The following is a 54,846-nucleotide window of genomic DNA, read 5'->3' as shown; positions in this document are numbered from 1 at the left end:
CCTCCAGCGTGAAAGCCCGCGGCCGCACCACCCGCAGCGAGAGGCAGGCCGAACCGACCGACACGGGGGGCAGCACGGCATGCAGCCGGGTGCCGTCCGGCATCCGGGCGTCCACCCAGGGCCGGGCGTCGTCCAGTCGGCGGCCCGCGACGGCGGCCAGCCGCTGGGCGAGCCGGCGGACGGCATCGCCGTCGGCGAAGGTCACCCCCGTCAGCTCCAGCCCGCCACCCCGGTCCACCCACACCCGGTCGGGGGCCGCCACGAGCACATCGGTGACCTCGGGGTCGGCGAGCAGCGCCTCCAACGGGCCCGCGCCGACCAGCTCGGACCGCAACTCGGCGGCCACACCCAGCACTTCCGCATCACCCAGCAGCCGACCCTGGGCCCGCAGGGCGGCCGCCACCCGCGCCGGGGTCGGCTCCGCCCCGGTCTCGGCGAGCCGCCGGCGCACCGCGTCGAGGAGGACCGCGCTCATGCCGGCACCCTCTGGGCGGAGCCGAGCGCCCGCTGCCAGAAGCCGTCGCAGAACCGGGCCAGGGCGCCCCGCGCCTGCGCCCCCGGTGGTTCCCCCTCGGCCACCCGCCCGGGGAGCCCCACCTCGACCGGCACCTCGCCGGCCAGCGGCGCCCCCAGCAGGCCGGCCACGGCCTCGGCATCGAGACCGCCCGGGCAGCGGCCCCGTACGACGACGCGGACGTCCCGGGCCACCATGCGCACCCCGGCCGCCACCCGGCCCGCGGCGGCCACCGCCCGGAGCTCGCCCGGTACCACCATCAGCACCAGGTCGAGCTGGGCCAGCACTTCGGCCACGGCTTCGTCCACCCGTCGCGGGAGGTCGACCACCACGACCCCGCCGCGGCGGCGCGCGGCGGCAAGCACCGAACGCATCGCGTCCGGCGGCACCACCACGCGGTCCCCGCGGTCCCAGCTGAGGACCCGCAGGGCATGCAGTTCGGGCAGGGACTCCTCCAGCGCTCCGGCTCCGACCCGTCCGCGCGAGGCGGCGAAGTCGGGCCAGCGCAGTCCTTCCGCGGCCTCGCCGCCGAGCAGGACGTCCATCCCGCCCCCGAGCGGGTCCCCGTCGATGAGGATGGTCCGTTCCCCGGCGCGAGCGGCCCGGAGGGCGAGTGCGCAGGCGAGGGTGGACGCGCCCGCTCCGCCGCTGCCCCCGATCACTCCGACCGTGAGGGCGGGCCGGCCGGCTCCTTCCACCACATCGGCGATGCGGTCCACGAGCCGGCTCTCGGCGTCGGGCAGCATGAGCACCTCCTCAGCGCCGATCTCCACGGCCCGCTGCCATACGAGGGGGTCGTCCGGGTCCCGGCCGACGAGGAACACCCCGTCTCTGCGCGGCGCCCCGCGCACCCGCCGGGCGGCGTCGTGGCCGACCAGCACCAGCGGCGCGGACTCCCACCCCACGCTGCCGACGCCTCCGCCACTCGCTCCACCGCGCTCCGGCACCGCGTGGTGCACATGCGGCTCGGCCCCCGCCGCGGCGCACAGCCGCAGCAGGTCGTCGAGCAGCAGGGGATCCTCGGTGATGATCAGCGGCCGCCCGGCCACGGGCGCCGCCCCGCCCACCGCGGCCCCGCCCGCCACAGACCCGGGTGTTTCACACGACTTCGATCGGACCACGATCTCCGCCCCCTTCTCACTGCGAAATCCAGCACCGCGGACTTCGCGGCTGGAATCACGGTGCAGCGATCAGGAAAAAGAAGTGGATCTTGCTCGAAAACTGTGGACACCGAGTCGATTGTGAATAACCCGGTCACCCACTCAGGTGAGTTCCGGAGCGCGGCGGAACCACTACGCACCGTTACGAGTCTGACGGGGTGAGGGCCTTCGCCACGCGGGCCCCCTACACGGGAGGAGGGCCGGACGGATGGTCACTTGGGGCCGAAGGCGGGGACGCGAACCGCGTCCGGACATGCGACGACCCCCGCCGGGGGGGAGAGCGGGGGTCGTCCCCACGGTCCGACTCGGGGGGGGGAGGAGCCAGACCGGGTTAGCACGGTCGCGAACGATCCGTGACTTCCATGGTGTACCCGAGAGGCTTCTCAGGCAAACCCACGCGCCACACCTTACGCCGAATGGTGGGCGCATATGCTCGGGGCGTGGAAAATCAGCCCTTGCCGCACTCCTCGCCCCGCACCGCAGCCTTCTTCGACCTGGACAAGACGGTCATTGCGAAGTCGAGCACCCTGACGTTCAGCAAGTCCTTCTACCAGGGCGGCCTGATCAACCGGCGCGCCGTGCTGCGGACCGCGTACACACAGTTCATCTTCCTGGCCGGCGGCGCCGACCACGATCAGATGGAACGGATGCGCGAGTACCTTTCCGCCCTCTGCAAGGGATGGAACGTGCAGCAGGTGCGGGAGATCGTCGCGGAAGCCCTCCACGACCTGATCGACCCGATCATCTACGACGAGGCCGCGTCCCTCATCGAGGCCCACCACACGGCCGGCCGGGACGTGGTGATCGTGTCGACCTCCGGCGCTGAGGTGGTCGAGCCGATCGGGGAGATGCTCGGCGCGGACCGCGTCGTCGCCACGCGCATGGTCGTCGGCGAGGACGGCTGTTTCACCGGGGAGATCGAGTACTACGCCTACGGACCCACGAAGGCGGAGGCCGTCCGCGGGCTCGCCGAGTCCGAGGGGTACGACCTCGCCCGGTGCTACGCCTACAGCGACTCGGCCACCGACATCCCCATGCTGGAGGCGGTCGGACACCCCCACGCCGTCAACCCCGACCGGGCTCTGCGGCGCGAGGCCGTGGCGCGCGAGTGGCCGGTGCTCGTATTCAACCGCCCGGTGCGGCTGAAGCAGCGGCTGCCCGGATGGTCCATGCCCGCGCGGCCCGCGCTGGTCGCGGCGGCGGCCGTCGGCGCGGCCGCGGCCACAGCGGGTCTGGTCTGGTACGCGAGCCGGCGCCGGGCCGGGGCCTTGGCCGCCGCCGCTGCGGCCGCGACCGCCGCGGGCGCCGCGACCGCCACTTCAGCCTGATGTCCTGACCTGGGCCGATATCGACCGTCCGATTCGCCCGATCTCGTCCGGGAAAGTAAAAAGTGGAGCCAGGGGTTTCGCATAGCTCCTCATCGGAGTACAAATAAAGCAACGGCCCGCGAGACCAAAGAACATCCGAGAGGATCATCTTTAAAACGCAGTAAGGCCCACGGACCGAAGCATGAACGCTTGGCACCCACGCGACGTCGACCCGTCGATTACGGGCCAGCCGCACCAGGTGACGGGCAAAGTCCCCGACCTGATGGGCAACTATCGAGGACGCTTGGTAACTGGGCGTAAATGCCAGCGGCGACACCAAAGCAAGTCGGTGTCGCCGCAACCCGTGTGGGGCACATTCAGGGGCCGCTGGGGAAGCCTCAGGCCGCGCCGCGCTGCAGCGCCTCGCAGACGGCCGTCGACTCTCGGACGCCGAGCTCGATCGCCCGCCCGCAGTGGGCGATCCACGCGGCCATCCCCTCCGCGGTACCGGAGACGTAGCCCTCGAAGGCCGCGAGATACGCCTCGCGGCCCTGCTCGGCGTGACCGACCTCCGCCGGGCAGATCGCCTTCGGGTCGAGGCCACTGTTGATCAGGACGATGCGCTCGGCCGCCCGCGCGACCAGGCCGTTGTAGGTGGCGAAGGGCCGCAGGGCCAGCAGTTCCCCGTGCACCACGGCCGCCGTGATCAGCGCCGGGGCGGAGCCGCCCGCGATGATCACTCGGGAGAGCCCGTCCAGCCGCCCGGCGACCTCCTCCGCACTCGGCAGCGGCAGCTCCACCAGCGGTTCGTCCACCGCCTCGCCCGCCAGACGGGGCCGGCCCACCACGTCCCCGGCCACCGCCGACCCCGAGGCCACCAGGTGCAGCCGCGCCAGGACCCGCAGCGGCGACTGGCGCCAGATGCTCAGCAGCTGACCGGCCTCCGCCGTCAGCCGGAGCGCGGCGCCCACCGTCAGCGCTTCCGGCTCCGACCCGAAGTCGGTCCGGCGCCGCACCTCCTCCAGCGCCCAGTCCGCACCGGACAGCGCCGCGCTCGCGCGGGCGCCGCGCAGCGCTGCCTCCGAGGTGATCTCGCCACTGCGGCGGCGCATGACCCGGTGCCCGTAGACCCGGTCCACGGCCTTGCGTACGGAATCGACGGACTCGGCGACACCCGGCAGCCCGCCCAGGGCGGCCAACGGGTCAGAAGCGCTACTCATAAGTAGCGAGCTTAGGCCTGCACACCCTTGGCACCGACCCCTCCTTGGAGTGGTCTTCTTCACTCACCTTGACAACTGCATGCGATCAGTCCACTACGCTTGGTGAACATGAAGATCGCTTTCGTGGGAAAGGGCGGCAGCGGCAAGACGACGCTGTCCTCCCTCTTCATCCGCCACCTCGCCGCCAATGAAGCCCCCGTCATCGCGGTGGACGCAGACATCAACCAGCACCTGGGCGCCGCGCTCGGACTCGACGAGCGCGAGGCCGCCGAGCTTCCCGCCCTGGGCGCGCACCTGCCCCTGATCAAGGAGTACCTGCGGGGGTCCAACCCGCGCATCGTGTCCGCCGACACGATGATCAAGACCACCCCGCCCGGCCGCGGCTCCCGCCTGCTACGCGTCTGCGAGGACAACCCGGTGTACGCGGCCTGCGCGCGCACCCTCATGCTCGACGGGCAGCCCGTACGGCTCATGGCCACCGGGCCGTTCACCGAGGCCGATCTGGGCGTAGCCTGCTACCACTCCAAGGTGGGGGCGGTCGAACTCTGCCTCAACCACCTCGTCGACGGCCCCGACGAGTACGTGGTCGTCGACATGACCGCCGGATCGGACTCCTTCGCCTCCGGCATGTTCACCCGCTTCGACATGACCTTCCTCGTCGCCGAGCCGACCCGCAAGGGCGTCTCCGTCTACCGCCAGTACAAGGAGTACGCCCGGGACTTCGGGATCTCGCTCAAGGTCATCGGGAACAAGGTGCAGGGGCCGGAGGACATCGAATTCCTCCAGGACGAGGTGGGCGAGGACCTGCTGGTCACCTTCGGTCACTCCGACTGGGTGCGCGCGATGGAAAAGGGCCGTGCGGCCGCCTTCGAGCTGCTGGAGGCGACCAACCGGTTCGCCCTCCAGTCCCTCCAGGACGCGGCCGACGACTCGTACGCGCACCGCGACTGGGAGCGGTACACCGACCAGATGGTGCGGTTCCACCTCAAGAACGCGGAGAGCTGGGGCAACGCGAAGACCGGGGTCGACCTGGCGGAGCAGGTCGACCCCGACTTCGTCCTGCGTGAAGGGGCCGAGACCCACGAAGGGGCCGAGACCCCGGAGGGGGTCGAGGCGCTCGTCAGTCCTCGTCCGCACCCTCATCGGACGGCTCCTCAGCCGGCTTGACCTCGGCGGGGGCCGCCGGCGGTGCGGGCGGCGGCCCCGCGGTCAGGAACTTCCCCCAGCCCTGCTTCGGCGCCTCGCCGACGCCGAGGGTGCGCAACCACTCCAGGGTCTTCGGGTCCTGGGCGTCCAGCCAGTCGGCCAGCTCGCGGAAGGGGACGCAGCGGACCTCCTTGCGAGTGCACATGTTCTTGATGGACTCCTCGACGGCGCGCATGTAGGTGCCGCCGTTCCAGGACTCGAAGTGGTTGCCGATGATCAGCGGTGCGCGGTTGCCCTCGTAGGCGCGGTCGAAGGCCTGCTGCAGGCCGTCGCGCATCTGGTCGCCCCAGTACTGGTGCTGCGAGGGGTCGCCCTGCGAGGTCGTCCCCGACTGGTTGACCATGTAGTTGTAGTCCATGCTCAGGGTGTCGAAGGCCCGGCCCGGCATCGGCACCAGCTGCAGCGGCAGGTCCCACAGCCCATCCGTCTTCTTGGGCCAGATCTGCTTGCTGATGCCGCTGGAGTCGTAGCGGAAGCCCATGTCCTTCGCCGCCAGCATGAAGTTCTTCTGGCCCTCCAGGCACGGCGTGCGGGCCCCGATCAGCTCCTTGTCGTAGTCGAAGGGGAGCGGCGCCATGTCCTTCAGGCCCGCGTTCGTCTTCCAGCTCTTGACGAAGGACTTGGCCTGGTTGATCTCGCTCTTCCACTCCTCGACCGACCAGGTGCCGACGCCTCCGTCGGGACCACAGAAGTGACCGTTGAAGTGGGTGCCGATCTCGTTGCCCTCCAGCCAGGCCGCGCGCACCTGGGTGGCGGTGTCCTTGATGCCCTGCAGGTCGCCGAAGCCGATGTCGGAACGGCCGGGTGAGTGCTGCGGGGCGGTGTAGAGGGAGCTCTTCTCCTCGGGGAGCAGGTACACGCCGCTGAGGAAGTACGTCATGCGGGCGTTGTACTGCTTGCCGACCTCGCGGAAGTGGGAGAAGAGCTTCTGGCTGTCCTCGCCGGCCCCGTCCCACGAGAACACGACGAACTGCGGCGGCTTCTCGCCGGGCTTCAGTTTCTGCGCCTTCTGCACGTGGGGCTGACTGCCGGTGTACGCGGTCGAACCGTCGCCGATGGGCCGGTTGACGCTGCCGGGGGCTTCGGGGGCGTTGGCGCCCTTCTTGGACCCGGACGCCGGGGACTTGGCGGGCTCCGAGGAGCTGCACCCGGCGACGCCCAGGACCAGCGCCGTGGCGACCACGCCGCCGGCGATCTTCTTCGTGGCGGCGATCATCCGCCCCACCTCTCCCTCGCAGTTCCGTTTCAGGGCTTCCGCGCCGCAACGTCCCACGCGGTCAGCTTTGAGGGAGAGGTGACAAGCCGGACAAAATGATTAATCACCTCTGAGTGCTAATTCCTAGGCCATTTGCCCCCATTCCCCACCACTCCTCTTTACTCTCCATTACCATCCATTTACCGAGTGTTGAGACTCCCGCCGCTTCACCCCTCCCCGAGGAGACGGGACCTATGACAGCCACTTCCCCCACCCCCACGGACCTCTCCGCCGACCTCTCCGCCTCCATCGCCGTCTTCCTGATCGCGCTGCCGCTCTCGCTCGGCATCGCCCTGGCCACCGGCGCACCGCTGCAGGCGGGACTGGTCGCCGCGGTGATCGGCGGGCTCGTCGCCGCACGGCTCGGCGGCGCACCCCTCCAGGTCAGCGGGCCGGCCACCGGACTCACCGTCGTCACCGCCGAGTTGATCCAGCACTACGGGTGGCGCACCACCTGCGCCATCACCGTGCTCGCCGGCTGCTGCCAGGTCGGGCTGGCCGCGCTGCGCACCGCCCGGTCGGCGCTGGTGGTCAGCCCGGCCATCGTGCACGGCATGCTCGCCGGCGTCGGCGTGACGATCGCCCTGTCCCAGCTGCACATCGTGCTCGGCGGCACCCCGCAGAGCTCGGCCGTGGCCAATGTCCTGGGACTGCCCGCCCAGTTGGCCGATCTGCACCCGGCGGCGCTCGGCGTCAGCGCGCTGACACTGGCCGTCCTGCTCGTCTGGCCACGGCTGCCCGGACGGGTCGGCCGCGCCCTGCGCAAGGCCCCCGCCGCTCTCGCCGCCGTGGCGACAGCCACCGCCGCCGCAGCGCTGGCGGGGCTCACGCTGCCCCGCGTGGACCTGCCGTCCTGGCGCAGCCACGCCCTGCCCGAACTGCCCCAGGGCCCGGTCCTCGGCATCATCGCCGCCGTCCTGACCGTCACCCTGGTCGGCAGCGTGGAGTCGCTGCTCTCCGCGGTGGCGACCGACAAGCTGATCGTCTCCCAGCGGCGTACGGGCAACCGGCCGCCCCGCGCCGACCTGGACAGGGAACTGCGCGGCCAGGGCGTGGCGAACGTCCTCTCGGGGGCGCTGGGCGGTCTGCCCATCGCCGGTGGCGCCGTGCGCAGCTCGGCAAACGTCAAGGCCGGGGCCGTCAGCCGCCGTTCGGTCATGCTGCACGGGCTGTGGATCCTGCTCGCGGCGGCGCTGCTCACCCCCGTCCTCGACCTGGTCCCGCTGGCCGCGCTGGCCGCGCTGGTGATGGCGGTCGGGGTGCAGATGGTGAGCGCGACGCACCTGCGTACCGTCACCCGGCACCGCGAGATCCTGGTCTACGCGACGACGATCGCAGGAGTGGTGTTCGGCGGCGTGCTGGAAGGAGTGGCCATCGGGATCGCGGTCGCCGTGGCGGTCGCGCTGCACCGGCTCACCCGCACCCGGATCACCGTGGAGGAGCGGGACGGCGTCCACCGGGTGCGGGCCCGCGGCCAGTTGACCTTCCTCGCGGTCCCCCGGCTGAGCCGGGTGCTCAACCACATTCCGCCCGACGCGCGCGTGGTCGTCGAGCTGGACGGCTCGTTCATGGACCACGCGGCGTACGAGACGCTCCAGGACTGGCAGGACTCCCACTTGGCGCACGGCGGCGCACTGGAGGTCATCGGCCGCTCCGCCGACCGGTCGCAGCCCTGGCAGCAGCGCCTCGACGGGAGCGGAGCCGAGCGGGCCGACCACCACTGCTGCCGCCCGTGGACCCCGTGGAAGAACCACTGCGACCACCGGTCCGCCGCCGGGGACTCCGGCAGCGCCGCAGGTCTCAAGGGCCCGGGCTCGGCCGCGGTTCCGGACTCCGGGGCGGAGGCACCGGCGCCGCGCCGCCGGGGGGCGGGCCAGCTGGCCAGCGGGATCAGCGCCTTCCAGCGCGATACCGCGCCGCACGTACGGGACGAGCTGGCCCGGCTGGCCCGCGAAGGGCAGCGGCCCTCCCAGCTCTTCCTCACCTGCGCCGACTCCCGCCTGGTGACCAGCATGATCACCGCCAGTGGACCGGGCGACCTGTTCACCGTCCGCAACGTCGGAAACCTGGTCCCCCTGCCCGGCGCCGAATCCGGCGACGACTCGGTCGCAGCCGCCATCGAGTACGCGGTGGACGTGCTGAAGGTGGACAGCATCACGGTGTGCGGCCACTCCGGCTGCGGCGCCATGCAGGCTCTGCTCAACTCCACGCCCGGAACCCCCGTCACCCCGCTGAAGCGCTGGCTGCGCCACGGCCTGCCCAGCCTGGAGCGGATGGCCAGCCGGCACCACGCCTGGGCCCGCATCTCGGGCCGGCTCCCGGCGGACGCCGTGGAGCAGCTGTGCCTGACCAACGTGGTGCAGCAGCTGGAGCACCTGCGCGCCCACGAATCGGTGGCCAGACGGCTCGCCGAGGGCACGCTGGAGCTGCACGGGATGTACTTCCACGTGGGCGAGGCCCAGGCGTACCTGCTCTCCGAGGGCGAGGACTTCTTCGACTGCCGGGTCTTCGACACCGTCGGCACCGGCGGAGCGGTCGGACAGAACGCCTGAAACCACAGCGCGCCTGAACCGATGGCGGCCCGCATCCGTGCAATCGTTTTGGCCCCTTCCCGCACCCTGCAGCGGGAGGGGGCCTTTCACGCCCGGACCCAGGCGTGCTATAGGTCTAAACCAATTCTCGGCTACCCCTTGTCACCTGGGCCGCTGACTGATGAGCTATGCCCGGGGACACAACGGACACCCTGGGAAAGGGAGATGTCGTGAGCAATGAGAGCCTGGCCAATCTGCTCAAGGAGGAGCGGCGGTTCGCACCGCCCGCCGATCTGGCCGCCGCCGCCAACGTGACAGAGGCTGCGTACACACAGGCCGACGCGGACCGGCTGGGCTTCTGGGCCGAGCAGGCCCGGCGGCTGACCTGGGCCACCGAGCCGACCGAGACGCTCGACTGGACGAACCCGCCCTTCGCCAAGTGGTTCGCGGACGGCAAGCTGAACGTGGCCTACAACTGCGTGGACCGGCACGTCGAAGCCGGCAACGGCGACCGCGTCGCCCTCCACTTCGAGGGCGAGCCCGGCGACAGCCGCGCGATCACCTACGCCGAGCTCAAGGACGAGGTCTCCAGGGCCGCCAACGCCCTGACCGAGCTGGGCGTCCAGCCCGGCGACCGCGTCGCCGTGTACCTGCCGATGATCCCCGAGGCGGTCGTCGCGATGCTCGCGTGCGCCCGCGTCGGCGCCGCGCACTCCGTGGTCTTCGGCGGCTTCTCCGCCGACGCCGTCGCCTCCCGCATCCAGGACGCCGACGCCAAGCTGGTCATCACCGCCGACGGCGGCTACCGCCGCGGCAAGCCCACCGCGCTCAAGCCCGCCATCGACGAGGCCGTGGGCAAGTGTCCGCAGGTCAAGAACGTGCTCGTCGTACGGCGCACCGGCCAGGACACCGCCTTCACCGAAGGCCGCGACGTCTGGTGGCACGAGGTCGTCGGCCGCCAGTCCACCTCGCACACCCCGCAGGCCTTCGACGCCGAGCACCCGCTCTTCATCCTCTACACCTCGGGGACCACGGGTAAGCCGAAGGGCATCCTGCACACCTCGGGCGGCTACCTCACGCAGGTCGCGTACACCCACCACGCGGTCTTCGACCTGAAGCCGGAGACCGACGTCTACTGGTGCACCGCCGACATCGGCTGGGTGACCGGGCACTCGTACATCGTCTACGGGCCGCTCGCCAACGGCGCCACCCAGGTGATGTACGAGGGCACGCCGGACACCCCGCACCAGGGACGCTTCTGGGAAATCGTGCAGAAGTACGGCGTCAGCATCCTCTACACGGCACCGACGGCCATCCGTACGTTCATGAAGTGGGGCGACGACATCCCCGCGAAGTTCGACCTGTCGAGCCTGCGCGTCCTGGGCTCGGTCGGCGAGCCGATCAACCCCGAGGCCTGGATCTGGTACCGCAAGCACATCGGCGGCGACCGCTGCCCGATCGTGGACACCTGGTGGCAGACCGAGACCGGCGCGATGATGATCTCCCCGCTCCCGGGCGTCACGCACACCAAGCCGGGCTCGGCGCAGCGCGCCCTGCCCGGGATCTCCGCCACCGTCGTGGACGACGAGGCGAACGAGGTCCCCGACGGCGGAGGCGGCTATCTGGTCCTGACCGAGCCGTGGCCGTCGATGCTGCGCACCATCTGGGGTGACGACCAGCGTTTCATCGACACCTACTGGTCGCGCTTCGAGGGCAAGTACTTCGCGGGCGACGGCGCCAAGAAGGACGACGACGGAGACATCTGGCTGCTCGGCCGGGTGGACGACGTGATGCTGGTCTCCGGCCACAACATCTCCACCACCGAGGTCGAGTCGGCGCTCGTCTCGCACCCCTCGGTCGCCGAGGCGGCCGTGGTCGGCGCCAACGACGAGACCACCGGCCAGGCCATCGTGGCCTTCGTCATCCTGCGCGGCACCGCCTCCGAGACCGAGAGCCTGGTCGCGGAGCTGCGCAACCACGTCGGCGCCACGCTCGGCCCGATCGCCAAGCCGAAGCGGATCCTGCCGGTCCAGGAGCTGCCGAAGACCCGCTCGGGCAAGATCATGCGCCGTCTGCTGCGCGATGTGGCGGAGAACCGCGCGGTCGGCGACGTGACCACGCTCGCCGATTCCTCGGTCATGGACCTGATCCAGAGCAAGCTGCCGTCCGCTTCCAGCGAGGACTGACGGACCGCCCGACCGGGCCACGTGGGAGGGGAGGAGGGTGTCCGGCGCGTAGCGCGCCGGACACCCTCCTCCCGTTTAAGGTGAAGATCACCCGATACGGCCGGCGGACCTGTAAAGTAAAAGAAGCGTCAAATGTGACGTGCTCACGTGTTCAGGGTGCGCCGGGAAGTCTGGTCGGCAACAGCGTTTGTCGTGCCGTCGACCACCCGGAGGTCCCCACCGTGGCCACGCCCAGCCCCAGCTCCAGCCGCAAGCTGCTCGGCCGGCTCTCGCTGCCAGAGCGCCGCTTCGTCGCCGATGCCCTGCGCGCCGAGACCGTCGGTGGCGTCCTGCTGCTCGTGGCCGCGGTCGCCGCGCTGATCTGGGCCAACACGCCCGCCCTGACCCACAGCTACACCGCGGTCCGGGACTTCCACATCGGCCCCGGCTCCCTGGGCCTGGACCTGTCGATCCAGCACTGGGCCGCCGACGGCCTCCTCGCGATCTTCTTCTTCGTCGCCGGCATCGAGCTCAAGCGCGAGCTGGTCGCGGGTGACCTGCGCGAACCCAAGGCGGCCGCCCTCCCGGTCATCGCCGCGCTCTGCGGCATGGCCGTCCCGGCCCTGGTCTACGCCCTGGTCACCACGCTCGGCAACGGCTCGATGGACGGCTGGGCGGTCCCGACGGCGACCGACATCGCCTTCGCGCTCGCGGTCCTGGCGGTCATCGGCACCTCGCTGCCGTCCGCCCTGCGCGCCTTCCTGCTGACCCTCGCCGTCGTCGACGACCTCTTCGCCATCCTGATCATCGCGGTGTTCTTCACCCACGAGATCGACTTCCTGGCGCTCGGCGGCGCGGTCGTGGGCCTGGTCCTCTTCTGGTTCCTGCTCCGCAGGAACGTCCGCGGCTGGTACGTCTACGTCCCGCTCGCCCTGGTCGTCTGGGGCCTGATGTACAACAGCGGCGTCCACGCCACCATCGCCGGCGTCGCCATGGGCCTGATGCTCCGCTGCACCCGCAAGGACGGCGAGCACCACTCCCCCGGCGAGCACATCGAGCACGTGATCCGGCCCGTCTCCGCCGGTCTCGCCGTTCCGCTCTTCGCCCTGTTCTCCGCCGGGGTCTCCCTCTCCGACGAGGCGATCGGGCAGGTCTTCACCCGGCCGGAGACCCTCGGGGTCGTGCTCGGTCTGGTCGTCGGCAAGACCGTGGGCATCTTCGGCGGCACCTGGCTGGCCGCGCGCTTCACCAGGGCCGAACTCAACGAGGACCTTGCCTGGCCCGACGTCTTCGCCGTGGCCTCGCTCGCCGGCATCGGCTTCACCGTCTCCCTGCTGATCGGCGAACTCGCCTTCGCCGGCGACGCGGTCCTCACCGACGAGGTCAAAGCCGCCGTCCTGAGCGGCTCGCTCATCGCCGCGGTCCTCGCCTGTGTGCTGCTCAAGCTCCGCGACCGCAGGTACAGGGCGCTCACCGAAGCCGAGGAGCGCGACGAGGACCTGGACGGCATCCCGGACATCTACGAGGAGCACAACCCCGAGTACCACCTGCGGATGGCGAGGATCTACGAGAACAAGGCCGCGGAGCACCGCCGCAAGGCCGAAGCCGCGGCCGCCGGCCCGGCCGAAGCGCCGCCCGGGTCCCGCACAGAGGGCAACCGTCCGGCATGATCTGACTGACGACGGAGGACAGCCGCCGGCAGCAGACGACAGAGGGAGAGAGCGATGAGCGCAGGGGACGAAGGAGTGCAGGGAGCCGAGCGCACACTCGGCCAGCTGGTCGCCTCGGCCACCGCCGAGATGTCCGCCCTGGTGCACGACGAGATCGCCCTCGCCAAGGTGGAGATCAAGCAGGACGTCAAGCGCGCGGGCATCGGCAGCGGCGCCGCCGTCGTCGCGGGCGTACTGGTGCTCTTCTCCCTCCCCGTACTGAGTTTCGCCGCCGCCTACGGGATCCATAACCTCGGGCTCGGCCTCGCCTGGTCCTTCCTCATCGTCGGCGGTGCGTTCTGGCTGCTCGCGGGCCTGATCGGGCTGCTCGCCATGGTCAAGTTCAAGAAGGTCAAGCCGCCGGTGAAGACCATCGAGTCGGTCAAGCAGACCGCTGCGCTCGTCGGAACCGTCAAGCCGCACGCGCGGCCGTTGAGTGACAAGGCCCTGGGTGTGGCACGCTCGTCCTCATGACAGCCCCCTCGCCGGACGCCGGCACTCCGCCCACCGCTGCCACGGCGGTACGGCTCGACGTGCCCGGGAGGTCGGTGACGCACCGGGACGTCGCCGCCAACGGAGCCCGCTTCCACGTCGCCGAACTCGGTGACGGGCCGCTGGTGCTGCTGCTGCACGGCTTCCCGCAGTTCTGGTGGACCTGGCGGCACCAGCTGACCGCGCTCGCCGACGCCGGCTACCGGGCCGTCGCCATGGACCTGCGCGGCGTGGGCGGCAGCGACCGCACCCCGCGGGGCTACGACCCCGCCAATCTCGCGCTCGACATCACCGGGGTCGTACGGTCCCTCGGCGAGCCCGACGCCGCCCTCGTGGGACACGACCTGGGCGGCTACCTCGCCTGGACCGCGGCCGTGATGCGGCCCAAGCTGGTGCGCCGTCTCGTCGTCTCCTCCATGCCGCATCCGCGCCGCTGGCGCTCGGCGATGCTGTCCGACTTCGGGCAGACCCGGGCCAGTTCGCACATCTGGGGCTTCCAGCGGCCGTTCGTCCCCGAGCGGCAGCTCGTCGCCGACGACGGGGCACTCGTAGGGCAGCTGATCCGGGACTGGTCGGGACCGCTGCTTCCCGACGACGCCGATCTCACCGTGTACCAGCGGGCGATGTGCATTCCGTCCACCGCGCACTGCTCGATCGAGCCGTACCGCTGGATGATGCGGTCGATGGCACGGCCCGACGGGCTCCAGTTCAACCGGCGGATGAAGCGGCCGGTGCGGGTGCCGACGCTGCACCTGCACGGCTCGCTGGACCCGGTGATGCGGACGCGCAGTGCGGCCGGTTCCGGGGAGTACGTCGAAGCCCCGTACCGGTGGCGGCTGTTCGACGGTCTCGGGCATTTCCCTCACGAGGAGGACCCGGTCGCCTTCTCGACCGAGTTGGTGAACTGGCTGAAAGACCCCGAGCCGGACCGCTGATGCGCCCCCGACGGGCGATGTGACAATCATTCAATTGCCCGGCGCATAGGCCAATTGGCCGCCGCATACGGGGTTACCGACCTTGGGGTGCGGGCACAGCTCGGAGTATGGGCTGGACGCACGACTACGGTGACACCGCACACGAACGCCGCTCGGCAGCTACGCCGGGCACCCACGAGAGGGCCGGCCGGCACGGCCACGACCTCAGACTCGGGATTCCGCGCATCCTGCGCCGCCGGGCACGCTGGGTCTCGGCACGCCTGCGGCATCCTCGGACGTAGAGACCGCGCGGACGCCGCGGCGGCGCATCGGCGGCACGACGCCCCGGCGCCCCGGCCTCAGAGGGCGCAGCCCTGGCTGTCGACCCGCTGCACGGCGCTCTTGCCGATCCGGATGTCGTCCCGGATCTCGTCCACCGTCAGCGCGTAGCCGGTGTTGGGGTCGTCGAGCGACTTCGCGAAGACGACCCCGTACACCTTGCCGTCGGGAGTCAGGAGCGGGCCGCCGGAGTTGCCCTGGCGGACCGTCGCGAAGAGCGAGTAGACGTCCCGTCGCACGGTGCCGCGGTGGTAGATGTCCGGACCGTTGGCGTTGATCCGGCCGCGGACGCGCGCGGAGCGGACGTCGTACGCGCCGTTCTCGGGGAAGCCCGCGACGATCGCGTCGCTGCCGGTCGCCGCGTCCCGGTCAGAGAACTCCAGCGCCGGGGCCTTCAGCTTGGGCACGTCCAGGACGGCGATGTCGCGCCCCCAGTCGTAGAGCACGACCTTGCCGTCGTACAGCTTGCCCTCACCGCCGATCTGTACGGTCGGCTCGCCGACCCCGCCGACGACGTGCGCGTTGGTCATGACCTTGCCGGGCGCGAAGACGAAGCCGGTGCCTTCCAGCACCTTGCTGCAGCCGGGGGCGGTGCCGACGACCTTCACGATCGAGCGCTTGGCCTGCCCGGCGACGGGGCTGGTGGCGAGGTCCGGGTCCGGCGCCTGCACCTCGGGGATGGGCTCGTTCGAGAACGGGGTGAACACCTGCGGGAAGCCGTTGCGCGCCAAGGTGGAGCTGAAGTCCGAGAACCAGGTGTTCGCCTGGGCGGGCAGCACCCGCGACACGCCGAGGAGCACCTTGGAGTTGCGGACCTCCTTGCCCAGCGTCGGCAGCGAGGTCCCCGCCAGTGCAGAACCGATCAGCCACGCCACCAGCAGCAGGGCCACCACGTTGACCAGGGCCCCGCCGCTCGCGTCGAGCGCGCGCGCCGGCGACCAGGTGATCTGGCGGCGGAGCCTGTTGCCCAGGTGGGTGGTCAGGGCCTGGCCGATCGAGGCGCAGATGATGATCACGACGACGGCGATGACGACGACGGTGGTGGACACCTGGGTGCCGTTGTCCGTCACCCGGTCCCAGATCAGCGGGAGCAGGGACACGGCGACGAGGCCACCGCCGAGGAATCCGATCACCGACAGGATGCCGACGACGAACCCCTGGCGGTAACCGACGATCGCGAACCACACGGCAGCGAGCAGCAACAGGATGTCCAGCACGTTCACATGGGTCACCGTCTCACGCGCGCCAGTCGAGCGGGACGTGCCGCGAGCGGTCCCACGGCCGCTCCCACCCCGCGAAATGCAGCAGCCGGTCGATCACCCCGGCCGTGAAACCCCAGACCAGAGCCGATTCGACGGTGAAACCGGGGCCCAGGTGGCCGCTCGGGTGGACGACCGTGACCCGGTGCTCGGGATCCGTGAGATCCGCCACGGGAACCGTGAACACGCGGGCCGTCTCGGCCGGGTCCACGACGCCCACCGGGCTCGGGTCGCGCCACCAGCCCAGAACCGGGGTCACGACGAACTCGCTGACCGGGATGTAGAGCCGGGGCAGGACCCCGAAGAGCTGGACACCGGCCGGATCGAGCCCGGTCTCCTCCTCGGCCTCGCGCAGGGCGGCGCGCAGCGGGCCGGTGGTGTGCGGATCGCCGTCCTCCGGGTCGAGGGCGCCGCCGGGGAACGAGGGCTGGCCGGGGTGGGAGCGCAGGGTCCCGGCGCGCTCCATGAGCAGCAGCTCGGGACCGCCCGGGCCCTCGCCGAAGAGAATGAGCACGGCGGACTGGCGGCCCCGGCCGTCCGCGGGCGGCAGGAATCGGCTGAGCTGGGGCGGCTCGATGGTCCGTACGACCCGCTCGACCGGCTCCAGCCAGTCGGGCAGGCCCTCGGCGGACACCGAGATGTCGGCGCCCCCGCGCGCTGCCGCTGCCGCCGTCCCTGCGGTCTCGTCCCGTGTACCGCGCGTCATAGGCACCCCTGTCCGTGATCTCCCGTACCGCCAACGCGGTCCGGGTACCGATTCGTTCCTACGGCTGCGCGCCGCTGCGCCTCACCCCTCGGCGGGGCCGGCCGGGCCCGCCGGCGGGGCGGGCAGGCCCGGGTAGTCCGGGGGCGGGTTCAGGCGCTGGCCCGGCAGGCCGCCCTTCTCGTACTTGAGCAGCTTCTTCGCCTTCTCCGGATCCGTCTCGCCCTCCCCGTACGCCGGGCAGAGCGGGGCGATCGGGCAGGCCCCGCAGGCCGGCCTGCGGGCGTGGCAGATCCGGCGGCCGTGGAAGACGACGCGGTGCGACAGCATCGTCCACTCGCTCTTCGGGAAGATCGCGCAGATCTCCGCCTCGACCTTCTCCGGATCTTGCTGCTCCGTCCACTTCCAGCGGCGGACCAGCCGGCCGAAGTGGGTGTCGACGGTGATCCCGGGGACCCCGAACGCATTGCCGAGGACCACGTTCGCCGTCTTGCGGCCGACTCCGGGCAGGGTCACCAGGTCCTCCAGCCGGCCCGGCACCTCCCCGCCGAAGTTGTCCCTCAGGGCCTGCGAGAGGCCGAGGAGGGCCTTCGACTTCGCCCGGAAGAACCCGGTCGGCCGGATGAGCTCCTCCAGATGTTCGGGAGCGGCGGCGGCCATGTCCTCGGGGGTCGGGTAGGCGGCGAAGAGGGCCGGCGTCGTCTGATTCACCCGCAGGTCCGTGGTCTGCGCGGACAGCACCGTTGCCACGAGCAGCTCGAACGGATTGCGGAAGTCGAGCTCCGGATGGGCGTACGGGTAGACCTCGGCCAGCTCGCGGTTGATGCGGCGGGCCCTGCGCACCATGGACAGGCGGGATTCGGGCTTGGTCACCTTCGGTTTCTTGGCCGAACCTTTGCCCTCGGGGGCGGGTGGGGCCTGCGAAGATGCCTTCTCGAGGGCTTGTTCGCCCACGGCTGAATTTTTGGGCGCCGTCACTCGTGCGGACCCCTTGGCCTGTGCTCTCACCGGCTTATTGGACACCCGGCCAGCCTAAGGCCGACCGCTGACACCCGCCCGGACCTCAGGTAACACCACCCCGATTGGTCTCACACCGCACAGCACACGCCTCCGTCCGGCATCCTTGGTAGTGATTGATCGCACTGTTTGAGCCGTCCGGCAAAATGGGAGACCGGTCCCCTGAGCTGGTCGACATAGGAGAGAGACTCGTGGACGACGTTCTGCGGCGCGCCCCGCTCTTCGCGGCGCTCGATGACGAGCAGGCCGCGGAGCTCCGCGCCTCCATGGGCGAGGTGACCCTCGCACGCGGCGACGCCCTGTTCCACGAGGGCGACCCCGGCGACCGGCTGTATGTCGTGACCGAGGGCAAGGTGAAGCTGCACCGCACCTCCCCCGACGGCCGCGAGAACATGCTGGCCGTCCTCGGCCCCGGCGAGCTGATCGGCGAGCTGTCGCTCTTCGACCCGGGCCCGCGCACCGCCACCGCCACCGCGCTGACCGAGGTCAAGCTGCTCGGCCTCGGGCACGGCGACCTCCAGCCGTGGCTGAACGCCCGGCCCGAGGTCGCGACCGCGCTGCTGCGCGCCGTCGCCCGGCGCCTGCGCAAGACCAACGACCAGATGTCCGACCTGGTCTTCTCCGACGTCCCCGGCCGTGTGGCGCGGGCGCTCCTCGACCTGTCGCGCCGGTTCGGCGTGCAGTCGGAGGAGGGCATCCACGTGGTCCACGACCTCACGCAGGAGGAGCTGGCGCAGCTCGTCGGCGCCTCCCGCGAGACCGTGAACAAGGCCCTGGCCGACTTCGCGGGCCGCGGCTGGCTCCGTCTGGAGGCGCGTGCCGTGATCCTGCTGGACGTGGAGCGGCTCGCCAAGCGGTCGCGCTGACGCCCGGTCGTCGCCGGTTGACTCGAGGGGTCCTGCCCACCTGGGCGGGGCCCCTTCGGCGTGTTCGGGCGCGGCACCGCTGTCCGGGGCTGGATCCGCCGGGCGAAAGCCTGGAGCACGCGGCGTTTGGCCTGCCGCCGCCGACCACGGGACGGGCACAGTGGAGGCATGGAGCACAGAGGGCTGGACGCGGACGGGTACATCGAGCGCGAAGGGGCCCTCGGGCGGATCCAGGCCGAGTTCAGGCCGGTCGTTGCCGCCGCCCGGGAGCGGGTCGCCGAGGCGTACGGGCGACGGCTGCACAGCGCCTACCTGTACGGGTCCCTGCCGCGCGGAACGGCCCGGCCCGGGCGGTCCGACCTCGACCTGCTCCTCGCGCTGCACCACGAGCCCTCGGACGAGGACCGGGACGCCGCCGAGGTGCTGTCCCGCGGGCTCGACGAGGACTTCCACCAGATCGACGGCGCCGGGATCCTGCTCTACGGCAAGGACAGCCTGCTGAGCGAGCGGGAACGATACGACCTGGGCTGGTTCCTCGCCTGCCTGTGCACCCCGCTGCTCGGCGCCGACCTGGCGGAGCACCTGCCCCGCTACCGGCCGGACGGCCTGCTCGCCCGCGAGACCAACGGCGACCTCGCCGACGTACTGCCGGGATGGCGGGCGAAGGTCCGGGCCGCCTCGGCACCGGAGGAGTACCGCAGGCTGAGCCGGGCCTTCGCGCGACGCCTGGTCCGCACCGGGTTCACCCTGGTCATGCCCCGGTGGGGCGGCTGGACCAGCGACCTGGCGGAGTCCGCGGAGATCTTCGGCGCGTACTACCCGCAGCGGGCGGCCCAGATGCGCGCCGCGGCCGCGGTGGCCCTCGACCCGGTCGCCGACCCGGCCGTCCTGCGGACCTACATCGAGGACCTGGGGCCGTGGCTCGCGGACGAGTACACGGCTCGGCACGGACCGAAGGCACCGCGGTCCTGACACCCGGCCGGCGCGGCCCACGCGGCCGGCGCGCTCATTCGGGTCCGCCCGGAATCAGCCCGTGCTCCTGCAGGTACTCCAGCTGCGCCCGTACGGACCACTCCGCCGCCGGCCACAGCGAGCGGTCCACGTCCGCGTATACCCGGGCGACGACCGCCTCGGGGGTGGTGAAGCCGTCCTCGACCGCCGTCTCCACCTGGGCGAGCCGGTGCGCGCGGTGCGCCAGGTAGTACTCGACGGCCCCCTGGGCGTCCTCGAGGACCGGCCCGTGGCCCGGCAGGACGGTGTGCACCCCGTCGTCGACGGTGAGCGAGCGCAGCCGGCGCAGGGAGTCCAGGTAGTCGCCCAGGCGGCCGTCGGGGTGCGCGACGACGGTGGTGCCGCGGCCGAGGATCGTGTCGCCGGTCAGGACGGCCCGGTCGGCGGGCAGGTGGAAGCAGAGCGAATCGCCGGTGTGGCCGGGGGTCGGGACCACGCGCAGCTCCAGCCCGCCGGTCCGGATCACGTCCCCGGCGGCCAGGCCCTCGTCGCCGAGTCGCAGGGCCGGGTCCAGGGCCCGGACCTTGGTACCGGTGAGCTCGGCGAACCAGCCGGCGCCCTCGGCGTGGTCGGGGTGGCCGTGGGTGAGCAGGGTCAGCGCGATCCGCTTGCCGGCCCGCTCGGCGGCGGCGATGACCGCGCGCAGGTGTCCCTCGTCCAGCGGGCCGGGGTCGATGACGACGGCCAGGTCGGAGTCCGGTTCGGCCACCAGCCAGGTGTTGGTGCCGTCCAGCGTCATCGCGGAGGCGTTGGGGGCCAGGACGTTGACGGCGCGCGCGGTCGCGGGCCCGGAGACGACGACTCCGCGGGGCTGTCCGGGCAGGGCGACGGCGTCGGTCATGCGGGGCCTCCGAGGCGCACTCGCTTGGTGAACTCATCGTGTCCCGGCCAGCTCAGCACCACCACCCCGTCCTCCAGCACGGCCTGGGCCAGCACCGGGGTGAGGTCCTGCCCGCCGGCCGCCGCGAGCGCGTCCGCGGCGCTCCCGTACGGCTCCAGGGAGCGCAGAGTGGAGATCGTGGGCGGCATCATCAGCAGCTCGCCCTTGTCGTAGCCGTCGGCCGCGTCCGCGGGGCGGATCCAGACGGTCCGGTCGGCCTCGGTGGAGGCGTTGCGGGTGCGCTGGCCCTCGGGGAGGGCGGCGACGAAGAACCAGGTGTCGTACCGGCGCGGCTCGAACTCGGGGGTGATCCAGCGGGCCCACGCCCCCAGCAGATCGGAACGCAGCCGCAGGCCACGGCGGTCGAGGAACTCGGCGAAGGACAGCTCCCGGGCCACCAGGGACTGCCGGTCGGCTTCCCACGTGTCGCCGGTGGTGTCGCCGACGACGGTGTCCCCGGTCTCCCCGGCGAGCAGCACCCCCGACTCCTCGAAGGTCTCCCGTACCGCTCCGCACACGATGGCCTGGGCGGCGGCGGCATCGGTGCCGAGGCGCGCGGCCCAGTCCTGCCGGGAGGGCCCGGCCCAGCCGACCTGGTGTTCCGCGTCACGGGGGTCGACCCCGCCACCCGGATAGGCGTACGCGCCTCCGGCGAAGGCCATCGAGGCCCGGCGGCGGAGCATGTGGACGGCGGGCCCGGCGGGGGTGTCGCGCAGCAGCATCACGGTGGCGGCGCGTCTGGGGGCGACCGGGGTGAGCGAGCCGTCCGCGAGCGCGCGGATGCGGTCGGGCCACTCCGGCGGGTACCACTGGCCTCCGGCGGGGGGCTGCTGCTGACCGTGCTGACCATTCGGCATGGCCGGATGCTACGGCCATCCGGCCCGATGTTCGAGGGCCCCCCGGTGCGCAGGTGCGGCGCCGCTGCCGGGGCCCGCGCCCCCGACCGGCGTGCGGACCGTACGCCGACGGCCCCCCGAGCCGGGGCTCGGGGGGCCGTCGGAGTGCGGGGGCGTCAGTCGGAGGTGACTTCCACCTGGATCTCGACCTCGACCGGGGCGTCCAGCGGGAGGACCGCCACACCGACGGCGCTGCGGGCGTGGACGCCCTTGTCACCGAGGACGGCGCCCAGGAGCTCGCTCGCGCCGTTCAGCACGCCCGGCTGGCCCGTGAAGTCCGGGGCCGAGGCGACGAAGCCGACGACCTTCACGACACGCGCGATCTTGTCGAGGTCGCCGATGACCGACTTCACGGCGGCCAGGGCGTTCAGCGCGCAGGTGGCGGCCAGCTCCTTGGCCTGCTCCGCCGAGACCTCCGCGCCGACCTTGCCGGTGACCGGCAGGCTGCCCTTGACCATCGGGAGCTGGCCCGCGGTGAAGACGTAGGAGCCCGAGCGCACCGCCGGCTGGTAGGCCGCCAGCGGCGGGACGACCTCGGGCAGGGTCAGGCCGAGCTCGGCCAGCTTCGCCTCGACGACGCCGCTCATGCCTTCTCCCGCTTCAGGTAGGCCACGAGCTGCTCGGGGTTGTTCGGCCCGGGCACGACCTGGACGAGCTCCCAGCCGTCCTCGCCCCAGGTGTCCAGGATCTGCTTCGTGGCGTGCACCAGCAGCGGGACCGTCGCGTATTCGAACTTCTTGGTCATGGGAGCGAGGGTAGTGCCTGCCGTCCGGAGCGAAGGAATTAGGCTCGGACGCTGTGAGCAGGCTCCAGGTGGTCAGCGGCAAGGGCGGCACCGGCAAGACCACGGTCGCCGCAGCACTCGCGCTTGCCCTCGCGCGCGAGGGCAGACGGACTCTTCTCGTGGAGGTCGAGGGCAGGCAGGGGCTCGCGCAGCTCTTCGGCGCCGAGGCGCTCCCGTACGAGGAGCGGAAGATCGCGGTCGCGCCCGGCGGCAGCGGTGAGGTCTTCGCGCTCGCCATCGACGCCGAGCGGGCGTTGCTGGACTACCTCCAGATGTTCTACAAACTCGGCTCGGCCGGCCGCGCCCTCAAGAAGCTCGGCGCCATCGACTTCGCGACGACCATCGCCCCCGGGCTGCGCGACGTGCTGCTGACCGGCAAGGCCTGTGAGGCGGTGCGGCGCAAGGACAAGGCCGGCCGGTACGTCTACGACCACGTGATCATGGACGCGCCGCCGACCGGGCGGATCACCCGGTTCCTGAACGTCAACGACGAGGTCGCGGGCCTGGCCCGGTTCGGGCCGATCCACAACCAGGCCCAGGCCGTCATGAAGGTGCTCAAGTCCCCCGAGACGGCCGTCCACCTGGTCACCCTCCTGGAGGAGATGCCGGTCCAGGAGACCGCGGACGGCATTGCCGAGCTCCGGGAGGCCGGGCTGCCCGTGGGCCGGGTCGTCGTCAACATGGTGCGGCCGCACCACCTGGACGAGGACACCCTGCGCACGGCGGCCGAGGACCACCGCGCCGGGGTGGCCAAGGCGCTGTCCCGGGCGGGCCTCGGCGGAGCGCGCCGGGGAGGGCTGGCCGAGCGGCTCGTGGACCCGCTGCTCAGGCAGGCCGCGGAGCACGCGGGCCGGGTGGAGCTGGAGCGCGCGCAGCGCACCGTACTGGCCGGGCTGGACGTGCCGACGTACGAACTTCCCCTGCTCGGCGCGGGGATGGACCTGGGCGGGCTCTACCGGCTGGCCAAGGAGCTGCGGAAGCAGTCGGTGGCCGAATGAAGGAGGGGGTGGACACCGTGGGAACGGACGCGGACACCGTGGGACTGGACACTCCGCCGGGACTGGCCGTCGACCGGCTGCTGGACGATCCGCAGACCCGGATCATCGTGTGCTGCGGCGCGGGCGGGGTCGGCAAGACCACCACGGCCGCCGCGCTCGGCGTACGGGCGGCCGGGCGGGGGCGGAAGGCGGTCGTGCTCACCATCGACCCGGCGCGGCGGCTCGCGCAGTCGATGGGGATCGACTCGCTGGACAACACCCCGCGCAGGGTGGCGGGCGTGGGGGCGGACGGCGGCGAACTGCACGCCATGATGCTGGACATGAAGCGGACCTTCGACGAGATCGTCGAGGCGCACGCGGACGCCGAGCGGGCGCGGGCCATCCTCGCGAACCCCTTCTACCAGTCCCTGTCGGCCGGTTTCGCGGGCACGCAGGAGTACATGGCGATGGAGAAGCTGGGGCAGCTGCGGGCCCGGGACGACTGGGACCTGATCGTCGTGGACACCCCTCCGAGCCGGTCGGCGCTGGACTTCCTGGACGCGCCGAAGCGCCTGGGGTCCTTCCTGGACGGGAAGTTCATCCGGGTGCTGATGGCGCCGGCGAAGGTGGGCGGCCGGGCGGGGATGAAGTTCCTCAATGTCGGCATGTCGATGATGACCGGCACGCTGAGCAAGCTGATGGGCGCCTCGCTGCTGAAGGACGTACAGACCTTCGTGGCGGCGATGGACACGATGTTCGGCGGGTTCCGCACGCGCGCGGACGCCACCTTCCGGCTGCTCCAGGCGCCCGGTACGGCCTTCCTCGTGGTCGCGGCGCCCGAGGCGGACGCGCTGCGCGAGGCGGCGTACTTCGTGGAGCGGCTGGCCGCGGAGAGCATGCCGCTGGCCGGTCTGGTGCTGAACCGGGTGCACGGCAGCGGCGCCGACCAGCTGTCCGCCGAACGGGCGTTGGCCGCCGCAGAGAATCTTGAAGAGGGCGGCATTGTCGATCAGGAGTCCGGGAAAGCTGGACTTCGTGACGCCGACAGCGACACCGACGACACCACCGAGGTCGACGCGATCACGGCGGGACTGCTGCGCCTGCACGCCGAGCGCATGCAGGTGATCGCGCGCGAAAAACGCACGCGCGACCGCTTCACCTCGCTGCACCCCGAAGTGGCGGTGGCCGAAGTGGCCGCCCTGCCCGGCGATGTGCACGACCTCGCCGGGCTGCGGGCCATCGGAGAGCGACTCGCGGCCGGGGTTCCGGCCGGAGCGTAGGCGTTCGTACGAGCGTGGCGCCCGGGTGATCTACCCGGCTGCCGCGTACGTCTCGTACGGAACGTCGATCTCCGCATCGTCATCCATGGTCAGGATGCCCGTACTGCGCTCGTACTCCGTGCGGGCGGTTTCGAGCAGCCGTCGCCACGAGGTGACGGTGGGACGCCGGCGCAGCAGCGCACGTCGTTCCCGCTCGGTCATTCCGCCCCACACTCCGAACTCGACACGGTTGTCGAGCGCGTCGGCCAGGCACTCGGTCCGCACCGGACATCCGGTACACACCGCCTTGGCCCTGTTCTGTGCCGCTCCTTGAACGAACAGTTCATCCGGATCGGTAGTGCGGCAGGCTGCCTGCGCACTCCAGTCGGTAACCCAGCCCATCCCGGCGCCGTCCTCTCCCGAATCGAGGCTCCCCCACGGCGGTAGCGGCATATTCACCGCTGCCAGTTGAGGACGTTACGGAAGGCGAGCACAGTGCAACACCCCCGACGGGCCCAATCTTGAATGGTCCGAACGGACTATGGGTAAGCGGCAGATCACCCGACGGAGTGATGGGGCGACATGCCCGACCATTCCGGCGATTCGGGTGGAATCGGCGGGGCATCGTCAACGCAGCAGGCGGGATTCGGACATGAGTCCACCCCATTCGGGAAGGGTGAAAATCAAGCCGAGGGGTTGATGTCGCACCGCGCTGCTGTGACAGTTGGGGACAGCTTAGGCCAAGGCATTCGCGCGTGTCCGGTGAATGAGAACGTAGGCTGCCCTCCATGGCAAAGAAGCGCTCGGGCGGCGGGCTCACGGGGAGCCAGCAGGCCGCCAAGTTCCTCGGGGTGTCCGTTCTCTCCGGAGTTGTGCTGGCCGGCATGGCGATTCCGGCGGCAGGCGCCCTGGGGCTGGCGGCCAAGGGCACGGTCGAGGGATTCGATGAGATCCCGGCCAATCTCAAGACACCGCCCCTGAGCCAGCGGACCACGATTCTGGACTCCGAAGGTGGCTTGATCGCCACTGTCTATTCGCGTGACCGGCAGGTGGTCCCCCTCACGGCGATCTCCCCGTACATGCAGAAGGCGATCGTCGCCATCGAGGACTCGCGTTTCTACGAGCACGGCGCGGTCGACCTCAAGGGCATCCTGCGCGCGGTCAACCGCAACGCACAGGAAGGCGGCGCGGCCCAGGGCGCCTCCACCCTCACCCAGCAGTACGTGAAGAACGTATTCGTCGAAGAGGCCGGCGACGACGAGACCAAGGTGCGCGAGGCCCAGGAGAAGAGCCTGGGGCGCAAGATCCGCGAACTGAAGTACGCGATCCAGGTCGAGGAAGAGCTCGGAAAGAAGAAGATCCTCGAGAACTACCTGAACATCACGTACTTCGGGCAGCAGGCCTACGGAATCGAATCCGCGGCCCAGCGCTACTTCAGCAAGCCGGCCAAGGACCTGACCCTGGAGGAGTCCGCGCTGCTGGCGGGCGTCGTCCAGTCGCCGAGCCGGTTCGACCCCGTGAACGACGCGACCGAGGCGATGAAGCGCCGCAACGTCGTCCTCCAGCGGATGGCCGACATCAAGGACGTGTCGCAGGCGGAGGCGGACGCGGCGAAGGCGAAGCCCGTCACCCTGAAGGTGACCCGGCCCAAGAACGGCTGCATCACCGCCGTCAAGGGCGCCGGGTTCTTCTGCGACTACGTGCGCAACTCCTTCCTGACCGACGCGGTCTTCGGCAAGACGCGCGAGGAGCGGGCGAAGGTCTGGAACCAGGGCGGCCTGACGGTCCGTACGACCCTGGACCCGCAGTCCCAGGACGCGGCCAACGAGTCGATCAAGGACCACGTCTACCAGGAGGACTCGATCGCGACGGCTGTGACCATGGTCCAGCCGGGCACCGGCCGGGTGCTGGCGATGGGGCAGTCCAAGCCGTACGGCTTCGGGAAGAACGAGACGCAGATCAACTACTCCGTGGACAAGCGGATGGGCGGCTCGAACTTCGGCTTCCAGGTCGGCTCGACCTTCAAGCCGTTCATCGCGGCGGCCGCGCTGGAGCGGGGCACGCCGCCGACGCAGGTGTACCTGTCGCCGAACAAGATGGACTACCCGACGCCGATCCAGAGGTGCGACGGCTCGCAGTGGCTGAACCTGCCCATAAACGGCAAGCTGCAGACCGCCAAGAACGAGACCGAGGACGAGATCGGTCCGTACGCGCTGCGGACGGCGATGGAGAAGTCCATCAACACCTACTTCGTCGAGATGATCGGCGAGATCGGGCTCTGCCCGGTGACGGAGATGACGCAGAAGCTGGGCGTGGTCCCGGCCGACGGGTCCAAGCTGCCCGAGGCGCCCTCGATCGCGCTCGGCTCGGCCGAACTCTCCCCGCTGACCATGGCCAACGCCTACGCGACCTTCGCCAACCGGGGCGTCTACTGCACGCCGGTCGCCATCGAGTCGATCACCGACGCGCACGGCAAGGCCCTCGCGGTGCCGAAGTCCAAGTGCGACCGGGCCATGTCGCAGGACACGGCCGACACCATCAACACCCTGCTGCGCGGAGTGGTCGACTCCGGTACCGGTGAGCGGGCCGGCCTGACCGACCGCGACAGCGCGGGCAAGACCGGTACGACCGACAACCGCTACAACGCCTGGTTCGTGGGCTACACCCCGAACATCTCCGGCGCGGTGTGGGTCGGCTCGGGCGGCGCCAAGAAGATCTCGATGGAGGACATCGTGATCGGCGGCAAGCCCTACGACAAGGTCTTCGGTGGCGGCCTGCCCGGCCCGATCTGGAAGGACGCGGTCACCGGCGCCCTGTCCGGGCGCGAGTCCCCGAACTTCGTCACGATCACCATCCCGGAACCCCTGGTCCCGGGCGGCGGCAACAACGGCGGGCGGCCGGCCACGAACCCGGTCAAGCCCCCGAAGCCCGGCAAGCCGGGCGGGGACAACAAGCCCGGCGGACGCCCCGGCGGCACGACGGCGGCCGGAACCACCGGCGGGACGACGGGCGGCCCCACACCGGACAACCCGTTCCCCGGGATCACCCTCGACCCGGGCGTGATCGGCGGCCGCGAGGAGCGGTAGGACACAGCGCACGTCAAGGGGCCCCGGCCGATCCGGCCGGGGCCCCTTGACGTGCGGCGTTGCCCAGGACTAGGAGAGCTGCTTCTTCACGGCGGCGGCGACGCGCCCGCCCTCCGCCAGCCCGGCGACCTTCGGGTTCACGATCTTCATGACGGCGCCCATGGCCCGCGGCCCCTCGGCACCCGCCGCCTTCGCCTCCTCCACGGCCTGCGCCACGATCGCGCCGAGCTCGTCGTCGGAAAGCTGCTTCGGCAGGTACGTGTCGAGGAACTCGCCCTCGGCGGTCTCGCGCGCGGCCTGCTCGGCACGGCCGCCCTGGGCGAAGGCCTCCGCGGCCTCGCGGCGCTTCTTCGCCTCCTTGGCGATCACCTTGAGGACTTCCTCGTCGGAGAGCACGCGTGCCTCCTTGCCCGCGACCTCCTCCTTGGTGATGGCGGAGAGGGTCAGTCGCAGCGTGGACGACTGCAGCTCGTCGCGCGCCTTGATGGCGGTCGTGAGGTCTTCCTGGAGCTTGGCCTTGAGCGTGGTCATGGACCCGAGTCTGCCAGGTGCGGGGCCGGTGGCGCCCGTTGGTTTTGCGGGTCTGAGACGATGGGGCCATGCGTGCGCGTTACGGAGTACCCCTGAAAGCGGCTGCCGGCATCGCTGCGGTGGGGGCCGCGGGTGTGGCCTATGCCGCCGGTTTCGAAGCGCGGTCCTTCCGCCTGCGGCGGGTGACCGTCCCCGTCCTGCCCCAGGGGATGCGGCCGCTGCGCATACTCCAGGTGTCGGACATCCACATGGTCAGCGGGCAGCGCAAGAAACGCGCATGGCTCCAGTCACTCGCCGGCCTGCGCCCCGATTTCGTCGTGAACACCGGCGACAACCTCTCCGACACCGAGGGCATCCCCGAGGTGCTCGACGCGCTGGGGCCGCTGATGTCCTTCCCGGGCGCGTACGTCTTCGGGTCGAACGACTACTACGGGCCGAGGCTGCGCAACCCCGGGCGCTACCTGATCGAGAAGGTGCAGGGCCGGCACGGGCTGAACGGGAACAAGCCGGTCGTCGGCGCCGTCCACAACCCGTGGGAGGACATGCGGGACGCCTTCGACGCGGCGGGCTGGCTGAACCTCACCAACACCCGGGCACGGATGAAGCTGGACGGCCTGGAGCTCGCCTTCACCGGGCTGGACGACCCGCACATCAAGCGGGACCGCTACGAGCGGGTGGCGGGCGGCCCGGACCCGGACGCGGACTTCTCGATCGCCGTCGTGCACGCCCCGTACCTGCGCACGCTCGAGGCCTTCACGGCGGACGGCTACCCGCTGATCCTCGCCGGGCACACGCACGGCGGGCAGCTGTGCATCCCCTTCTACGGGGCGCTCGTGACCAACTGCGACCTGGACACCAAGCGGGTGAAGGGCCTGTCCACGCACGAGGCGGGCGGCCACCGCGCGTTCCTCCACGTCTCGGCGGGCTGCGGCACCAACCGGTTCACCCCGGTCCGCTTCGCGTGTCCGCCGGAGGCGACGCTCCTGACGCTGACCCCGAAGGCGTGAGGCCGGGCTGCGCACCGGCCGGCGGCCGCCCCCGCGAAAACCGGATTTCGTCTCCGGCCGCAGGTCCGCTAAAGTAATCGATGTCGCCAGGACAGCAAGTGCTGCAAGGCGGCGATCGGGGTGTAGCGCAGCTTGGCAGCGCGCTTCGTTCGGGACGAAGAGGTCGTGGGTTCAAATCCCGCCACCCCGACTTCGTAAAACCAGGTCAAGGGCCTGATCCGCATGCGGATCAGGCCCTTCCTGCGTTGTCGTGACCGCTTGGGAGATCAAGGTCCGTTCTGCCGTGTCTGCTGCTTCTACTGCGTCCATAGCCGCGCGGGTGCGCGGGTTCCGTCCGTCGTGGCTGTCGCCGCGGGTGCTGCGCACCGAGGTCCTGGCCGGGCTGGTGGTCGCGCTCGCGCTCATCCCGGAGGCGATCTCGTTCTCGATCATCGCCGGGGTGGACCCGGCGGTCGGGCTGTTCGCCTCCTTCACGATGGCGGTGACGATCGCCGTCGCCGGCGGCAGGCCGGCGATGATCTCGGCGGCCACGGGGGCCGTGGCCCTGGTCATCGCGCCGCTCAACCGGGAGCACGGCTTCGGCTACCTGGTGGCGGCGGTCATCCTGGCGGGCGTCTTCCAGATCGTTCTGGGCGCGCTCGGCGTGGGCCGGCTGATGCGGTTCATCCCGCGCTCGGTGATGGTCGGCTTCGTCAACTCCCTCTCGATCCTGGTGTTCATGGCCCAGGTGCCCGAGCTGCGGGACGTGCCGTGGGCCGTGTACCCGCTGCTGGCGGCCGGGCTGGCGCTGATGGTGTTCTTCCCGAAGGTGACCACGCTGGTACCGGCGCCGCTGGTGTCCATCGTGATCCTGATCGCGGTCACGGTGGCGGCCGGGATCGCGGTGCCCACGGTCGGCGACAAGGGGGCGCTGCCCTCGTCGCTGCCGGTGCCGGGCCTTCCCGAGGTCCCGTTCACCCTCGACACCCTGACCACCGTCGCCCCGTACGCCTTCGCCATGGCGCTGGTCGGGCTGATGGAATCCCTGATGACGGCGAAGCTGGTCGACGAGATCACCGGCACGCGCTCGTCGAAGACGCGCGAGTCGATCGGGCAGGGCGTCGCCAACATCGTCACCGGTTTCCTCGGCGGCATGGGCGGCTGCGCGATGATCGGCCAGACGATGGTCAACGTGAAGGTGTCGGGCGCCCGGACCCGGCTGTCCACCTTCCTCGCGGGCGCCTTCCTGCTGGTGCTGTGCATCGTCTTCGGCCCGGCCGTCTCGCAGATCCCCATGGCCGCGCTCGTCGCCGTGATGGTGATGGTCTGCTTCGCGACCTTCGACTGGCACTCCATCGCGCCGAAGACGCTCAAGCGGATGCCCGCGGGTGAGATCACGGTGATGGTGCTGACCGTCGTGTGCGTGGTCATCACCCACAACCTCGCGGTGGGCGTGGTCGCCGGCTCGGTCACGGCGATGGTCATCTTCGCCAAGCGCGTGGCGCGGCTCGCCGACGTCACCTCCGTGACGGACCCCGACGGCGGCCAGATCGTCTACGCGGTGAGCGGCGCGCTGTTCTTCGCCTCCTCCAACGAACTGGTCGGCCGGTTCGACTACGCGGGTGACCCGGCGCACGTGGTCATCGACCTGTCCGCGGCCCACATCTGGGACGCCTCGTCGGTCGCCACACTCGACGCGATCGAGCACCGCTACGCGCAGCTCGGCAAGACCGTGGAGATCACCGGCCTCAACGAGGCCAGTGCCCGCCTGCACGGGACCCTCAGCCGGCGCCGTTGATCGTCTGCCCTACGGGCGGAGCATGTCCGTCATCGGGGAGGGCTGCGGCTCCAGGCCCGGCAGCAGCCAGGGCTGGAAGGGAGCCAGCACCGCCAGGGCGAGGAAGACCAGCCCGACGGCGGCGGAGAAGGCGGGACCCAGGCGCCACAGCTTCTCCACGAAGATCACCGCGGCCACGGCGGCCATCGCCAGTACGTTCATGACGCCCAGCGGCACGAGGACGATCATCAGGCCCCAGCAGCAGCCGACGCAGTACGCCCCATGGTGCAAGCCGACCCGCAGGTCGCGGGCCGTCGGCCGGAATCCGGCGTAGCGCACCAGCTGGCCCATGGGGCTGCGGCAGTGGCTCAGGCAGAGGTTCTTCAGCGGGCTGAACTGGTACAGCCCGGCGATCAGGAACGCGCCGGCGCCGATCCAGCGCCCGGCGCCGGGGTGGCCGTCCAGCAGGGTCCCGGTCGCGGCGAGGAGCCCGTAGGCGATCAGGCCGAAGGCCGTCCAGGCCAGGAGGTAGCCGGCCACGAACTGCGTGGTGCGGGCCGTGCGGGCGGCTCCCGACGACTGGCGGCCGATGGCCCGGGCCCAGGTGATCGCCACCGGGGCCACCGACGGGAACATCATGGCGATCATCATGATGAGCCACAGCAGCAGGAACAGCGGGACGCCCATGCCCATGGTTCCCGGCTCGATCCCCATGTCACGGGCCTGGCCGACGACCGCCACCCAGGCGAGCAGCGCCAGCAGCGCCATGACGGCCCAGGCGAGCGCCAGCTGCCGGGCCGACAGCAGATCCGCCGGGCTCCGCGGCGGTGACGGGGCCTTCCGATCGCGGCTCACCCCTCCAGAACAGCACACCGGGCCCCTCCCCGCCCGCGCGGAACCGGGCCTGCCGGGCGGCTCCTGCGGGCGGATAATGGGCGTGGGTGATCCAGTACGCGGTCCCGAGGAGGCAGAGATGTCAGAGACGACAGCGACTGTTCCGAGGTGGCACGCCGCAGGCGACTGGTTCGACACCTGCAGGTGCAACGTGCCCTGTCCCTGCACCTTCGCGCAGCTGCCCACCAACGGCGAATGCGACGGAGTCCTCGCGTGGCACATCCGCGAGGGGCGTTACGGGGACGTGCCGCTGGACGGTCTCAACGTGCTGATGCTGGGCTCGTTCGTCGGGAACATCTGGGCCGAGCACTCCGACACCTACGCGGCGGTCTTCGTCGACGAGCGCGCCGACGACGCGCAGCGCCAGGCCCTCCAGATGATCTTCGGTGGCCAGGCGGGCAGCTGGCCCGCCGAGATGGTGAGCATGATGGGCGCCGAGATGCGCGGGATGGAGTTCGCCCCCATCGAGTTCGAGGTCGCCGACGACCTCGCGAGCTGGCGGGCCGCGATCCCCGGCCGGGTCGAGGCGAGCGCGGAGGCGCTCACCGGCCCCACCACACCGGAGGGCGCCCGGGTCCAGTCGATGAACATGCCCGGCTCGGAGACCGGTCCGGGCCAGGTCGCGACCTGGGGCCGCTCGACGGCGGACCGCGCCGACGCGTACGGATTCCAGTGGAGCAGGGAAGGCCAGTCGAGCAAGCACATCACCTTCGACTGGAGCGGCCCCGACTAGGGGGTGTCTTGGGGATCAGGCGGCCAGCGCCGCCAGCTCCGTCGCGGCCAGGCCGAGGAACTCGGGGGTGGGGGCGGGCCTCATCCCGTGCTCCGCGGCCGCCTGGTCGATGTGGTCGAGAACGGCCGCGACCGTGGGGAGGGAGCCGACCGGGCGGAGCAGCCAGAGGCGGCCCCGGGGGCGCGGCGGCAGGCCCAGGGCGGCGATGACGGCGTCGGTCTCCCGGTCGAGGTCCTGCAGGTCGGCCTCCGGGAGCGGTGCGCATGCCACGTCCGTGATGTGACCGTGGCCGTCCAGCGAGGTCTCCACCGCCCAGTGCGTGGAGCGGTCCGGGATCCAGGTCCGGGCCGCCGGGGGCCAGACGTACGGCAGGAAGGCCCAGCGCAGTTCCTCGGGAGCCGGCTCCCAGCCGAGCACCTCCAGCTCTCGGATCTCGGGCAGCCGTTCCGGTTCCAGTTCGCTGCGGCCCGTGCGGCGCAGTGCGAGCGGGTGCGGTGTTCCGTCCTCGTCCCACGACATGCGGGCACGCTATCCGACGCGGTGGCGGATGCGGGTGACCTCAGGGGTGGCGGCCGGCAAGCGCCGTGACGGTCCCTCAACCGCGCTCGCGGCTGAAGTCGACCTCCACGGGCGGCTCTCCCGGCCAGGACAGACGGGTCGGGGCGGGCGGGGTCTCGGCGACGACGGTGCCGCGGGAGACGACGTACCGGGGGCGGACCTGGCGGCGGACCGCCTCCTCGGGCGTGGGCGCCGGGAGCAGGACGAAGGAGGCGGGGGCGCCCTCCGCGATCCCGTACTCCGCCTCCGACAGGCCCAGGACCCGTGCCGCACGGTCGGTCACCATCGAGAAGGCCACCGGGATTTCGTCCGCGCCCGTGAGCTGGGCCGCGTACAGCCCGACGAGGGCGGTCTGGAGCGGGTTGGCGGTGCCGAGGGCGTTCCAGGGGTCCATCACGTCGTCGTGGCCGAAGGCCACGTTGACGCCCGCCGCCAGCATCTCCTTGACCTGGGTGAGGCCGCGCCGCCTGGGGTAGGCGTCGAAGCGGCCCTGGAGGTTGAGGTTGGCGAAGGGGTTGGAGACCAGGTTGATGCCCGAACGCGCGAGCAGGCGCTGGAGTTTGAAGCTGTACGCGCCGTTGTAGGAGCCCATCGCCGTCGTGTGGGAGGCCGTGGCGCGCTCACGCAGGCCCGAGCGCAGCGCGAGGGTGGCCAGGACCTCCACGAACCGGGACTGCTCGTCGTCGATCTCGTCACAGTGGGCGTCCACGCGCAGCCCGTGTTCCTCGGCCAGCGCGAAGGCCGTCGCCAGCGAGGCCACCCCGTCCTCGCGGGTGTCCTCGAAGTGCGGGATGGCGCCGACGACGTCGGCCCCGCGCCGGACCGCCTCGCGCAGCAGCGCCTCGCCGTCCGGGAAGGAGACGATCCCCTCCTGCGGGAAGGCCACGATCTGGAGGGTCATGACGTCCCGCACCCGGTCGCGCACCTCCAGCAGCGCGTCGAGCGCGGTCAGGGCCGGGTCGGTGATGTCGCAGTGGGTGCGCACGTGCAGCACGCCCTGCGCCGCCTGCCAGCGCAGCACCTCGCTCGCCCGCGCGACGACGTCCTCGCGGGTCAGGGTCCGCTTGCGCTCGCTCCAGCACGCGATGCCCTCCCAAAGGGTCCCGGAGGCGTTGGGGCGCGGTTCGCCGGCGGTGAGGGCGGTGTCGAGGTGGATGTGCGGCTCGACGAAGGGCGCGCTGAGGAGCGCGCCGTGGGCCTCGATGAGGACGCCGGTGGCCGGCGGTTCCTTCTGGTCGTCGTACGGCACCACCCGCGCGATCCGGCCGTCCTCGGCGACCTCCACGTCGACGAGGCCGTGAACGTGCAGCAGCCGGGCGCCCCGGACGATCATCCGCATGACGCCAGCGTACGCACGCGGCCCGACGTTTCACGTGAAACATCGGGCCGTGATCGGTGCGTGGCTAGCCTCGCTTGGCCTGAGCCTTCTGCTGCATGCCGCGCGTCTTCGCGGCGACCGACTGGACGTCTCTGACCGCGGCCTTGGCGCGGGCCTCGGCCGCCGTGTTCTTCGCCATCGCACGCTCGGAATCGTGGTGGCCGTGGTGACCCCCGGAACCAGCCTTCTTGGCCATGATCAGTCCTCCTGGGAGCACGGGACAGGCGTACGGGTGCTACGCGATCCACTGTCCGCCCGTACGGGGCGTTCGGCATCCCGGCAGGCCGTGCGCCCGATGCGGCAAGAATGGGGGGCATGACCAGCGACAGCGAGAACACCCCCGAGATGCCCGACTGGGAGAAGCGCTTCCGGGCGCCGCGCGTCGGGCTGCCCGAATGGGCGGAGGACGCCCCGGACCGTTGCCTCTTCGTCTCCAACGCGACGGGGACCTTCGAGCTCTACGCCTGGGACCGCGCCACCGGCACGCAGCGGCAGGCCACCGACCGCCCCAACGGCACCACCGACGGCACCCTGTCCCCCGACGGCGAGTGGATCTGGTGGTTCTCCGACACCGACGGCGACGAGTTCGGCACCTGGGTGCGCCAGCCCTTCGCGGGCGGCCCCGACGAGCCGGCCACCCCGGGGCTCGAGCCCTCCTACCCGGCCGGGCTCGCGATCGGCCGGGACGGGACGGCGGTCGTCGGGCGCTCCACCGACGAGGACGGCTCGACCGTCCACGTGGTGCCCGCGGACGGCTCCGAGCCCACGGTGATCTACCGGCACCGCGAGTCCGCCGGCGTCGGCGACCTGTCCCGCGACGGAACGCTGGTCGCCATCGAGCACACCGAGCACGGTGACGCCATGCACTCGGCGGTGCGCGTGCTCACCCTCGACGGGACCACCGTCGCCGAGCTGGACGACTCCAAGGGCGGCACCGAGGAGCTGGGCCTGGAGGTGCTCGGCTTCGCGCCGGTCCCGGGCGACACCCGGCTGCTCGTCGGCCACCAGCGGCGCGGCCGGTGGGAGCCGATGGTGTGGGACGTGGCATCCGGCGCCGAGGTCGGCCTGGCCATCGACCTGCCGGGCGATGTCAGCGCCGAGTGGTACCCGGACGGCTCGGCCCTGCTCATCGCGCACAGCTTCGAGGCGCGCAGCGAGCTCTGGCGGTACGACCTGGCCGCGCGGGACCTCGTACGAGTGGACACCCCGCCGGGGACGGTCTCGGGTGCCACGGCCCGGCCCGACGGGACGGTGGAGTTCCTGTGGTCCTCCGCCGCCGAGCCCTCGGCCGTACGGTCCACCGCGGGCGGGATCGTTCTGGAGGCGCCCGGCTTCCGCGCTCCCGGCTCCGTGCCGGTGGAGGACGTGTGGGTGGAGGGTCCGGGAGGGCGCATCCACGCGCTCGCGCAGCGGCCGGCCGGCCGGGGCGAGGGCCCCTTCCCGACGGTGTTCGAGATCCACGGCGGGCCCACCTGGCACGACAGCGACGCCTTCGCGGCGGCCCCGGCGGCCTGGCTGGACCACGGCTTCGCGGTGGTCCGGGTCAACTACCGCGGCTCGACCGGCTACGGCCGCGCGTGGACGGACGCCCTCAAGCACCGGGTCGGCCTGATCGAGCTGGAGGACATCGCCGCGGTCCGGGAGTGGGCGGTCTCCTCCGGCCTCGCGGATCCGGCCCGCCTCGTCCTGTCGGGCGGCTCCTGGGGCGGTTACCTGACGCTGCTGGGGCTGGGTACGCAGCCGGGAGCGTGGGCCGTGGGCCTGGCCGCCGTGCCGGTCGCGGACTACGTGACGGCCTACCACGACGAAATGGAGGCACTGAAGTCCCTGGACCGCACCCTCTTCGGCGGGACGCCGGAGGAGGTCCCGGACCGCTTCGAGGCGTCCTCGCCGCTGACGTACGTGGACGCGGTGAAGGCTCCCGTCCACATCGCGGCGGGCGTCAACGACCCGCGCTGCCCGATCCGGCAGATCGACAACTACGTGGACCGGCTGGCGGCGCGCGGGGCGGTGCACGAGGTGTACCGGTACGACGCGGGACACGGCTCGCTGGTCGTGGAGGAACGGATCAAGCAGCTCCGGATGGAGCTGGAGTTCACGCTGAAGCACCTGCCCGCCTGACCCTGCGGGACGGCGACCGGTGCACCCCCCGTACGGTGGTGGGGTGCACCGGTTTCTCCTGACCCCGCGCTGGTGGGGGATCAACGTCTTCGTCGCGCTCGCCGTCCCCTTCTGCCTGTTCATGGGGTCCTGGCAGCTCGGCCGGTTCGAGGACCGCGTCGACAGCCACCGGGAGGCGACCGCCGAGCGGCCCGCCGACCAGGCCGCGGCGCCGCTGGACTCGCTCCTTCCGGTGGACAAGAAGACCTCGGGGCGCCTGGCCGGGGTCACCGGGCAGTACGCGGAACAGCTGCTGGTCCCCGACCGGCAGCTCGACGGGAAGTCCGGCTTCTACGTCCTGACCCTGCTGAAGACCGACTCCGGCAAGGCCGTCCCGGTGGTCCGGGGCTGGCTGCCGGGGAGCGCGGACCCGGCGAAGGCTCCGGCTGCGCCGACCGGGCGCGTGGAGGTCACGGGCGCGCTGCAGGCCTCGGAGAACTCGGGTACCCAGGGGGTCCACGCCCAGGGCGGTCTGCCGGCCGGGCAGCTCGGGGTGATCGGGGCGGCCTCGCTGGTCAACATCGTGCCGTACGACCTGTATGACGCCTGGCTCACCGTGCAGACCCCGGCGGACGGCATGATCCCGGTGCCCGCGCAGGCGCCGAACGACACCGGGCTCGACCTGAAGGCCTTCCAGAACCTCGGCTACACGGGCGAGTGGTTCGTCTTCGTCGCCTTCGTGCTCTTCATGTGGTTCCGGCTCTACCGCCGCGAGGTGGAGACCCTCCGCGACGCGGAAGCCGGGCTGGTCCCCGCGACGGCGGACCAGCCCGCCTGACCGACCTGCGGCCGTTCTGCCGGGGCTACGGCTTGGGCGGGGAGTCCACCGGGATCGTGCCCGTCCGGTACAGCGTGCCGCCGCACGCCTCGGGAATCGTGGTCTGCGTGGTCGGCGCCCCCGCCTGGGGTGTGTGGGACACCGCCACACCGGCCGGCTTCGCGGGCTCCTCGCCCGCCTGGGGGTCCGTGGACGCCGCCGTTCCGGCGGGCCCCGTCCCGGTGTCGCCGTTCTGCTCCTGAGGCGGCTTCGCGCTCGCACCCGTGTCGGGGCTCTCCGCCGTACAGGCCTCCCCCGACGGCACCCACGCGAAGCGGACCTCGTACGCCGTGTTCGGCGGGAGCACCAGCTCCGGAGCCTCCGCCGAGGGATCGGGCAGCAGCCCGCTCGCCGGGTCCCCCGCCGTGTGGCCGACCACGGCGACCCCCGGCCCCTTGCCGGGCGCGGAGGCGGCCCCGGCGGCCGCCGTCACGGTGTCCGGGCCGGTGACCTTACAGCCCCGCCCCGAGACGTTGGTGACCTTGAAACTGCCGTACACCTTGCCGTCGGTCTCGGGGGAGCGGGCCGAGCCCACGACCCCCAGCTGTTCGGCTCCGCACCCGGGGAGCGCCGCGGCGGCGGCCGGCGGGTACGGTCCGCCGCCGGCGGCAGGGCCGGTCGTGGTGCCGCCCGTTCCGGCCGACGCACCGGCGCCGCCGGAGGGGCCGGCCGTCACCCCGCCGGACGGGGTACCGCCGAGGTCGGGGACCGGCTGCCCACTGCCGCCGCCCGCGTCGGGGCCGCTGCCGGCGGAGCGGGAGGGCCTCGGCCGGGCCCCGGAGCCGTTCTGATGCGGAACGGACGGGGCGACGCCCGACATGCCGCCCGACTGCTGTCCGTGCCCCGCCATGGCCGAGTGCTCGGTGGGCTCGCCCTCGCCGGCCGTCAGGTGCAGGGCGGCCGGGATCGCGGTCCCGGCGAGCAGGGCCACGGCCGCGGCGCCGACCAGGATCTGACGCTTCAGTGCCCGGCGCGCGGGAACCGCACACCGCAGCCGCTCCAGCGCCCCCTCGGAGGGCTCCAGACCCTCGACGGCCCCGTGCAGCAGGCCCCGCAGGGCCTGCTCCTCGCCGGCGCCGCCCAGCGGCATGTGGTCGTCCATCATGACTGCGCAGCCTCCATCGCCACCCGCAGCGCGGCAATGCCCCGCGATCCGTACGCCTTCACCGACCCGAGCGACACTCCGAGCGTCTCGGCGACCTGGGCCTCGGTCATGTCCGCGAAGTAGCGCAGCACCAGTACCTCTCGCTGGCGCCGCTGCAGTCCGCGCATCGCCTTGATCAGATCGTCCCGTTCCAGCTGGTCGTAGGCGCCTTCCTCGGCGCTCGCCATGTTCGGCATCGGCTTCGACAGCAGCTTGAGGCCGAGGATGCGCCGGCGCAGGGCGGACCGCGAGAGGTTCACGACGGTCTGGCGCAGGTACGCCAGCGTCTTGTCCCGGTCACGGACCCGGTTCCGGGCGGAGTGGACGCGGATGAACGCCTCCTGGACCACGTCCTCGCAGGAGGCGGTGTCGTCGAGGAGCAGCGCGGCGAGGCCGAGGAGCGAGCGGTAGTGCGCCTGGTAGGTCTCGGTGAGGTGGTCGACGGTGGTGCCGGCCACCACTACGCTCACCGCCTCGGGCGCCCCGGCTCCCTCTGCCGTCCCGGCAGGCCCGACCGGCTCCGCCGGACCGCTCTTGCCGCCGCTGCTCCCCGTCGCCTCAGCGCTGTCGCGCGGCGCGGGCACGCGGCCGCCCCGGGTCGTCGCGGGTGCCCGTACGGACACCTCGGCAGCCGGCCCCGCCGGCGGGACGGGAAGGATCACGGGAAGACCGCCGCCGGGCGCACGGAAGCCCCGGTGCGACGGGACGGACCCGGTGCGCGCCGGTAGGACGGCCCATTCCAGCAATGCCTCTGCCACGCCAGTAGGACACGCGTCCCCCCGTCAGGGTTGTACGCGCGAGGCAGTCCAGCCAGCAATATCCTCATTGCCCTCATGCGTACCCGCTCTTCCCGATTGCCCCGTCCTTCGAGACGGCAGTCGGGCCATCACCTTGATCAAGGGATCGGCACCGATCCTACAAAGCGAATTACGCAGATTCACCTGCGATCAGTTCCGCGATGTGCGTGGCATTCAGGGCGGCGCCCCTGCGGAGATTGTCGGCGCAGACGAAGAACTCCAGCGAGCAGGGGTCGTCGAGCGAGACCCGCACCCGTCCCACCCAGGCGGGATCCGTCCCCGCGGCGTCCGAAGGGGTCGGGAACTCCCCCGCCGCCGGGTCGTCCACGAGGACCACGCCCGGCGCGGCCTCCAGGACCTTCCGGGCGTGCGCGGCGTTCACCTCGTTGTCGAAGCGTGCCCGCACGGTCAGGGAATGCCCGGTCACCACGGGCACCTGTACGCAGGTCACCGCGACCGGGAGCCGGTCCAGCCGCAGGATCCGGCGCGTCTGCGCCCGTACGGCCAGCTCGTGCGAGGACCAGCCGTCCTCGCGCAGCTCACCCGACCAGGGCACGACGTTGAGGGCCAGCGGCGCCGCGAAGGGGCCGGTGTCCTCGCCCACGGCCCGGCGCACGTCACCGGGCTGCTCGCCCAGGGCGGTCCCCGCGAGGAGCGACAGCTGGCGGCGCAGCGCCTCGGAGCCGGCCCGGCCGGCGGCGCTCGCGGCCTGGTACGAGGAGACGGCCAGGTCGCAGAGGGAGTACTCGGTGTGCAGCGGCCCGAGGGCGGCGATCATCGCGGCGGTCACGCAGTCGGGACCGGCGACGATCCCGCGCGGCCGGATCCGGACGGCGTGCCCGTTGACTTCGGGCACCACCAGGGGCACCTCGGGGTCCTCGCGGAAGGCGGCGGACTGGTCCACGACCACGGCTCCCCGCTCGGTCACCACGGGGGCCCACCGGGCCGAGACCGCGGCCGGGGTGAGGAAGAGCGCGACGTCGCCCGGACCGAGGCCGTCGAAGGCGTCCTCGGTGAGGGCGAGCACCTCGGTCTCCTCCGCGCGGACGGTCAGCACGCGGCCGGCCGAGCGCGCGGAGGCGATCAGGCGTATGTCGCCCCAGACGTCCGCCCGCTGGGACAGGATCTGGAGCAGGACCGAACCGACTGCTCCGGTCGCTCCGACCACGGCGAGCGCCGGGCCGGAGGACCGGTCCGCGGTCATCGTCCGGTGCCTCCGTAGACGACGGCCTCGTCACTGTCGGAGTCGAGGCCGAAGGCCGTGTGCACGGCGCGGACGGCTTCGTTGACGTCGTCCTGGCGGGTCACGACCGAGATGCGGATCTCCGAGGTGGAGATCAGCTCGATGTTGACGCCCGCATCGGACAGCGCCTGGAAGAAGGAGGCGGTGACGCCCGGGTTCGTCTTCATGCCGGCGCCGACCAGGGAGATCTTGCCGATCTGGTCGTCGTAGCGCAGGGAGTCGAAGCCGATCTGGCCCTTCGCCTTCTCCAGGGCGTCGATGGCCTTGTGGCCCTCGGCCTTGGGGAGCGTGAAGGAGATGTCGGTCAGGCCCGTGGAGGCCGCCGACACGTTCTGCACGATCATGTCGATGTTGATCTCGGCGTCCGCGATGGCCCGGAAGATCGCCGCGGCCTCGCCCGGCTTGTCCGGGACGCCGACGACCGTGATCTTGGCTTCGGAGACGTCGTGAGCGACTCCGGAGATGATGGCGTGCTCCACCTGCTCGTCCCCTTGCGGCTTCTCGTTGCTGACCCAGGTGCCGCGCAGTCCGGAGAAGGACGAGCGGACGTGGATCGGAATGTTGTAACGGCGTGCGTACTCCACGCAGCGGTGCAGCAGCACCTTGGAACCGGAGGCGGCGAGCTCCAGCATGTCCTCGGAGGAGATCCAGTCGATCTTCCGTGCCTTCTTCACCACGCGCGGGTCGGCGGTGAAGACGCCGTCCACGTCGGTGTAGATCTCGCAGACCTCGGCGTCCAGCGCCGCGGCGAGCGCGACGGCGGTGGTGTCCGAACCGCCGCGGCCGAGGGTGGTGATGTCCTTGGAGTCCGCGGACACGCCCTGGAAGCCGGCGACGATGGCGATGTTGCCCTCGTCCAGCGCGGTGCGGATACGGCCCGGCGTGACATCGATGATGCGCGCTTTGTTGTGGACCGAGTCGGTGATCACGCCTGCCTGGCTACCGGTGAACGACTGGGCCTCGTGGCCCAGGTTTTTGATCGCCATGGCCAGCAGGGCCATGGAGATCCGCTCTCCGGCGGTCAGCAGCATGTCGAACTCACGCCCGGCAGGCATCGGGGATACCTGCTCGGCGAGATCGATCAGCTCGTCCGTCGTGTCGCCCATCGCGGAAACCACGACGACCACCTGGTGGCCGTTCTTCTTGGCATCCACGATCCGCTTGGCGACGCGCTTGATGCCCTCGGCATCGGCTACGGAGGAGCCTCCGTACTTCTGCACGACAAGGCCCACGTGCGCTCCTCGCTCAGTCCGTCTCATTGCTGGTGCAGTCTAACGAGCGGCCGCGATCCGACCGCTTCGTACCACATCATGAGACGAAAGGATCAAAGAATACGTTCCCCGCCGCGCGGACCGGATCACGGGCGGCCGAGACCGCCGAGCTCCTCCGCCATGACCTGTCCGGCCTGCTCCGCGAGGTCGTCCTCGGCCAGGTCCTCGTCCGTGTCCAGGCCGTCCAGGGCCGCCAGCGGCTGGTCCAGCCGGACGTGCGCGATCAGGGACTGGAGGGCGCGCAGGGTGGCCGAGGCCGTCGGACCCCAGTTGGTGAAGTACGAGAACTGCCACCACCACAGCGCCTCGGTGATCCGGCCCGCCTGGTGGTGGATGAGGCCGTGCCGCAGGTCGGCGACCACCTCGGCCAGGTCGTCGGAGATCCGGTGCGCCACCGGCGCCTTGCGCGGCTCGTACGGGTCGAAGACCTCGGAGTAGACGTCGACCGGCTCCAGCATCAGCGCGAACCGCTCGCGCAGGTCGTCCACGTCAGGCTCCGGGCCGAGGTCGGGCTCGTAGCGCTCCTCGGGCAGGACGTCCTGGTACGCGCCCAGCCGCCCGCCCGCCAGCAGCAGCTGCGAGACCTCCAGGAGGAGGAAGGGCACCGCGCTGTCCGGGTCCTCGCCCTTGGCCACTTCCGTGACCGCGACGATGAACGACTCGATCTGGTCCGCGATCGAAGCGGCGAAGTCGTCCGGGTCCTGGCCCACAGCGTGCAGCATTGCGTCAGACATCGAGAAGTCGCCTTCCTTCAAAGGCCCGCCCGAGCGTGACCTCGTCCGCGTACTCCAGATCTCCCCCGACGGGGAGCCCGCTGGCCAGGCGGGTGACCTTCAGGCCCATGGGCTTGATCATGCGGGCGAGGTAGGTGGCGGTCGCCTCGCCCTCCAGGTTCGGATCGGTCGCCAGGATCAGCTCGGTGACCGTGCCGTCCGCGAGCCGCGCCAGCAGCTCCCGGATGCGCAGGTCGTCGGGGCCGACCCCTTCGATCGGGCTGATCGCGCCGCCGAGGACGTGGTACTTGCCCCGGAACTCGCGGGTCCGCTCGATCGCGACGACGTCCTTCGGCTCTTCCACGACACAGATGACGGTGGTGTCGCGGCGCGGGTCACGACAGATGCCGCACCGCTCCTCCTGCGCCACGTTCCCGCACACCGCGCAGAACCTGACCTTGTCCTTGACCTCGAGCAGCGCGTGCGCGAGGCGGCGGACGTCGGTGGGCTCGGCCTGCAGGATGTGGAAGGCGATCCGCTGCGCGCTCTTGGGCCCGACGCCGGGCAGCCTGCCCAGTTCGTCGATCAGGTCCTGGACCACGCCTTCGTACAACGGACTGCCTTCTTTCGGTTTCGGTGGGTGGTGCGGGTACTAGAACGGAAGGCCGGGAATGCCGCTGCCGCCGCCCAGCCCCTGGGCCAGCGGGCCCAGCTTCTGCTGCTGGAGCGCCTGGGCATTCTCGTTGGCCGCCTGGACCGCCGCGACCACCAGGTCGGCGAGGGTCTCGGTGTCCTCCGGGTCCACCGCCTTCGGATCGATCACCAGCGCGCGCAGTTCACCGGAACCGGTGACGGTCGCCCTGACGAGGCCGCCGCCGGCCTGGCCCTCGACCTCGGCCTGCGCGAGCTCTTCCTGGGCTGCGGCGAGGTCCTGCTGCATCTTCTGGGCCTGCTGGAGCAGCTGCTGCATATTGGGCTGGCCACCACCGGGAATCACAGGTCACTCACTCCGTAGCATCGGTCCAAGCCTGGGGCAGCTTGGTCAATCCGAGCCTACGTGCTCCCCGGGCGCCGCGCCCTACGCCGAGAGGACCAACTCTTTCGAGTGAGAGTCCGGGCGTACGCGTACCTGCTGGAGACCTCCTTGCGAGCGGAAATCCCGGGATTTGTTGTCCATCGCGTGTCATTCGAAGGTAGGAAGAGCATGCGCACCATTGCGCACACGCGCACCACCACACGTCAGCGCAGGCAGAGGGAGCGCCGGGTGAGCCAGCCGGAGATGCAGCCCGAGGGGCCACCCCGGGATCCCCGGGAGGAGGGCGGCGGTCCGATGGCGGGCGATCTGACCGGCCGGCCGTTCCCCCTGGGGGACTGGGGCGAGCCCGCCGAGCGGCTCGACGAGCTCTACCGGCGCGTCGAGGCCGACGCACTGCGCACCGCCGAGTGGTACCTGTCCGACCGGGCGTGGAAGCGCCGGGGGGCGCGCGTGCTGCGTGCCGGAGCGGCCGTGGGCGCCGTCACGGGCGCCGCGATGCCGCTGCTGGAGCTGACGGGCTCGGCGCCGGGCGCGTCGGCGTACGGGTACCTGGCGCTCCTCCTCGGCGCGGCCTGCCTGGCCTGCGACCGGTTCTTCGGCCTGACCTCGGGCTGGATGCGCGACGTGGCCACCGCCCAGGCGGTGCAGCGCCGCCTGCAGACCCTCCAGTTCGACTGGGCCTCGGAGAACGTGCGGGAGGTGCTCGGCCCGACGGAGGGCACGGCCAGCGAGGCCGCCGAGCGCTGCCTCACCGTGCTGCGCCGCTTCTCGGAGGACGTGACGGAGCTGGTGCGCTCCGAGACCGCGGAGTGGATGGTGGAGTTCAGCTCCGGCCCGGCCCCGCTGGTGATGCAGTCCCTGGGAGCCAACGGAGCCCGCCCGGACGCCTACGTCCCCCCGGCCCGTTTCCCCCTCCCGCCGGGCACCCGCCCGAACATGCCCCGCCAGCGGCCCCCGGAACAGCCCCGCTGACACGCCGGCCCCACCGGCGTTTGGGGGCGCGGGACACTTCGGGCGCGGGGCACTTCCGGCGCGGAGCACTTCCAGCCCCGCCGGCGTTCGAGGCGCGGGGCACTTCCAGCCTCGCCGGCGTTTGAGGCGCGGGGGCTGGGGCGGCGCCCCAGGAAACGGAGAAAGGGCGGGGCGGGGACCTGCTCCGCGCAGCGGAACCCGCACCCGCCCCCAGCCCAGCCCAGCCCCGTCCAGCCCGGTCGGAAGGCGAGGCGAGGCGAGGCGAAGCGAAGGCTGCGTCAGCTAAAGATGATCATCGACCCCTGCCCCAGACTCCGCGTAGCCGCCGCATGCAACCCCAGCCACACGAACCGCTCCCGCGCGAACGGACTGTCGTCATGCGGAATCGGCCCCGCCGGCTCCTCCAACGACGTCGGCCGCCCCGGCGGAGCCGGCGCGGCGGGCGGGTTCCCCGGGTCGATCCCGATCGCCGGAGCCACGAAGACCAGCTCCCGCAGCAGCCCGTGCGCGGACCCCAGCGGCCCGCCCCCGCCCAACAGCTCCTCGTTCGCCAGCGGAGCCGGGAAGTCCACCGGCACGTACGCCCCCGCGTGGTCGTAGTGCCACACCAGGTGCGACTGCTGCGCGGTCGGCTCGAACATCTCCAGCAGCTGCTCGTAGTCCCCGCCCAGCTCGTCCACCGGCGTCACCGGCAGCCCGCAGATCTGGAGCAGGTACGCCCGCCGCAGGAAGTGCAGGGCGTCGTAGTCGAAGCCGGCCACCGGAGCCACGTCCCCGCTCAGGCCGGGCATGTAAGCGAACACGGGCACCGACGGCAGACCCGCCTCACCCAGCGCCTTGTCGTACGAGGCGATCTCTTCCGCGAAGGGGTTGTCGGGGCTGTGGCACAGCACGTCGACAAGGGGGACCAGCCACAGGTCACAAGCCACGCGGGCTCCGATCAGTCGATGCCGCCGATCGGGCCAGAGTAGTGCGCCGAACACCCTCCGCGAAGAGGTGCGCAGAACCCGCTTACGAGGGGTGACGCCCTGACCCCGCCCTGCCACCCCGCGACGACGGGCTCAGAGGCCGGCGGCCCAGTCCAGACCGTGCTGGTTGTACTCGTGCACGATGCGCCGTACCTCATCCGCGTCCGCCAGCGTCACCGCGTCCACCAGGTCGCTGTGCCCGCACCACAGCGCCGCGCGCAGCTGCGGCTCGCGCTGGAGGTGGGGTACGGCGAAAACCCAGCACTGCACGCGGATGCGGTGCAGAAACTCCGAGATGTAGGTGTTGCCGACCAGCCCGCTCAGTTCCCGCCAGAAGCGGAGGTCGTAGCCGATCAGCACTTCGAGCGAACCGCTCTGGGCGGCCCGCCGCGCCTCCTCGGCCCGGCGGCGCACCGACACCAGCATCTCGCCGGAGCCGGGTGCGGTGCCGCGTTCGGCGAGCCGGCGGAAGATCCCGTCGACGACCAGCGAACGCGCCTCGACCATGCCGCGGAAGTCGTCCACGGAGAAGACCCGTACGCGGAAACCGCGGTGCTGGACCAGTTCCAGCAACCCCTGGGCCGAGAGGTCCACGAGCGCCTCGCGGACCGGGGTCGCGGAGACCTCGTACTGCTCGGCGATCTGCTTGACGGTGAACTCCGTGCCCGGCGGCAGGCGTCCCGCGAGCACCTCGTCACGCAGCGCGTCCGCGATCTGCTGGCGAAGTGTGTTGCGGGTGACAGCGCCGCTGCCTGGCATAAGGGTCCGTCTCCTCTGTAGAACTCCGGACACCTTAGGCCAGACAGCGAGGCCGAAACCGAACGGTTCGTGATCGTTATACGGATCTACCGACCGTTATGCGGACGGGGAACCGGCCACGTGTGCCGGCAGCCGGGCCACCTGCACTTTCAGCCGGCCGTGGTGTGGCGGTCGGCGACCGTCAGGGCCTCGTCCAGCAGGGCCAGACCCTCCTTGGCCTCCGACTCCGTGATCGTGCAGGGCGGGACGACGTGCGTCCGGTTCATGTTGACGAAGGGCCACAGGCCGGAGGCCTTGCAGGCCGCGGCGAACTCGGCCATCGGCGCGTTGGCGGCGCCCGCCGCGTTGTACGGAACGAGCGGCTCGCGCGTCTCCTCGTCCCGTACGAGTTCCAGGGCCCAGAAGGTGCCCAGGCCCCGCACCTCGCCGACCGACGGGTGCCGTTCGGCGATCTCGGCGAGGGCCGGGCCGATCACGTTCGCGCCGAGGTGGGCGGCGTGCTCGACGATCCCCTCCTCCTCCATCGCGTTGATCGTCGCGACGGCGGCGGCGCAGGCCAGGGGGTGGCCGGAGTACGTCAGTCCGCCCGGGTAGGGGCGGGTGGCGAAGGTCTCGGCGATGGCGGCCGAGATGGCGACGCCGCCGAGCGGCACGTACCCGCTGTTGACTCCCTTGGCGAAGGTGATCAGGTCGGGGGTGACCCCCCAGTGGTCGGCGGCGAACCACCTGCCGGTCCGCCCGAAGCCGGACATGACCTCGTCGAGGATGAAGACGATGCCGTGGGCGTCGCACAGCTCGCGCACGCCGGCGAGGTAGCCGGGCGGCGGCGTCATGATCCCGGCGGTGCCCGGCACGCTCTCCAGGATGATCGCGGCGATGGTCGCCGGACCCTCGAAGGCGATGGTGTCGGCGAGGTGCGCGAGGGCGCGCTCGCACTCCTCGGCCTCGGTGGTCGCGTGGAAGGGCGAGCGGTAGAGGAACGGGCCCCAGAAGTGCACGACGCCGGCGGCGGCCGTGTCGGACGGCCAGCGGCGCGGGTCGCCGGTGAGGTTGATCGCGGCAGCGGTGGCGCCGTGGTACGAGCGGTAGGTGGACAGCACCTTCTGCCGGCCGGTGTGCAGCCGGGCCATCCGTACGGCGTTCTCGACGGCTTCCGCGCCGCCGTTGGTGAAGAAGATCTTGTCCAGGTCTCCGGGGGTCCGTTCGGCGATGAGGCGTGCGGCCTCGGAGCGGACGTCGACGGCGAAGCCGGGCGCGAGGGTGCAGAGCCGGGCGGCCTGCTCCTGGACGGCGGCGACGACCTTGGGGTGCTGGTGGCCGATGTTGGTGTTGACCAGCTGCGAGGCGAAGTCGAGGAAGCGGTTCCCGTCGTAGTCCCAGAAGTACGAGCCCTCGGCGCCGGCAACGGCCAGCGGGTCGATCAGGGCTTGGGCGGACCACGAGTGGAAGACGTGAGCGCGGTCGGCGGCCTTGACGGTCGCGCCGGTGACATGAGGGGTCATGTCGTCACGCTAGAAGTGTGCAGGTGGGGACCGATATCGGCGGACTGTATGGGGTGAGGGGGGCACTCTCGGCAGTCTGTCGGCACCCTTCCGCACGCCTCGGTCATTGACAGCAGGCTGTCGTCATGACAGCCTTCTGTCATTGGTGGTGGTTCGACGATGCGGAGGCGATCGAGATGACCGGAACCCGGAGCAAGCCCACCGACGAGACCGCCCACAAAGCCGTTCCCACGCCCGTCCGGAAGGCCGTCCCCAAGCCCGTCCATCTGGCTGTGTACGACACGTACGCGGACTGGGAGACCGGCCACACCACCGCCCACCTCACGCAGCGCGGCCACGAGATCCGGACGGTCGGCTTCGCCGCCGGGCAGCCGGTCACCACCATGGGTGGCGTCCGCATCCAGCCCGACCTGGCCCTCGCCGACCTGCGGCCGGAGGACTCCTCGCTCCTGATCCTGACGGGGGCCTCGCTCTGGGACACGAGCGACGAACTGGCGCCCTTCGCGGTGAAGGCGAAGGAGTTCCTGGCGGCGGGCGTCCCGGTCGCGGCCATCTGCGGAGCCACCGCGGGCCTGGCCCGGGCCGGCGTACTGGACGGCCGTAGGCACACCAGCGCGGTCTCCTTCTACCTGGCCGAACAGCCCGGCTACGCGGGCGCCGGGCGCTACGTCGAGACCGACGCGGTGACGGACGGCGACCTGATCACGGCCGGGCCGACGGAACCGGTGGCCTTCGCCCGCGAGGTCTTCGCCCGCCTGGGCGTCTACAAGCCGGATGTCCTGGACGCGTGGTACCGGCTGTTCCACGACTCGGACCCGAGCGCCTACCCGGTGCTGATGGCGGCGTCGGAGGCCGGCGATGCGTGAGCCGGCGCCGGAGGACCTTTCCAAGGAGGACCTCTCCGCGGAGGACGTCTCCGCGGAGGGCCCTGGCCTTCACGCGGAGGGCCTCTCCCTCCGCGCCCGTCAGGACTGGTTGAGCCGCACCGCACTCGGGGTCTTCCGGCTGAACGGCCAGTTCCTCTCCGTCTCGGAGGAACTGGCCCGGCCGGCCGGGCTGACGGCCGCGTGGTGGCAGGTGCTGGGCGCCGTACTGAAGGAACCGCTGCCCGTGGCGGGCATCGCCCGGGCGATGGGGATCACCCGGCAGAGCGTGCAGCGCATCGCTGACCTGCTGGCCGCGAAGGGCCTGGCGGAGTATGTCCCGAACCCGGCGCACCGCCGGGCCAAACTCCTCCGCCCCACGGAGGCCGGCCGCGCGGCGGTGGCCCGCATCGGCCCGGGCCACGCCTCCCTCGCCGCCCGCCTCGCGGCGGAACTGGGGGACACCGCCTTCAGGGAAACGGTCCAGGCCCTGGAACGACTGTCGAAAGCCCTGGAAACCCTCCAGTCCTCCCCCGATACGCCCGTCCCCTGAGCGGTTCGCGCCTGCTGGACGGGCGGTGTCGGCACCTTAGAGCTTCGGGTCCTGCTTCGGGTCCTGCTTCCAGTCCTGGGCGAGGAGCCCGAGCAGCACCTCGTCCAGGAGCCCGGCCGGACCGGCCGGCGGCAAACCGACAAGGGCGGTGCCGGCCCGCCGCTCACCACGTGTGGGCGGCGCCCCGCACCGGTTTGTGTCGAAGTCAATAAGCCTGCCGACAGAGCTTGTTGCGTACGAGGACCGCGTCGGAGACTGCCGACCATGGAGCCGTTGAACGTAGTGGCACGACTGTGGGAGCGGATCGAGGAACGCGACTGGGACGGCGTGGCAACGCTCATCGCCAACGACGCCGTCATCGAATGGCCGGTGAGCGGCGAACGCATCGTGGGCCGCGCCAACTTCATAGCCGTGATCAGCGATGACGGCTACACGGACGAGAGATCCGTGGAGGTGCTGCGGATCCTGGCGGACGGGGACCTCGTCGTCACCGAGGTGGAGATACCTCAGGACCACGTCGTCTACCGCGCCGTCTCCCTGTGGACCGTCCGGGACGGGGAGATCATCGGCGCACGGGAATACTGGACCACTCCCGGCCAGGACCCTGCACCCCGCTGGCGCGCCGGTTACGTCGAACCGATGGTGGCGGACTGAGCCCCGGGCGCGGCGAGGGCGTCCAGCTCCTCCCCGATGGCGGCACGCAGAGCGTCGTGGCGGCCTGACGGCGCGTACTGCTCGCCCCGCCAGAACTCCTCCGCGTAGAGCCAGACGGGCAGCCGGACCCGGTCGGCGGGCTCCCAGTCGTAGCGGGGCCAGATGTGGGCGTGGAGGTACGGGTCGGTGTTGCCGAGGATCTCGATGTTCACGCGGCGGAAGGCCGGGTCGAGCCGGCGACAGGCGCGCTCGACCGCCTCGGCGAGCCGCTCCAGGTCGGTGAGGTACGCCATCCTGCGCGGCCGGGGGAGATCGGAGAGGCGGGTCACGGCGGAGTCGTCGGTGAGCAGGACGGAGTACCCCGGCAGGAACTGACGGTCCCCGAAGGCGGCGAAGCCGGCTTCCAGGCGGCGCATGACGGTGGGGTTCCGGCCCCGGTGCGCACTGCCGATGCGGTCGTGACGCCAGTCGGTGTCGGTCATGACGTGATGGTAACCAGCCGCGTGCGCCTGGCATTTCGGGCGCGGCCTTGACCCTCAGGTACCCCGTGTCATACCTGAGAGCTACGCGAGAAGACGGCTCTGCAGCGTGACGCCGTCGACGGGTCGCGATTTCTAACTTCGGTGGCAGAGAAGGGCGCTGACGGCTCTTCCCGACCGAAGGAAGAGGCGATGGCGGCGGGGGCGACGGGGATCACGGAACCGGCAGTAGGGATGGGCGGGCCGGGTGTTGGTGGAGTGGCAGGTCCATCGGGGTCGGCGGCGCGGTCCGCTCGGTCCGGCCCTCGCGCTCCGTCCACCGGGCGGCTGCGCCGCACCCTGCTCGCCTCTCTGGTCGCCGCGGCCGTCGTGTTCCCCATGTCCGCCGCCGCCTCCCCCGACGTCCCCGCACCGGCGCCCGCCGCCTTCACCCAGGACGCCGCACCGCACGAGCGGTACGCCGCCAACCGCGCCAACCTCGCCGAGGCGGCCCGCATGGCCGAGGACGCCGGACGCACCGGGCGGGCCGTCAGGCTGCGTGCCATGGAGGCAGCCGGCGCGGCGCAGTTCCTCGCCTTCGACGGCCGCGGGCGGGGGCGGGCCGTCGAGGTGTTCGGCGATCTGGGCAGCGCCGACCGGGTCGCCGTCCTGGTCCCCGGGTCGGACACGACGCTCGACACCTACCAGAGGTTCCGGGCCGGGGCCGTCTCCCTTCAGCAGCGCCTCCAGGCCGAGCACCCGCGCTCCGCCGTGGTCGCCTGGCTCGGGTACGACACCCCCGGCACGGTCAGCACCACCGTGCTGACCACCGATCGCGCCGGCGAGGCCGCCGCCGAACTGGGGAGGTTCCTCGACCGGTTGCGGGGGATGACCGGCCCGGACGGCCGCCTCTCGCTCCTGTGCCACTCCTACGGTTCCGTGGTCTGCGCCCGGACCGTGACCGGCCCCGCCGTCGTCGACATGGTCCTCTTCGGCAGCCCGGGCACGGGGGCCGGGTCCGCGCGGCAGCTGCCGACGGGAGCCCGGGTGTGGGCGGGGCGGGGCAGCGGCGACTGGATCGGGACCGTCCCGCACGTCCGGCTCGGCGGGCTCGGCTTCGGTACCGACCCCGTGGACCCCGCCTTCGGAGCGCGGTCCTTCGCCGCCGGAGCCGCCGGGCACAGCGACTACCTCAAGCCGGGCACCGAGTCCCTCGAGAGTCTCGTCGCCATCGTCCTCGGCACCACTCCCACCGCGGAGGCCCCTCATGCGTAGGCTCCACGCCCGCTGGACCGCCCTCGCCGAGGCCGTGGACCGCGCCACCCCTCCCGACCGGGACCGCGCCGTGGACGCGCTGCGGGCCTTCGCGATCCTCGGGGTGGTGCTCGGCCACTGGCTGGTCACCTCCCTCACCACCGCCAACGGCGGTCTGAGCAACGCCAGTCCCCTGGCCCACATGAGCCGGCTCGCCCCGGTCTCCTGGGTGTTCCAGACGCTGGCCGTGTTCTTCCTCGTCGGCGGGCATGTCGCCGCCCGCGGCTACGCCTCGGCGCGGGCGCGGGGGGACTCGTACCGCACCTGGCTCGGGCAGCGGCTCGGGCGGCTGTTCCGTCCGGTCGCCGCCGTGCTCACGCTCTGGGCGGTCGTGGCGGCCGGGATGCTGATCGGCGGAGTGGAGCCGAGCACCGTCCAGACGCTGGTCAAGCTGGTGCTCTCCCCGCTCTGGTTCCTCCTCGTCTTCGCCGCGCTGACCGCCGCGACACCGCTCGCGGCCCGGCTGAGTCCCCTGGTGCCGATGACGGTGGTGGCCGGGGTCGACCTGTGGCGCTTCGGACTCGGCGGGCCCGAGTGGGCCGGCTGGGTCAACGTCGCCGCCGGGTGGCTCGTCCCCTACACCCTGGGCGCCGCCTGGTCCCGGGGAGCCTTCGCCCGGCGCGGGCCTGCCGTCCTCCTGCTCGCCGGGGGCGCCATCGCGGCCGCCGCGCTGGTCCTCTGGGGCGGGTACCCGGCGTCCATGGTGGGTGTCCCCGGGGCTCCGATATCGAACCTGAACCCGCCGACGCTCGCCGCCGTCGCGTTCGGACTGGCCCAGTGCGGGCTGGCGCTGCTGCTGCGCGGCCCGCTGGCCCGGGCCATGGCGCGGCCGGCGGCCTGGGCGAAGGTGGCCCTGGTGAACCTCTCCGCCATGACGGTCTTCCTCTGGCACCAGACGGCCATGATGGCCGTCACAGCCCTCGGGCTGCTGCTGTCGGCGGACGTGCCCGGGCTGCACACCGTGCCCGACTCGGCGGAGTGGATAGCCGCCCGGCTCCTGTGGCTGCCGCTGTTCACCGCCGCACTGACGCTCTGCTGGGCCGCGTTCCGTACGTACGAACAGGGCCCGCGCCGGCCGCGGGGCACCCTGCGGCCCTCCCCAGTCCACGGGTTCCACACCACTGCGGGCTGCCTCGTGCCCGCCCGTCCCACGGCCGTGCCCGCCCAGGAGATCACCCATGCCTAGTCTTGAGGACGTGAACGAGCGGAGCAGGCACCCCGATCAGGTCCCCGCGAAGCGGAGCGAGACCCTGCGGGCCACGGCGAGGGAACTGCTCACCCTGCGGCGGGACCCCCTCCCCCGGATCTCCCGGCCGCGGTGGCTGGCCTGGCTGCCGCACGTGATCGTCGGTTACGCCGCCCTCTTCTTCGGCTTCCTCACCATGGAACAGCTCGCCGACCACTACCACGTGACCGGCGAGATGCCGCAGGCGCTGGCGATCTCGACCGGTGTGTCCATCGCGCTCGCGATGTTCCGCCCGATCGCCGCCTGGTGGCTCGCCCTGATCACGGCCGGCTTCGGCGCATGGGCGATGTACGACCACGTCGGTCAGGGCCAGACCTGGCCCGGGACCATCGGCGGACTCTTCGCCTTCGCCGCAGTGATCCTCCTCGTCGCGCTGCGGGTACCGCCCCGCGTCACCATCGCGGTCATCGCCGTCTCCCTCGCCTGCACCAGCGTGGCCGAGGCGCTGTGGAAGCCGGAGCACAGTGGGAGTACCGCCTTGACCGGCTCCCTCCTGCTCGGCTTCGCGGGGCTGCTCGGTTATGCGCTGCGCGCACTGCGGCTGGCCCGCGGCGAGCTGGTCGAGCAGGAGACCCTCACCGAGGAGGAGCGTGCCCGGCGAACCCTGCTCGAGGAGCGCAGCCGGATCGCCCGCGAACTGCACGACGTCGTCGCGCACCACATGTCGGTGATCTCCATCCAGGCCCAAGTCGCCCCGCATCTCGTGGAGAACCCGTCCGAGGAACTCAGGGAGAACCTGGCGGGCATCCGGGAGAACGCGCTGGAGGCCCTCACCGAGCTGCGCCGTGTGCTGGGCGTGCTGCGCTCCGAACAGCCGGAGGATCCCGTCGCCCTGCAACACCCGCAGCCGACCCTGGCCGAGCTGGACGGCCTCGTGGACAACGTGCGCGGTGCCGGGCTGGACGTCACCACCGAGATCGCGGGCATCCGGCGGCCGCTGACGCCCGGCGTCGAACTCACCGCGTACCGCATCGTGCAGGAGGCGCTGAGCAACTGCCTGCGTCATGCGGCTGGTTCACGGGTGGAGGTCGGCATCGCTTACGGGCCCCGCGATCTGCACCTGTGCATCGCCAACACGGCCCCGCCCCGGCCGGCGCCGCCCTCGCCCGGTGCGGGCCACGGGCTGTTGGGGATGCGGGAACGGGCGGGCATGCTGGGGGGCGAGCTGGCCGCCGGTCCACGGCCCGACGGCGGGTACGAGGTGTCCGCCGTCCTCCCGATGGATCTGCAGGACCGGCCCGGCAGCTCCTCATCCGAGACGAAGAGGGAACCATGAGCACCCCGATCAAGGTGATGATCGCCGACGACCAGATGATGGTCCGGCAGGGCTTCACCGTGCTTCTCAACGCCCAGCCCGACATCGAGGTGATCGGCCAGGCCGTGGACGGGGCGGACGCCGTCGCCAAGGTCGGCGAACTGGGACCGGACGTGGTGCTGATGGACATCCGCATGCCCGGCATGGGCGGCATCGAGGCCACGTCCGTCATCACGGGCGCCGCCGGCTCCACGGTCAAGGTGCTGGTGCTGACCACCTTCGACCTCGACGAGTACGTGTACGAGGCGCTGCGGGCGGGGGCCTCGGGGTTCCTCCTCAAGGACGCTTCGGCCGACCAGCTCGCGGAAGCGGTGCGGGTGGTGGCGGCCGGGGAGGCGCTGCTGTCGCCGAACATCACGAAGCGGCTGATCACGGAGTTCTCCCGGCTGGGGGCGCCGCGCGCGCCGTCGCGGGCACGGATCGACGAACTGACCGAGCGGGAGACGGAGGTCCTGACGCTGGTCGCCCAGGGCCTGTCCAATGCGGAGATCGCCCAGCACCTGACGGTGGCGGAGCAGACGGTCAAGACCCATGTGGGCCGGATCCTCGTGAAGCTGGGCCTGCGGGACCGAACGCAGGCCGCGGTGTTCGCTTACGAGACGGGGCTGGTCCGTCCGACGGGCTACTGATCTGCCCCGCGTAGTACCTGAGAGG

53 protein-coding genes and 1 tRNA gene (1 of these 54 running past the window's edge) are annotated in these 54,846 nt (G+C 71.6%); 26 read left to right on the top strand and 28 right to left on the bottom strand.

The genetic code is table 11. The annotated features are described in order from the left end of the window. Positions 1-475: the 5' portion of a TadA family conjugal transfer-associated ATPase gene (locus ACIP5M_RS04170; RefSeq protein WP_401191552.1), read on the bottom strand. It extends 674 nt beyond the left edge of the window; the window shows 475 of its 1,149 coding nt (coding positions 1-475); the start codon lies at positions 473-475; its stop codon lies off the left edge, out of view. Further along, the gene (ssd, locus tag ACIP5M_RS04165; protein ID WP_401191550.1) at positions 472-1,599 is read right to left on the bottom strand and encodes a septum site-determining protein Ssd; all 1,128 of its coding nucleotides are present in this window, start codon (positions 1,597-1,599) and stop codon (positions 472-474) included. The genes ACIP5M_RS04170 and ssd overlap by 4 nt, the downstream gene beginning before the upstream one ends. 491 nt (positions 1,600-2,090) lie before the next feature. On the opposite strand from ssd, the gene ACIP5M_RS04160 reads away from it, so the two are divergent. Further along, the gene (locus ACIP5M_RS04160; RefSeq protein ID WP_401191548.1) at positions 2,091-3,002 is read left to right on the top strand and encodes an HAD family hydrolase; all 912 of its coding nucleotides are present in this window, start codon (positions 2,091-2,093) and stop codon (positions 3,000-3,002) included. A 377-nt stretch (positions 3,003-3,379) separates the two neighbouring features. Here the strand turns inward: ACIP5M_RS04160 and ACIP5M_RS04155 are convergent, their stop codons facing one another. Next, the gene (locus ACIP5M_RS04155) at positions 3,380-4,201 is read right to left on the bottom strand and encodes an oxidoreductase (RefSeq protein WP_401191546.1); all 822 of its coding nucleotides are present in this window, start codon (positions 4,199-4,201) and stop codon (positions 3,380-3,382) included. A gap of 108 nt (positions 4,202-4,309) precedes the next feature. Here ACIP5M_RS04155 and ACIP5M_RS04150 point away from each other — a divergent pair, with 108 nt between their 5' ends. Beyond that, entirely contained in the window at positions 4,310-5,368 is a 1,059-nt protein-coding gene (locus tag ACIP5M_RS04150; RefSeq protein WP_401191544.1) for an ATP-binding protein, read from the top strand. Here the strand turns inward: ACIP5M_RS04150 and ACIP5M_RS04145 are convergent. Next, positions 5,322-6,623, bottom strand: coding sequence for a hypothetical protein (locus ACIP5M_RS04145; protein ID WP_401191542.1), 1,302 nt, complete (start codon positions 6,621-6,623; stop codon positions 5,322-5,324). The two genes, ACIP5M_RS04150 and ACIP5M_RS04145, sit on opposite strands and share 47 nt — an antisense overlap. 233 nt (positions 6,624-6,856) lie before the next feature. Between ACIP5M_RS04145 and ACIP5M_RS04140 the strand changes: the two genes are divergently transcribed. From ACIP5M_RS04140 to ACIP5M_RS04120, 5 genes are all read left to right on the top strand, one after another. Further along, a complete protein-coding gene (locus ACIP5M_RS04140) occupies positions 6,857-9,214 on the top strand; it encodes a bifunctional SulP family inorganic anion transporter/carbonic anhydrase (RefSeq protein ID WP_401191539.1) in 2,358 nt (785 codons plus the stop codon). Between the two features lie 167 nt (positions 9,215-9,381). Beyond that, on the top strand, positions 9,382-11,379 hold the full coding sequence (gene acs / locus ACIP5M_RS04135) for an acetate--CoA ligase (RefSeq protein WP_401191536.1): 1,998 nt from the start codon (positions 9,382-9,384) through the stop codon (positions 11,377-11,379). 221 nt (positions 11,380-11,600) lie between these two features. Continuing rightward, positions 11,601-13,028, top strand: a complete 1,428-nt coding sequence (gene nhaA, locus ACIP5M_RS04130; RefSeq protein WP_401191534.1) for a Na+/H+ antiporter NhaA — start codon at positions 11,601-11,603, stop codon at positions 13,026-13,028. Positions 13,029-13,082: 54 nt separating this feature from the next. After that, on the top strand, positions 13,083-13,541 hold the full coding sequence (locus ACIP5M_RS04125; RefSeq protein WP_401191531.1) for a phage holin family protein: 459 nt from the start codon (positions 13,083-13,085) through the stop codon (positions 13,539-13,541). After that, entirely contained in the window at positions 13,538-14,494 is a 957-nt protein-coding gene (locus ACIP5M_RS04120; protein ID WP_401191528.1) for an alpha/beta fold hydrolase, read from the top strand. The genes ACIP5M_RS04125 and ACIP5M_RS04120 overlap by 4 nt, the downstream gene beginning before the upstream one ends. Before the next feature lie 338 nt (positions 14,495-14,832). Here the strand turns inward: ACIP5M_RS04120 and ACIP5M_RS04115 are convergent, their stop codons facing one another. The 3 genes from ACIP5M_RS04115 to nth all read right to left on the bottom strand — a co-directional run bounded on the left by ACIP5M_RS04115 (position 14,833) and on the right by nth (position 17,728). Further along, complete coding sequence (locus ACIP5M_RS04115) at positions 14,833-16,035, bottom strand: MarP family serine protease (RefSeq protein WP_401191525.1); 1,203 nt, start codon at positions 16,033-16,035, stop codon at positions 14,833-14,835. Positions 16,036-16,048: 13 nt separating this feature from the next. Then, entirely contained in the window at positions 16,049-16,777 is a 729-nt protein-coding gene (locus tag ACIP5M_RS04110; RefSeq protein ID WP_401191522.1) for an NUDIX hydrolase, read from the bottom strand. Between the two features lie 81 nt (positions 16,778-16,858). Further along, positions 16,859-17,728, bottom strand: a complete 870-nt coding sequence (nth, locus tag ACIP5M_RS04105) for an endonuclease III (RefSeq protein ID WP_401191520.1) — start codon at positions 17,726-17,728, stop codon at positions 16,859-16,861. A 254-nt stretch (positions 17,729-17,982) separates the two neighbouring features. Between nth and ACIP5M_RS04100 the strand changes: the two genes are divergently transcribed. Together ACIP5M_RS04100 and ACIP5M_RS04095 are read left to right on the top strand one after the other, a co-directional pair. Then, complete coding sequence (locus ACIP5M_RS04100; RefSeq protein WP_003981529.1) at positions 17,983-18,657, top strand: Crp/Fnr family transcriptional regulator; 675 nt, start codon at positions 17,983-17,985, stop codon at positions 18,655-18,657. A gap of 168 nt (positions 18,658-18,825) precedes the next feature. Beyond that, entirely contained in the window at positions 18,826-19,629 is an 804-nt protein-coding gene (locus ACIP5M_RS04095; protein ID WP_401191516.1) for a nucleotidyltransferase domain-containing protein, read from the top strand. Between the two features lie 34 nt (positions 19,630-19,663). Here ACIP5M_RS04095 and ACIP5M_RS04090 read toward each other — a convergent pair whose 3' ends face one another. The 4 genes from ACIP5M_RS04090 to ACIP5M_RS04075 all read right to left on the bottom strand — a co-directional run bounded on the left by ACIP5M_RS04090 (position 19,664) and on the right by ACIP5M_RS04075 (position 22,189). Continuing rightward, positions 19,664-20,509 (bottom strand): MBL fold metallo-hydrolase, encoded by an 846-nt coding sequence (locus ACIP5M_RS04090; protein WP_401191513.1) that lies wholly within the window; start codon positions 20,507-20,509, stop codon positions 19,664-19,666. Further along, positions 20,506-21,405, bottom strand: coding sequence for an NUDIX hydrolase (locus tag ACIP5M_RS04085; RefSeq protein WP_401191510.1), 900 nt, complete (start codon positions 21,403-21,405; stop codon positions 20,506-20,508). Before ACIP5M_RS04085 ends, ACIP5M_RS04090 begins: the two co-directional genes overlap by 4 nt. 155 nt (positions 21,406-21,560) lie before the next feature. Further along, entirely contained in the window at positions 21,561-22,031 is a 471-nt protein-coding gene (locus ACIP5M_RS04080) for a RidA family protein (RefSeq protein WP_401191507.1), read from the bottom strand. Continuing rightward, positions 22,028-22,189 carry a DUF4177 domain-containing protein gene (locus tag ACIP5M_RS04075; protein ID WP_007264966.1) on the bottom strand — a complete coding sequence of 54 codons (162 nt, stop codon included), beginning with the start codon at positions 22,187-22,189 and terminating at the stop codon, positions 22,028-22,030. The genes ACIP5M_RS04080 and ACIP5M_RS04075 overlap by 4 nt, the downstream gene beginning before the upstream one ends. Positions 22,190-22,242: 53 nt before the next feature. Here ACIP5M_RS04075 and ACIP5M_RS04070 point away from each other — a divergent pair, with 53 nt between their 5' ends. Together ACIP5M_RS04070 and ACIP5M_RS04065 are read left to right on the top strand one after the other, a co-directional pair. Continuing rightward, a complete protein-coding gene (locus ACIP5M_RS04070; RefSeq protein ID WP_401191503.1) occupies positions 22,243-23,226 on the top strand; it encodes an ArsA family ATPase in 984 nt (327 codons plus the stop codon). Beyond that, positions 23,223-24,485, top strand: a complete 1,263-nt coding sequence (locus ACIP5M_RS04065; protein ID WP_401191500.1) for an ArsA family ATPase — start codon at positions 23,223-23,225, stop codon at positions 24,483-24,485. Before ACIP5M_RS04070 ends, ACIP5M_RS04065 begins: the two co-directional genes overlap by 4 nt. Before the next feature lie 30 nt (positions 24,486-24,515). On the opposite strand, the gene ACIP5M_RS04060 is transcribed toward ACIP5M_RS04065, so the two are convergent. Next, positions 24,516-24,866 carry a WhiB family transcriptional regulator gene (locus ACIP5M_RS04060; protein ID WP_382637509.1) on the bottom strand — a complete coding sequence of 117 codons (351 nt, stop codon included), beginning with the start codon at positions 24,864-24,866 and terminating at the stop codon, positions 24,516-24,518. Positions 24,867-25,252: 386 nt separating this feature from the next. On the opposite strand from ACIP5M_RS04060, the gene ACIP5M_RS04055 reads away from it, so the two are divergent. Then, positions 25,253-27,550 (top strand): transglycosylase domain-containing protein, encoded by a 2,298-nt coding sequence (locus ACIP5M_RS04055; protein WP_401191498.1) that lies wholly within the window; start codon positions 25,253-25,255, stop codon positions 27,548-27,550. Positions 27,551-27,619: 69 nt separating this feature from the next. On the opposite strand, the gene ACIP5M_RS04050 is transcribed toward ACIP5M_RS04055, so the two are convergent. Further along, positions 27,620-28,081, bottom strand: a complete 462-nt coding sequence (locus tag ACIP5M_RS04050) for a GatB/YqeY domain-containing protein (protein ID WP_401191495.1) — start codon at positions 28,079-28,081, stop codon at positions 27,620-27,622. Positions 28,082-28,149: 68 nt separating this feature from the next. Here ACIP5M_RS04050 and ACIP5M_RS04045 point away from each other — a divergent pair, with 68 nt between their 5' ends. The 3 genes from ACIP5M_RS04045 to ACIP5M_RS04035 all read left to right on the top strand — a co-directional run bounded on the left by ACIP5M_RS04045 (position 28,150) and on the right by ACIP5M_RS04035 (position 30,865). Next, entirely contained in the window at positions 28,150-29,088 is a 939-nt protein-coding gene (locus ACIP5M_RS04045; RefSeq protein WP_401191494.1) for a metallophosphoesterase, read from the top strand. 116 nt (positions 29,089-29,204) lie between these two features. Continuing rightward, positions 29,205-29,278: transfer RNA gene (locus ACIP5M_RS04040), tRNA-Pro, on the top strand. 93 nt (positions 29,279-29,371) lie between these two features. Next, on the top strand, positions 29,372-30,865 hold the full coding sequence (locus ACIP5M_RS04035; RefSeq protein ID WP_401191493.1) for a SulP family inorganic anion transporter: 1,494 nt from the start codon (positions 29,372-29,374) through the stop codon (positions 30,863-30,865). Positions 30,866-30,874: 9 nt separating this feature from the next. On the opposite strand, the gene ACIP5M_RS04030 is transcribed toward ACIP5M_RS04035, so the two are convergent. Further along, the gene (locus ACIP5M_RS04030) at positions 30,875-31,699 is read right to left on the bottom strand and encodes a DUF2182 domain-containing protein (RefSeq protein WP_401191491.1); all 825 of its coding nucleotides are present in this window, start codon (positions 31,697-31,699) and stop codon (positions 30,875-30,877) included. Positions 31,700-31,817: 118 nt separating this feature from the next. Here ACIP5M_RS04030 and ACIP5M_RS04025 point away from each other — a divergent pair, with 118 nt between their 5' ends. Then, on the top strand, positions 31,818-32,471 hold the full coding sequence (locus ACIP5M_RS04025) for a DUF1326 domain-containing protein (RefSeq protein ID WP_401191489.1): 654 nt from the start codon (positions 31,818-31,820) through the stop codon (positions 32,469-32,471). Positions 32,472-32,486: 15 nt separating this feature from the next. Here ACIP5M_RS04025 and ACIP5M_RS04020 read toward each other — a convergent pair whose 3' ends face one another. The 3 genes from ACIP5M_RS04020 to ACIP5M_RS04010 form a co-directional block, all read right to left on the bottom strand. Beyond that, on the bottom strand, positions 32,487-32,990 hold the full coding sequence (locus ACIP5M_RS04020) for a DUF5956 family protein (RefSeq protein ID WP_401191487.1): 504 nt from the start codon (positions 32,988-32,990) through the stop codon (positions 32,487-32,489). Between the two features lie 76 nt (positions 32,991-33,066). Then, on the bottom strand, positions 33,067-34,368 hold the full coding sequence (codA, locus tag ACIP5M_RS04015) for a cytosine deaminase (protein ID WP_401191485.1): 1,302 nt from the start codon (positions 34,366-34,368) through the stop codon (positions 33,067-33,069). 64 nt (positions 34,369-34,432) lie between these two features. Then, on the bottom strand, positions 34,433-34,603 hold the full coding sequence (locus ACIP5M_RS04010; RefSeq protein ID WP_401191483.1) for a hypothetical protein: 171 nt from the start codon (positions 34,601-34,603) through the stop codon (positions 34,433-34,435). 110 nt (positions 34,604-34,713) lie between these two features. Between ACIP5M_RS04010 and ACIP5M_RS04005 the strand changes: the two genes are divergently transcribed. Together ACIP5M_RS04005 and ACIP5M_RS04000 are read left to right on the top strand one after the other, a co-directional pair. Then, positions 34,714-36,528, top strand: coding sequence for a prolyl oligopeptidase family serine peptidase (locus ACIP5M_RS04005; protein WP_401191481.1), 1,815 nt, complete (start codon positions 34,714-34,716; stop codon positions 36,526-36,528). A gap of 43 nt (positions 36,529-36,571) precedes the next feature. Beyond that, entirely contained in the window at positions 36,572-37,345 is a 774-nt protein-coding gene (locus tag ACIP5M_RS04000) for an SURF1 family protein (protein ID WP_401191479.1), read from the top strand. A gap of 25 nt (positions 37,346-37,370) precedes the next feature. Here ACIP5M_RS04000 and ACIP5M_RS03995 read toward each other — a convergent pair whose 3' ends face one another. The 7 genes from ACIP5M_RS03995 to ACIP5M_RS03965 form a co-directional block, all read right to left on the bottom strand. Further along, positions 37,371-38,489: a hypothetical protein gene (locus ACIP5M_RS03995; RefSeq protein WP_401191477.1), complete on the bottom strand. Its 1,119-nt coding sequence runs from the start codon at positions 38,487-38,489 to the stop codon at positions 37,371-37,373. Then, complete coding sequence (locus ACIP5M_RS03990; protein ID WP_401191475.1) at positions 38,486-39,286, bottom strand: SigE family RNA polymerase sigma factor; 801 nt, start codon at positions 39,284-39,286, stop codon at positions 38,486-38,488. Before ACIP5M_RS03990 ends, ACIP5M_RS03995 begins: the two co-directional genes overlap by 4 nt. 169 nt (positions 39,287-39,455) lie before the next feature. Next, a complete protein-coding gene (locus ACIP5M_RS03985; protein ID WP_401191473.1) occupies positions 39,456-40,529 on the bottom strand; it encodes an aspartate-semialdehyde dehydrogenase in 1,074 nt (357 codons plus the stop codon). Next, positions 40,526-41,800, bottom strand: coding sequence for an aspartate kinase (locus tag ACIP5M_RS03980; RefSeq protein WP_401191471.1), 1,275 nt, complete (start codon positions 41,798-41,800; stop codon positions 40,526-40,528). The genes ACIP5M_RS03985 and ACIP5M_RS03980 overlap by 4 nt, the downstream gene beginning before the upstream one ends. 125 nt (positions 41,801-41,925) lie before the next feature. Continuing rightward, positions 41,926-42,573 (bottom strand): DUF5063 domain-containing protein, encoded by a 648-nt coding sequence (locus ACIP5M_RS03975; protein WP_401191469.1) that lies wholly within the window; start codon positions 42,571-42,573, stop codon positions 41,926-41,928. Then, positions 42,566-43,165 (bottom strand): recombination mediator RecR, encoded by a 600-nt coding sequence (gene recR / locus ACIP5M_RS03970; RefSeq protein ID WP_363057095.1) that lies wholly within the window; start codon positions 43,163-43,165, stop codon positions 42,566-42,568. The genes ACIP5M_RS03975 and recR overlap by 8 nt, the downstream gene beginning before the upstream one ends. 39 nt (positions 43,166-43,204) lie before the next feature. Then, positions 43,205-43,549 carry a YbaB/EbfC family nucleoid-associated protein gene (locus tag ACIP5M_RS03965; RefSeq protein ID WP_401191467.1) on the bottom strand — a complete coding sequence of 115 codons (345 nt, stop codon included), beginning with the start codon at positions 43,547-43,549 and terminating at the stop codon, positions 43,205-43,207. Positions 43,550-43,816: 267 nt separating this feature from the next. On the opposite strand from ACIP5M_RS03965, the gene ACIP5M_RS03960 reads away from it, so the two are divergent. After that, complete coding sequence (locus tag ACIP5M_RS03960; RefSeq protein ID WP_401191883.1) at positions 43,817-44,560, top strand: SLATT domain-containing protein; 744 nt, start codon at positions 43,817-43,819, stop codon at positions 44,558-44,560. A gap of 278 nt (positions 44,561-44,838) precedes the next feature. Here ACIP5M_RS03960 and ACIP5M_RS03955 read toward each other — a convergent pair whose 3' ends face one another. The 3 genes from ACIP5M_RS03955 to ACIP5M_RS03945 all read right to left on the bottom strand — a co-directional run bounded on the left by ACIP5M_RS03955 (position 44,839) and on the right by ACIP5M_RS03945 (position 47,789). Next, a complete protein-coding gene (locus tag ACIP5M_RS03955) occupies positions 44,839-45,489 on the bottom strand; it encodes a hypothetical protein (protein WP_401191465.1) in 651 nt (216 codons plus the stop codon). A gap of 132 nt (positions 45,490-45,621) precedes the next feature. Further along, entirely contained in the window at positions 45,622-46,287 is a 666-nt protein-coding gene (locus ACIP5M_RS03950) for a GntR family transcriptional regulator (RefSeq protein ID WP_401191463.1), read from the bottom strand. A gap of 149 nt (positions 46,288-46,436) precedes the next feature. After that, positions 46,437-47,789 (bottom strand): aspartate aminotransferase family protein, encoded by a 1,353-nt coding sequence (locus tag ACIP5M_RS03945; protein ID WP_401191461.1) that lies wholly within the window; start codon positions 47,787-47,789, stop codon positions 46,437-46,439. A gap of 125 nt (positions 47,790-47,914) precedes the next feature. Between ACIP5M_RS03945 and ACIP5M_RS03940 the strand changes: the two genes are divergently transcribed. From ACIP5M_RS03940 to ACIP5M_RS03930, 3 genes are all read left to right on the top strand, one after another. Further along, complete coding sequence (locus tag ACIP5M_RS03940) at positions 47,915-48,655, top strand: DJ-1/PfpI family protein (protein WP_401191459.1); 741 nt, start codon at positions 47,915-47,917, stop codon at positions 48,653-48,655. Then, positions 48,648-49,205: a MarR family winged helix-turn-helix transcriptional regulator gene (locus ACIP5M_RS03935; RefSeq protein WP_401191458.1), complete on the top strand. Its 558-nt coding sequence runs from the start codon at positions 48,648-48,650 to the stop codon at positions 49,203-49,205. The genes ACIP5M_RS03940 and ACIP5M_RS03935 overlap by 8 nt, the downstream gene beginning before the upstream one ends. 264 nt (positions 49,206-49,469) lie before the next feature. Beyond that, positions 49,470-49,859: a nuclear transport factor 2 family protein gene (locus tag ACIP5M_RS03930; RefSeq protein ID WP_401191456.1), complete on the top strand. Its 390-nt coding sequence runs from the start codon at positions 49,470-49,472 to the stop codon at positions 49,857-49,859. Here the strand turns inward: ACIP5M_RS03930 and ACIP5M_RS03925 are convergent. Then, complete coding sequence (locus tag ACIP5M_RS03925; protein ID WP_401191455.1) at positions 49,832-50,341, bottom strand: HIT family protein; 510 nt, start codon at positions 50,339-50,341, stop codon at positions 49,832-49,834. The genes ACIP5M_RS03930 and ACIP5M_RS03925 overlap by 28 nt on opposite strands. Before the next feature lie 255 nt (positions 50,342-50,596). On the opposite strand from ACIP5M_RS03925, the gene ACIP5M_RS03920 reads away from it, so the two are divergent. Genes ACIP5M_RS03920 through ACIP5M_RS03905 form a run of 4 tightly spaced genes read left to right on the top strand, consistent with a single transcriptional unit; the run spans position 50,597 to position 54,821 of the window. Continuing rightward, on the top strand, positions 50,597-51,592 hold the full coding sequence (locus ACIP5M_RS03920) for an alpha/beta hydrolase (protein WP_401191454.1): 996 nt from the start codon (positions 50,597-50,599) through the stop codon (positions 51,590-51,592). Beyond that, the gene (locus ACIP5M_RS03915) at positions 51,585-52,817 is read left to right on the top strand and encodes an acyltransferase (protein ID WP_401191452.1); all 1,233 of its coding nucleotides are present in this window, start codon (positions 51,585-51,587) and stop codon (positions 52,815-52,817) included. The genes ACIP5M_RS03920 and ACIP5M_RS03915 overlap by 8 nt, the downstream gene beginning before the upstream one ends. Beyond that, entirely contained in the window at positions 52,810-54,153 is a 1,344-nt protein-coding gene (locus ACIP5M_RS03910; RefSeq protein ID WP_401191450.1) for a sensor histidine kinase, read from the top strand. Before ACIP5M_RS03915 ends, ACIP5M_RS03910 begins: the two co-directional genes overlap by 8 nt. Then, the gene (locus ACIP5M_RS03905; RefSeq protein WP_401191448.1) at positions 54,150-54,821 is read left to right on the top strand and encodes a response regulator; all 672 of its coding nucleotides are present in this window, start codon (positions 54,150-54,152) and stop codon (positions 54,819-54,821) included. Before ACIP5M_RS03910 ends, ACIP5M_RS03905 begins: the two co-directional genes overlap by 4 nt. Positions 54,822-54,846: the final 25 nt, after the last annotated feature.

It is taken from the genome of Streptomyces sp. NPDC088762, from assembly GCF_044750905.1.
In the GTDB taxonomy this organism is placed as follows: Bacteria; Actinomycetota; Actinomycetes; order Streptomycetales; family Streptomycetaceae; genus Streptomyces.
Note: the sequence above shows the minus strand (reverse complement) of the source record. Positions and strands in the feature narration are given on the sequence as shown.

Excerpts from the sequence above, each read along its gene's own strand:
- ACIP5M_RS04160 (WP_401191548.1), top strand. The coding sequence starts at position 2,091 with ATGGTGGGCGCATATGCTCGGGGCGTGGAAAATCAGCCCTTGCCGCAC.
- ACIP5M_RS04155 (WP_401191546.1), bottom strand. The coding sequence starts at position 4,201 with ATGAGTAGCGCTTCTGACCCGTTGGCCGCCCTGGGCGGGCTGCCGGGT.
- ACIP5M_RS04150 (WP_401191544.1), top strand. The coding sequence starts at position 4,310 with ATGAAGATCGCTTTCGTGGGAAAGGGCGGCAGCGGCAAGACGACGCTG.
- ACIP5M_RS04145 (WP_401191542.1), bottom strand. The coding sequence starts at position 6,623 with ATGATCGCCGCCACGAAGAAGATCGCCGGCGGCGTGGTCGCCACGGCG.
- ACIP5M_RS04140 (WP_401191539.1), top strand. The coding sequence starts at position 6,857 with ATGACAGCCACTTCCCCCACCCCCACGGACCTCTCCGCCGACCTCTCC.
- acs (WP_401191536.1), top strand. The coding sequence starts at position 9,382 with ATGCCCGGGGACACAACGGACACCCTGGGAAAGGGAGATGTCGTGAGC.
- ACIP5M_RS04125 (WP_401191531.1), top strand. The coding sequence starts at position 13,083 with ATGAGCGCAGGGGACGAAGGAGTGCAGGGAGCCGAGCGCACACTCGGC.
- ACIP5M_RS04120 (WP_401191528.1), top strand. The coding sequence starts at position 13,538 with ATGACAGCCCCCTCGCCGGACGCCGGCACTCCGCCCACCGCTGCCACG.
- ACIP5M_RS04110 (WP_401191522.1), bottom strand. The coding sequence starts at position 16,777 with ATGACGCGCGGTACACGGGACGAGACCGCAGGGACGGCGGCAGCGGCA.
- ACIP5M_RS04095 (WP_401191516.1), top strand. The coding sequence starts at position 18,826 with ATGGAGCACAGAGGGCTGGACGCGGACGGGTACATCGAGCGCGAAGGG.
- ACIP5M_RS04090 (WP_401191513.1), bottom strand. The coding sequence starts at position 20,509 with ATGACCGACGCCGTCGCCCTGCCCGGACAGCCCCGCGGAGTCGTCGTC.
- ACIP5M_RS04085 (WP_401191510.1), bottom strand. The coding sequence starts at position 21,405 with ATGCCGAATGGTCAGCACGGTCAGCAGCAGCCCCCCGCCGGAGGCCAG.
- ACIP5M_RS04080 (WP_401191507.1), bottom strand. The coding sequence starts at position 22,031 with ATGAGCGGCGTCGTCGAGGCGAAGCTGGCCGAGCTCGGCCTGACCCTG.
- ACIP5M_RS04075 (WP_007264966.1), bottom strand. The coding sequence starts at position 22,189 with ATGACCAAGAAGTTCGAATACGCGACGGTCCCGCTGCTGGTGCACGCC.
- ACIP5M_RS04065 (WP_401191500.1), top strand. The coding sequence starts at position 23,223 with ATGAAGGAGGGGGTGGACACCGTGGGAACGGACGCGGACACCGTGGGA.
- ACIP5M_RS04060 (WP_382637509.1), bottom strand. The coding sequence starts at position 24,866 with ATGGGCTGGGTTACCGACTGGAGTGCGCAGGCAGCCTGCCGCACTACC.
- ACIP5M_RS04055 (WP_401191498.1), top strand. The coding sequence starts at position 25,253 with ATGGCAAAGAAGCGCTCGGGCGGCGGGCTCACGGGGAGCCAGCAGGCC.
- ACIP5M_RS04050 (WP_401191495.1), bottom strand. The coding sequence starts at position 28,081 with ATGACCACGCTCAAGGCCAAGCTCCAGGAAGACCTCACGACCGCCATC.
- ACIP5M_RS04045 (WP_401191494.1), top strand. The coding sequence starts at position 28,150 with ATGCGTGCGCGTTACGGAGTACCCCTGAAAGCGGCTGCCGGCATCGCT.
- ACIP5M_RS04025 (WP_401191489.1), top strand. The coding sequence starts at position 31,818 with ATGTCAGAGACGACAGCGACTGTTCCGAGGTGGCACGCCGCAGGCGAC.
- ACIP5M_RS04020 (WP_401191487.1), bottom strand. The coding sequence starts at position 32,990 with ATGTCGTGGGACGAGGACGGAACACCGCACCCGCTCGCACTGCGCCGC.
- codA (WP_401191485.1), bottom strand. The coding sequence starts at position 34,368 with ATGCGGATGATCGTCCGGGGCGCCCGGCTGCTGCACGTTCACGGCCTC.
- ACIP5M_RS04010 (WP_401191483.1), bottom strand. The coding sequence starts at position 34,603 with ATGGCCAAGAAGGCTGGTTCCGGGGGTCACCACGGCCACCACGATTCC.
- ACIP5M_RS04005 (WP_401191481.1), top strand. The coding sequence starts at position 34,714 with ATGGGGGGCATGACCAGCGACAGCGAGAACACCCCCGAGATGCCCGAC.
- ACIP5M_RS03995 (WP_401191477.1), bottom strand. The coding sequence starts at position 38,489 with ATGATGGACGACCACATGCCGCTGGGCGGCGCCGGCGAGGAGCAGGCC.
- ACIP5M_RS03985 (WP_401191473.1), bottom strand. The coding sequence starts at position 40,529 with ATGACCGCGGACCGGTCCTCCGGCCCGGCGCTCGCCGTGGTCGGAGCG.
- ACIP5M_RS03975 (WP_401191469.1), bottom strand. The coding sequence starts at position 42,573 with ATGTCTGACGCAATGCTGCACGCTGTGGGCCAGGACCCGGACGACTTC.
- ACIP5M_RS03950 (WP_401191463.1), bottom strand. The coding sequence starts at position 46,287 with ATGCCAGGCAGCGGCGCTGTCACCCGCAACACACTTCGCCAGCAGATC.
- ACIP5M_RS03945 (WP_401191461.1), bottom strand. The coding sequence starts at position 47,789 with ATGACCCCTCATGTCACCGGCGCGACCGTCAAGGCCGCCGACCGCGCT.
- ACIP5M_RS03940 (WP_401191459.1), top strand. The coding sequence starts at position 47,915 with ATGACAGCCTTCTGTCATTGGTGGTGGTTCGACGATGCGGAGGCGATC.
- ACIP5M_RS03935 (WP_401191458.1), top strand. The coding sequence starts at position 48,648 with ATGCGTGAGCCGGCGCCGGAGGACCTTTCCAAGGAGGACCTCTCCGCG.
- ACIP5M_RS03930 (WP_401191456.1), top strand. The coding sequence starts at position 49,470 with ATGGAGCCGTTGAACGTAGTGGCACGACTGTGGGAGCGGATCGAGGAA.
- ACIP5M_RS03925 (WP_401191455.1), bottom strand. The coding sequence starts at position 50,341 with ATGACCGACACCGACTGGCGTCACGACCGCATCGGCAGTGCGCACCGG.
- ACIP5M_RS03915 (WP_401191452.1), top strand. The coding sequence starts at position 51,585 with ATGCGTAGGCTCCACGCCCGCTGGACCGCCCTCGCCGAGGCCGTGGAC.
- ACIP5M_RS03910 (WP_401191450.1), top strand. The coding sequence starts at position 52,810 with ATGCCTAGTCTTGAGGACGTGAACGAGCGGAGCAGGCACCCCGATCAG.
- ACIP5M_RS03905 (WP_401191448.1), top strand. The coding sequence starts at position 54,150 with ATGAGCACCCCGATCAAGGTGATGATCGCCGACGACCAGATGATGGTC.